Origin of the sequence: Cryobacterium inferilacus (genome assembly GCF_019599185.1) — a bacterium.
Lineage (GTDB): Bacteria > Actinomycetota > Actinomycetes > Actinomycetales > Microbacteriaceae > Cryobacterium > Cryobacterium inferilacus.
This window is the reverse complement of the sequence record NZ_JAIEUL010000018.1, coordinates 1-53,781: the sequence shown is the minus strand read 5'-3', so window position 1 is coordinate 53,781 and position 53,781 is coordinate 1. Positions and strand designations below refer to the sequence as shown.

Below are 53,781 nucleotides of genomic sequence, written 5' to 3'. Positions count from 1 at the left end.
CCGGCGGACATCTGCACGGCGGTGACGGTGGCCATCACCCGGCCGCGCCGGGCGGGCGGGGCACCGGCGACGAGGATCGCGAAGCCGATGGTGATCGCGGCGCCGCCGAGCACGCGGGCGAGCACCCGGGCGGCGATCAGCCACTCCGAGGTGGGCGCGAGCCCGGTGAGCCCGGTGACCACCACGAGCAGCAGGCTCACCGCCCACAGGTACGGCCGCGGCCGCCACCAGCGCAGCAGGATGCCCGCCGGAATATTGGCGAGCACCCGGCCGAAACCGAACGCGGCGATGATCGGTGCGGGCGAAGGCCGGGTAGCTCTCGGCGGTCTCGGCCAGGAACACGGCCACGAGCGGCGGGATCACCGAGACGCTGGTGAAGCTGTTGGCGGTGAAGCCGTAGGCGGCGCCGCTCACGTTCGTGGTGACCAGGGTGACCGAGGTGGCCATGCCGGCCAGGGCCCGGCGCAGTTCGCCGGGGTCGAAGGCATCCGTCGGGACGGGTCGGGGGTCGGTCTGCTGCACGCTGGTCTCCAAGGCACAAGTCAACTATTTGAGTGGAGGAGAGCGAGCGGGTGAAGTGCTGGTGCTGAGGGTGTCAGGTGGCAAATGGCCCGCGGAGGTCCGTTGGCTTTTACGATAAGCGGCGCAGATTTCGTGAAAGTCCGCCCGCTGTTTCGCGCAGGTAAACTCCCGGGCCATCTCGTTGGTCGAGCTTGTCGAGACCCCGTGACGTGTCTGCGGGTCGCGCCCCTCCCGCTCAGCCCGCGGCGTGCTCCGTGAGGAGCCCGGCGAGCACCGCCACCGCCCGGCCGAGCTCGAGGTCGGTCGGGGCGCCGTAGCCGAGTACCAGGCCGTGCTGCCCGCGGTCGATCACGGCGTAGTCGGCCAGCAACGCGACCCGCACGCCGCGGGCGGCGGCCTCGGTGACGAGAGCGGATGCATCCGTGCCGGTGCTGGGCTTGGTACCCGCACCGAGGGGCGGCGAGAGATGCACGACCACGTGCAGCCCGCCGTCGAGGCCGCTCAGGCGCACGCCGGGCAGCGCGCCGAGCGCGTCGATCACCAGGGCGCGGCGGTGCGCGTATTCGCGGCGCACCCGGGTGATGTTGCGGGCCAGGCCGCCGCTGTCGAGGTAGTGCGCGAGCGCCGCCTGTTGCACCCCGGAGACCGACGGGCCGAGGTCGGCGCGCACGGCGGTGAGGGCCGCGCCGAGGTCGCCGGTGGCGACGATGTAGCCGCAACGGATCCACGGGGTGACGGTCTTGGAGAAGCTGCCGACGAGCGCGACCCGGCCGGAGCTGTCGAGGGTGGCCAGGGCGGGCAGGGGCGAGGTGCCGAAGCGGAACTCGCTGTCATAGTCGTCTTCGATGACAACGGCATCCGCGGCGCGTGCCCACTCGAGCAGGTCGAGCCGGCCCTGCACCGAGAGGCTGCTGCCCAGCGGGTACTGGTGGCTCGGCGTGACGAGCACGGCGTGCGGGGGCGGGGTGAGAGCGGCGAGCTCGGTCAGGTTGATGCCCGACTCGTCGGTGTGCACCGGGTCGAGGTGCGCGCCCACCCTGGTGAGCACCCGCCGGGCGGTGGGGTAACCGGGGTCTTCGACGGCGATGCGCGGGGTGGGCCGGGTGCGCGGCTGGTTGGCGTCGCCGGCCAGGGCCGCGAGGGCGAGTCCGATACTCGCCAGGGCGTCGCTGGTGCCGGCCGTGACGATCACGTCCTCCGGGCGGCAGGCGAGCCCGCGCGCACGCCGCACGTGCTCGGCGATGGCGGTGCGCAGCTCGAGGGTGCCGGTCGAAGATGGTGAGTCGCTGCGCCCCGATGCGGCGACGGCGGCGCGCCAGGCCGCGGTCCAGGCCGGGTCGACGAGGCTGCGGGTCGACGGATGCCCGGGGGCCAGGTCGATCAACGGCGGGGGAGTCGGGGCCGAAGAAGCCTCGCCGGTTCGGGCGGCGCCCGCGGCGCCGGTGCCGGTCGCGGAGGGGGTGGCCCGGCCCCTGAGCGGCCGACCGCGTTGGTCTCGGACCGCGTCGGTGAGCGCCTCGTGCCGCTCCACCCGCACCCGGGTGGCCGAGCCCGGCCGTGCCAGCAGGTAGCCCTCGCCGGCGAGCTGGTCGTAGGCGGCCACCACGGTGCCGCGCGACACCCGCACCGAGGCCGCGAGGGCACGGGTCGAGGGCAGGGCCTCGTCGTGGCGCAGGATGCCGTCGAGGATCGCCCGGCGCAGAGCCGTGGCGAGTTGGGCCGCGAGCGGGAGCTCCGACGCGCGGTCGAGCAGGATCGGCAGGTCGTGTGCGGTCATCGTGGCTCCTCTTTCGGTGTGCAGCCGCCCTCGTCTCGTCCGAATGCGGCAACCGGTCCAGTCGAAGTAACCGAAAGTGGCTCTGTTGCCGATCCAGTGTGCGCTCGATCCTAGTAGCATGCCCCACTCGACACCGCCCCACTCGACACCGCCCCGCTCGACACCGCCCCAGCCCGACGCAGCCCAGCCCGCAGCCACCCTGCCCGTCACCGCCCGCACCCGCATCACCCGCGCCCCCGAGCGCCAGCGTACCGACCGCGCCGAGCTGTACCGGATTCTCGACGAGGCCCTCGTCGCCCACGTGGCGATCGTGCGCGACGGCCTGCCGTTGGTGCTGCCGATGGGCTTCGGCCGCGACGGCGACGCCATCTACCTGCACGGCTCCACCGGCAGCGGCATCTTTCGATTGATGGCATCCGGCGCCCCGATCTCGGTCACGGTGACGCACCTCGACGGTCTCGTCTACGCCCGCTCGTTGTTCGACAGCTCGATGAACTACCGAAGTGCCGTCGTTTTCGGCGTGCCCAGGGTGGTCGCGGATGCCGCGGAGAAATGGGAGGCGCTGCGAGTGGTCTGCGAACACCTGATGCCGGGCCGCTTCGCCGAGGTGCGCGACATGACCAAGCGCGAGCTCGCCGCGACGCTCGTGCTGCGGCTTTCGCTGGACGAGGCCAGCGTGAAGGTGCGCGCGCACGGGGCCTCAGAGGAGGCGGACGACGGCGAAGACCGCGCGGTGTGGGCCGGGGTGCTGCCGCTGCGGCTGACCGCGCTGGCGCCGGAGACCTCCGCGCTCACCCCGCCCGGCACGCCGACATCCGCTGCGGCACTGGCGTACGCGGCCCGCACTGCAGCTCGCTGAGCGCTCGCGCCGCGTTTGTTTGCAGACTTCGCGGGCTGCTGAGTTCCGGACTTCGCACAGTGCGGCGGCCTGCTGACTGTGCAAAGTCCGGAAATGAGCACCCGACGGTGTGCCGGACGCGCGGGCTCAGCGGGTGAGGAGCTCCAGCGGCGCATCCGGCCGGAAGATGTAGACATCCACGTGCATATCGGCCGCGGCCGCGCTCGGCCAGGACGCCGGGGTGAAGAAGCGGGCCAGCGGCTCGCTGATGCAGATGACCAGGCGGGGCCGGGTGGGGAGGACGCCGCGCAGCCAGACCAGTTTGAGCATGTCGGCGATGGCGTTGTTGCGGTGCGACGACTTGGGGGTGCCGGTGTTGGCCACCAGCTGCACGAGCACGCTCGCGGCGGGGTCGATGCCCTCGACCTCCACCCGCAGGCCGCCGGGCACGGTGAGGGTGCGCGACTCGAGGTCGACGCCCAGGCGGTCGCCGAGTGCGCGCAGCATGGCGTGCTCGGTCGACTCCGGCTGGATGCGCCCGGTGGCCCCGTTCTGCGTCATGCCGTGTCCCTTCCCGCACCCGATGCGGCTGTTCTCGATGGCTCAGTGTACGGCCCGGGCTCCCGGCTCGCGCTCCGGACCGAGTTGGCAGCTCGCACGGGGAACAGTTGTGGAGCGGGGCGCACGCGGGGGTCGGGGTGGCCGATAGGATCAACCGTTGCCCGCAATGCCGAGAGGAACCCGTGACGGTCAAGAGCGCGACCACGTACGCGGATTTCCGAACGCTTGCCCTCGGGGTCCTCGCCCTTCTCGCCGGCCTGCGGTCGCTGCTGGTCCTCGTCATCCCGCTCGACCCAGCCCCGCTGAACTGGATCATGCTGGTCTCCGCCGCGGCCCTGCTCGCGCTGTTCGCCGTCACCGTGCTGCGCCGGCAGATCTCCGAGCCGGCCGGGCTCGCCGGTCTCTGGCTCGCCCTCGGCGGCGCGGTCGTGGGCGGGGTGGGCTTCGCTCCCGACCAGCTGGGCGACGTGAGTTGCTTCACCATCGTGTCGCTGGTGGTGGTGGCCGTCGCGGTGCTCAAGGTCGCCGCGGCCGTGACCACCACCGTGGTGGGCCTGGTGGCCGGGGCGGCCTGCCTGGGCCTGCGGTCGGAGGCGCCCGTGCAGACCGCGGTGGTGTTCGTGGGCATGGTGATCACCACCAGCGTGGTGGTGGGGATGCTGCGCAGCTTTCTGGCCACCGAGCGGGATCACGCCCTGGGCCTGGCCCTGACGGATGCGCTCACCGGCACCGTCAACCGCCGCGGCATGGTCGACCGGGTGCCCGCCCTCAGCGACCTGGCCGATCGAACCGGCCAGCAGCTCGGCTGCCTGGTGCTCGACATCGACTGCTTCAAGGCGATCAACGACCGGTACGGGCACCCGTACGGCGACCGGGTGCTGGTGGAGGTGGCGACCGCGATCGGCGCGGTCTCCCGGCGCAGCGACGTGTTGGTGCGCCTCGGCGGCGAGGAGTTCGCGCTGTTCGTGGTCGTGCCCGGGGCTGACGAGCTGCGGATGCTGGCCGAACAGGTGCGTGTGGCGGTGGCGCACCAGGTGGCGCCGCCGCATCCGCCGGTGACCGTGAGCGTCGGCGGCAGCCTGGGCTCCGGTGGAACCGATGAGGCGGTGGCCGAACTTGTCGCGGCCGCCGATGCGGCCATGTACCAGGCCAAACAGGCCGGTCGCGATCGGGTCGTCATCCCGGCCTGATTGACGGCGCGTCATCCGCTGGCCATACTGGCTATATCGACATCCGTCGATGTAGTGGAGAGTGACGCGCAGATGCCGGAGACGACCGTGCCCCAGAAGACCGTGGCCGAGAAGACCGTGGCCGAGAAGACCGTGACCGAGAAGGCCACCATCACCGAGCAGGTGCGCGAGCGTTACGCCGCGCAGGCCCTGCAGGTCACCGATGTCAGCAGCGGCTCCTGCTGCGGAACCCCGCTGGAGACCAGCGCCGTGTTCGGCTCGGTGCTGTACACCGGCACCGAGCACACCGAGGTGCCGGACGCGGCCATGCTCGCCAGCATCGGCTGCGGCAACCCCACCGCGGTCGCCGACCTGCTGCCTGGCGAGCGGGTGCTCGACCTCGGCTCAGGCGGCGGCATCGACGTGCTGCTCTCCGCCCGCCGGGTGGGTCCCACCGGGTTCGCCTACGGCCTGGACATGACCGACGAGATGCTCACCCTGGCTCGCGCCAACGCGGCCGAGGCCGGCGCCACCAACGTCGAGTTCCTGAAGGGCTTCATCGAGGAGATCCCGCTGCCGGATGCCGCGGTGAACGTGGTCATCTCCAACTGTGTGATCAACCTCTCGGCCGACAAGAACGCCGTCGTGCACGAGATGTTCCGGGTGCTCACCCTCGGCGGCCGGCTCGGGCTCTCCGACGTCGTCGCCGAGAACCAGCTCAGTGAGAGCGAGCGCATCGAGCGCGGGTCGTACGCCGGCTGCATCGCGGGCGCGCTGAGCGAGGACGAGTACCGGGTGGCCCTGGCCGCGGCCGGGTTCACCGACGTGAGCGTGCAGTTCACCCACGAGGTGGCCCCGCAGATGCACGGCGCCATCATCCAGGCGACCAAGCCGGCCTAGGCTGAGCCGGGCAGCCCCAGGAACTCGATCGCGGCATCCCGGAACGCCCGGGACGTGGGCGCGTTGAAGTGGTTGCGACCGGGGATCTCGAAGAACGACGCGTGCGGGGTGGCCTCGGCCAGCGCGCGAGACGCCTCGAGAATCTTGTCTTCGCTGCCGGTGGCGAACAGCACCCGCTGCTCGGGCGCGTTCGCCGCGTGCGGTTGCGGGCCGTCGCGCATCCCCTCGACGAGCGCGATGAGCGCCTCGAGGTCGTTGTCACGGATGGCGCCGGCCATCTTCAGGTACGCGGCGGTGAGGGCATCCGTCACCGGTGCGCCGCCCTGCACGAACGCGCGCGCCTCGTCGACCCGGAAGCGGGTGAGCGGGTCACCGTCGGGGATGCCGCCGAAGACCGCGCGGTCGATGCGGGTGGGCATGAAGCGGGCGGCGTGCCAGCCGACCCGGGCGCCGAGGGAGTAGCCGACGTAGTCGACCTCGTCGAGCATGAAGGTGTCGAGCACGGTGAGCACGTCGGTGACGAGCAGGTCCATCGAGTAGGCGTCGGCGGAGTGCGGCTTGTCGCTCTGGCCGTGGCCGCGCTGGTCGATCGCGATCACGTGGTAGCCCTCGCGCACCAGGTCGCGGATCCAGCCGGTGGCGTGGAAGTTCGCCAGCGCGCTGGACGCGAAGCCGTGCACCGCCAGCACGGTGGGGGCGTCGGGGTCGCCGAATTCGTAGGTGGCGATCTGCACGTTGTCTGGCGCGATGACGGTGCGGGCGGGCGGGGCTGGGGGAGTATGCATCGCCTCTATTCGACCACACGGGCGGATGCGCCGGCGCCTTGTCCTGCGCCGGCCGGCCAGGGCTAGAGCTCGTCGACGAACATCTGGCTGGCCATCGGCACGTAGGACTCGTTCGTGGTCGGGTCCCAGCCGACGAGCGCGACGACGTTGCCGCCGACGCGGGCGGTCATGCCGACGAGGGTGAACGGGGTGCCGCCCACATCGCCGGTGACCCGGAACGCGACGGTCTGGTCGGCGCCGGTCAGCTCGGCGTCGAAGGTCTCGACCTCGGTCTGCACGGGCTGGCTCTGCATCACGAACAGGTCGGTGCCGGTCTCGCAGCGCACGAGCGCATCCGCCGAGTCGCCCACGAGGATCGAGGCGTCATCGGCGTCGCCGACGCTGGCGACGACGGCCGTCATCGACCGGTCGTTGCTGGTGCCGAATTCCACGCCGGTGCTGTCCAGGTCCAGTTCCCAGCCCACTCCGAACGGGGTGAGGCAGGTGACGTCGGAGGTGGTCAGGCCCGGGTAGATCGAGTCGATCATGCCGCCGGTGTTGTCGAACTCGTCCGGCACGAACTGCAGCTCGGTGAAGATGCCCGCAAGGTCGGCGTCGGTGAGCACGGGGGAGGATTCCGCTGCGGCGTCCGGTGTGGCCGTCGGCGTCGGCGTCGCCGCGGCGCTGACCGGTGCGCTCGCCGTCGGGGACGCCGTTGGCGTCGCATCCGTCGTGTCGCCGCCCGCACAACCGGTCAGCGCCAGCAGCAGCACTCCCGCGAACCCGAACCCCATAGTCTTCACCGACATGTCACGTCCCCCGTGTCTGCCCGCGACCTGGTGCAGCGGGCGAATCGAGAGGTTACCAGACGTCCGCCGCGGCTCAGCCGATCCGGGTGTCCGCGTCGCTCGTGATGCGCAACCAGCGATGTCCATACGGCTCGAGGAGCAGCTCGACCGTGCCCCGGTTGATCGGCAGGATCTTGGGCTGCAGCAGATCGAAGAGGTGCGACTTGGGTTCCAGGTCGGGCAGGCTGAGCGTGAGTTCCACGGGCTCGTCCGCGAGGTTGTGCACCGCCAGCATCGCGCCCACGCTGGCCCGCACGATGTGGGCGAGCACCCGGTGGTCCCCGTGCTCAAGGATCGTGAGCCTGCCCCAGCCGATCTCTGGAGAGTTGCGGTAGGCCTGGATCAGGTCGCGTATGAAGTGCGTCAGCGAGTCCCGGTCGCGGCGCTGGGATGTCGCGTTCACGTGCTTCGGCGAGAACTCCCCGTCGGTCAGCGGCACCACCAGGTCGGACGCGCGCGCCTTCGAGAACCCGCCGTTCTTGCCGTCGGACCACTGCATGGGGGTGCGCACCGCATAGCGGCCCTCCACCGCCAGGTTCTCGCCCATGCCGATCTCCTCGCCGTAGAACAGCACGGGTGTGCCCGGCAACGAGAACATCAGGCTGTACGCCAGGCGGATGCGCCTCTCGTCGCCGCCGAACATCGGCGGCAGCCGGCGACGGATGCCCCGGCCGTACAGCCGCATGTCGGGGTCGGGGGCGAAGGCCTCGAAGACCTCGTCGCGCTCGGGGTCGCTGAGCTGGTCGAGGGTGAGCTCGTCGTGGTTGCGCACAAAGGTGCCCCACTGGCACCCGTCCGGCAGGTCGGGCCGGCCGGCCAGCGATGCGGTGAGCGGCCGGGCATCGTTGCGAGCGAAGGAGAGGTAGAGCTGCTGCATGCCGTGGAAGTCAAACTGCATCTGCAGCTCAGGCCTATCGCCGGCGCCGAAGAAGGCGAGCTGCTCCTGGTGCGGCAGGTTCACCTCACCGAGCAGCATGGCTTCGCTTGAACGCCGGGCGAGGAACGCGGAGATGTCGCCGAGGTACTCGTGCGGGTCGGGCAGCTGGTCGTGCCCCTCGGCGCCCTCCTCCTCCGACTTCGGTTCGATGAGAAAGGGCACGGCGTCCACCCTGAACCCGGAGATGCCCAGCTGCGTCCAAAAGCCCACAATTCGCGCAATCTCGTCGCGTACCGGTGGGTGGGCGATGTTGAGGTCTGGCTGGTGCCGGTAGAAGTTGTGCAGGTAGTACTGCTCGGTGGTGTCGTCGTATTCCCAGATGCTGTCGGAGTCGCCGGGGAACGCGGACGGCTGGTTCTTGGTGGGCGGGTTGTCACGCCAGACGTAGTAGTCGCGTTTGGGAGACTCGCGGCTGGACCTGGATTCGATGAACCAGGGGTGTTGATCCGAGGTGTGGTTGACGACAAGGTCCATGATCACCCGGATGCCCCGGTCCCTGGCGGTGCGCACGAGCTCGACGAACTCTCCGAAACTGCCCAGGCGTGGGTCGATGGCGTAGAAGTCGGTGATGTCGTAGCCGTCGTCGTGGCCGGGGCTGGGGTAGAGCGGCATCAGCCAGAGGCAGGTGACGCCGAGTTCGGCCAGGTAGTCGATGCGGCGGGTCAACCCGGGCAGGTCGCCGACGCCGTCGTCGTTGCTGTCGAGGTAGACCTCCACGTCGAGGCAGTAGATGACCGCGTTCTTCCACCACCGGTCGCTGGTGTCTGAGATCCTCATGAGCTCACTCCGGTTGTGCGCAGCTGGGGGAGCACGCTGTCACCGAAGGCATCCAGGAAGCCCTGCTGCTGCCGGCCCACGTGGTGCAGGTAGATGTCGTCGAAGCCGAGCTCGGCGAACTCGGCGAGCCTGGCGGCGTGCCAGCCGAGGTCGCTGGAGATGAGCACCGACTCGCGCAGATCATCCGGGGTGATGTGTTTGGAGACCTCGTCGAAGGTCTCCGGGGTGTCCAGGTCCCACGGCACGGGTGGTGCGAAGGCGTTGGTGCGCCACTGATCGTGAGCGATCGCGCCGGCCTCCTCGTCGGTACCCGCCCAGCTGAGGTGCACCTGCAGGGCGCGGCGTCCCGTGCCACCGGCGCTGTCGTAGGCGCCGAGCACCTCCCTGAGAACGTCGACGGGTTGGGCCACGGTGACCAGACCGTCGGCCCAGGAGGCGGCCCATCCGGCGGTGGCGGCGGAGTAGGCCGCGACCACGAGCGGCGGCGGGGTGTCGGGGCGGCTCCAGACCTTGGCCCTGTCCACCGTGACCGATCCGTCGCTGCTCACCTCCTCGCCCTGGAGGAGGGCGCGCATCACCCGCACGCTCTCCTCGAGCCTCTCGTTGCGTAGCTCTTTTCGGGGCCACGGTTCGCCGGTGATGTGTTCATTCAGAAATTCACCGGAGCCGAGCGCTGCCCAAAATCTGTCGGGGTACATCTGCCCCAGAGTGCCGATCGCCTGCGCGATGATGGCCGGGTGGTAGCGCTGACCGGGCGCGGTGACCACGCCGAACGGGAGATTCGTGGCCTCCAGGGCCGCGCCCAGCCACGACCAGGCGAAGCCGGATTGCCCCTGCCGCACGCTCCACGGCGCAATGTGGTCGGAGCACATCGCGGCGGTGAAGCCCACGGTCTCAGCGTGCGTGACCGCGGCGAGAAGTGCCCGGGGATCGATTTGTTCGTGCGATGCGTGGAATCCGATCACGGGGAGCCTTTCGGTCGAACGTGCGGGCGCGGGGCTGGGTATCCATGCAACAGGGTTTATCTGAAGACCTCAAGTGGGGGTTCGCACGGGCGCTCCGAGCTGGCGCCAGGGGTGGCGAAACACACTTGTAATGACCGGGACACGTGCGGGCAACCGGGCGCGCGCACACTGTAAGAGCGACGTAAGCCGTTGCTCTCCATCTGAGACACCAATCCTCAGTGGCTCACTCATCGAGTCGATGACGAAGCTATGCCCGATTGGTGGCCCGGCATCGATCTCGTGACCTGATCCAGTGGTTCGACGGAGGAACACGATGCTGAAAATTACAATTCTGGTGGGCAACCCCAAGCCCCAGAGCCGCACCCTCAAGCTTGCGGAAACGCTGGTCGACGAGCTGCTCGTCGCCGGCACCTACGACCTTCGGGTCATCGACTTGGCCGAGTATTCGAGTCACATCTTCGAGTGGCCCTCGCCGGTGATGTCCGAGCTCAACCAGGCCGTGGCCGACAGCGACCTGCTCGTTGTCGCCAGCCCCACCTACAAGGCCACCTACACCGGCCTGCTCAAGGGCTTTCTCGACCGGTACGCCGCCAACGGCCTGCGCGGGGTCACCGCGATCGGCGTGATGACCGGTGCCGACCTCAGCCACTCGATGGGTGTCGACGTCAACCTGCGTCCGCTGCTCGTCGAGCTGGGCGCGAGCGTGCCCACCAAGGGCCTCTACTTCGTCACCGGCCAGATGGAGAAGATGGAGGAGATCGTGGCCGCTTGGGCCGCCGAGAACCTCGCCGTGCTGCGCCTGCTGCAACCCCTGACGATGGGCATGTTGGGCAAGAACCCCGAGACGGATGTGCAGACCGCGTCGGATGCATCCGCCACCGTCTCGAACGGAGCACGCGCATGAGCCCCCGCGACCTCGACATCGTGACCGCGCTCGAACCCACGGACACGCACGGCCTCGAGGCCATCAGCAGCGACCCGAGCGACATTCGCGGGGCGTTCGGCAAGTTCCCGTCGGGTGTGGCGGCGTTGTGCGCCGAGATCGACGGCCAGCCCACCGGCCTGGTGGCATCGTCGTTCTCGGTGGGCGTCTCGTACGAGCCGCCGCTGGTGCTGTTCTCGGTGCAGAACAGCTCCACCACCTGGCCGGTGCTGCGGCAGGGCGGGCGCATCGGCGTGTCGATCCTGGGCAGCGACCACGCCCGCGAGTGCTACCAGTTGGCCTCCCGCAAGGGCGACCGGTTCGCCGGTCTCGACACCCGCGTCACCGACCTGGGCGCGCTGTTCATCGAGGGTTCGTCGCTCTGGCTGGACTGCGAGATCTACTCGGAGACCCCGGCCGGTGACCACACGATCGTGCTGCTCGAGGTGAAGTCGCTCAAGGTGAGCGACGACCGTGACCCGCTGATCTACCACTCGGCCGCGTTCCGCAGCCTGCTGCCCGCCGAGCCCAAGGCCGCCTGAGGCGCCGGCCCGCCCGCCGGCCCCGCCCCAACTCGTCGATTCGCCCGGCCCTGGTGCATAACTCCTGCAATTTTCCGGATCGGCCCCTGGGAGGGCCGGAAACACGCGGAAGTCTGCGGGGCCGGCCGGATTCCGCAGGAGTTATGCGCCCCACAGGGGGGTGAAGGGGCGGGGGAGCGGGCTAGAGGTGGTCGTGCTCGGCGTGGGCGCGGGGCACGACCGGCACCGCCAGGGCCGGGAAGACCGCCGCGGCCGCGAAGGTGAGCGGGTAGCCGACCAGCCCGATCAGGGCGCCCATCAGCGGTCCGACCATCGACGCGGCGATGAACTGGCCGGTGTTCTGCACCCCCAGGGCCTTGCCAGACCAGCCCGGCCCGGCCATCTCGGCCACCGACGTGAACGCCAGCCCGTTCGGCGCCACGGTGCACGTCGTCGCGAGCACGAACACCACGGCGGCGGCGCCCCAGTGCGCGGCATCCACCGCGGCCAGCAGCACCAGCACGAGCGTCACGCTCACCGCCACCCAGCGCAGCGGGCGCACCCGGCTGCCGACCCGGTCGCTCACCACACCGATCACGATGCGACCGATCGCACCCACGAACTGCGCGGCGCCCACCAGCACGCCGGCGGCCAGCGCATCCCAACCCTGGTCGCTGACCAGCCAGACCAGCCCGAACGTGGAGATGGTGAACTGCGGCACCACCAGCAGAACGGATGCGGCGTGGATGCGCCAGAGGAACCCGCTGGCGCGGTACGGGTTGTGCGGCGGCAGAGCGGCACCGGCGGCACCCGCGCGCGGGGCGACCCTGGGCGGGTTGGCCAGGCCGATCGCACACGCCACGAAAAGCACCGCGGTGAGCGCGAACGGCACGAACAGGGCCGCGCCCACCCCGGCATCCGCGGCGATCACCGGGATGGTGACGGCCGCGACGGTGACACCGAGCGGCTGCGACATCTGCCGGATGCCCATGGCCAGGCCGCGCCTGTGCTTGGGGAACCAGCCCACCACGATGCGTCCGCTGGCGGAGTTGGTGCTCGCCGAGGCCATGCCGCCGAGCAGCAGGAACACGCCGAGCGCGAGGTAGCCCTCGGCGAGGATGGCGCCGCCGGCCGCGAGCGCGGTGAGCAGCAGCCCGCCGGCGATCACCCATTTCTCGCCGATCCGGTCGGCCAGGGCGCCCCAGAGGATGAGGGTGAGCACCATGCCGAAGGTGGGGATCGCGGCGAGCAGCCCGGCCTGGGCGAGCGAGAGGCCGCGTTCGGTGTGCAGCAGGGGGATGAGGAAGGCCGGAGCGCTGACGAAGACCGTGCCGGCGGTCTGCGCGGCCACGCCGAGCGCGAGCACCACCCAGGCGCGGGCGCTGACGGTCGATGGTGCGGCGGTGCTGGTGCTCAACGGTCTCTCCCCGGGTCCCTCAGAGCCTATTGCCACCGGCAGCCACCCAAAGTGGGGGTGCCGCCCGGGGGCTCGCGCTCGCTAACCTCGAATCACCGAACCCGTCGAGGCTCCCCGCCTGCACTGCACTGACGGATGGTCCGACGCCGCTGACGCGGCGCACATCCGAAGGCAATCCCGGCCCGCCCTGCCCCGCCCGCGCGGTCTCCTGGGCGCAGCCGCGTCCGGGCGCGTCCAAAGGAGCCACGTGACCCTGAATCCACCCGCGATGCGCACCCGCATCGCTGCTCAGCTGGTCATCGAACACCTCCTCTCCCGCCAGAATGCCGTGCCGCCGCGCACCCGGGTGGCCCGCCTGTTCGGCCAGTCGCCGCTCTGCCCGGAGAGCGTGAGCTGGTACCTCGGCGCGCAGGGCGAGATCACGGTGGGCAAGCTGCTCGCCACCCTGCCGCCGGACTGGACGGCCTTCCACGCGGTGCCGATCGGCAAGAACGACACCGACATCGACCACATCCTGGTGGGCCCCGGCGGCATCTTCACCATCAACACCCAGCACCACTGCGGCAAGCGCATCTGGGTGGGCAGCCGCACCGTCACGGTCTCCGGGCACAAGAAGGCCTACCTGCCGGCCGCCGAGCACGAGGCAGAGCGGGTGAGCACGGTACTGCGCGAACGGATGCCGCTGGTCGCGCCCGTGCAGCCCGTGGTCGCGCTCGTCGACGCCAAGCAGATCACCTTCCGGCAGAAGCCCGAGCAGGTGAAGGTGCTCGATGCCCGTGGGCTACTCAGCTGGTTGGAGCGGCTGCAGCCGGTGCTCAGCGAGGCGGAGATCGCCGAGGCCGTCGTGATCCTGGACAGCCCGACAACCTGGCGGCAGCATCCGTGCCCGCCGGCGGCCGACGTGATGAGCCGGTTCACCGCACTGGACGGGCAGGTGCGGCGTGCACGCCTGCGCCGCGTGCTCTGGGCGACCGCGGGGGTGCTCAGCGTGGGTGGCGGCGCCGTGGGTGCGGCCGCGCTGATCGAGAAGGCCCTGCTCGGCGCCCTGAACGGCTGAACCGACCCGGCAGCCTCAGTCCAGTCGCCGCCAGCTGGCCACCAGGGTGGCGCCGAGTGCGCCGACCAGGTAGGCCAGCAGGTCCACCGCGGTGAACGTGGTGCCCAGCGCCAGCCGGCTGAGCGGAAAGACCTCGGCCAGGGCCGCGGGAATGCCGGTGAGCTGGAAGAACTCGATCGCCAGGCAGATCAGGAGGGTGATCAGTCCGATGCGCCAACCCGATGCCCGCACGAACACGATCGACAGCAGCACGAACAGCATCACCGCGTACAGAGCGTCGGCAACGAAGTCGCCGGCCGCGCCCATGATCGTGAAGTGCACGACCAGCCCGGTGACCAGAATCAGGCCGGCGACCGCGGCCAGCAGGCGTCGGCGCTGGGTGATCGGGGAGCGCATCGACAATTCGCCGGTGACATCGAGGAGGTCGTGCCGCGCCGGTGCGTCCACCCCGGCGTTGCCGGCACGGTAGCCCGACGGGATCACCCGGATGTTGCGCGTCATACCGAGAACATACCGTGTGCCGGTACCCCCACGCCTCGGTCGATGCGTACGAATACGCTTAAGCGCGCGCCTCGGCCACGATGGCCCTGGTTGCCGGCAACACGGTGTCGCCCAGTCGCTCGATCGTGTGCGGGTCGTCGCCGCTGACGATGAAGGTGCCGATGCCGTGACCCAGCGCCAGGTCGGCCAACTGTTCTGGGGCGGTGTCCGCCGGTCCCACATTCAGCAGCCGACGGATGCTCGACGGCTGCCGCCCGGCCGCGTTGGCGGCGTCGTCGATGCGGGCATTGCCGTCGTCGAGCTGCACCATCGAATCCAGCCTGCTCAGCGTGGGCAGCCAGCCGTCCGCGGCGATGCCGACGAGGGTGAGCATCCGCTCGCTGTACGCGCCCAACCAGATCGGGATCGGATGCGGGTGTCGGTGTCCCAGATCTCCCGGATCACCCCGATCGCCTCGGCGAGCGCTATCGTCGCCTCGCCGGGTACGCGCCGGTCCGCGCCCATGGCGACGAGGGCGTCTCAGAACCCGCCGGTGCCCAGGCCCAGCGCCATCCGCCCGTTTGTCAGCCGGTCCAGCGATGCGGCCGATCTGGCGAGCACGGCCGGCGGCCGCAGCGGGATGTTGTGCACGTTGCCGGCCAGCTGCACCCGTTCGGTGTGCGCCCCCACCCACGACAGCAGGGTCCAGGTATCAGGTCGACCGTGGCCGGGGGATCCGCGGCCAACGGCGTGATGAACGTGCCGCAACTGATCGAGGCACCATAGTCGACCCCGGGCATGCCCACCTCCCCTTCGCACCAGCGGGATAGCCGTTGTCCGAGGCCGCTGCTACCGTGCTGGCATGACCACGAATCCTGACCCGGCCCGCTCCCGCGCCGCCCTGGTCGGCTGCGTGTTCGTCGGCACCAGCCTGGATGGCTTCATCGCCAGGGAGAACGGTGATTTTGAGTGGCTCACCGCCGCCGGCGACGCGTTGGGCGAGACCGGGTACGACGAGTTCTTCGCCAGCGTCGATGCCATGGTGCTCGGCCGCGGCACCTTCGACACCGTGAGCATGTTCCCGGAGTGGCCATACCAGGGCAAACGGGTGTTCGTACTCAGCCGCACCCTGCTGCGCAGCGACGCCGGCGAGAGCCGGCCGGACACCACCATGCACGCCACCCTCGGGGATGTGATCGACGCCCTCATCGCGGAGGGCCGTCGCCGGGTCTACGTCGACGGCGGGCGCACCATCCAGAGCTTTCTGCGGGCCGGGTTGATCCGCGAGATCACCATCACTAGGGCGCCGGTGCTGCTGGGCTCTGGTATTCCCCTGTTCGGCCCGCTCTCCGGCGACGTGCACCTGCGGCACATCGGCACCCGGGAGCTCGGTGCCGGCTTTGTGCAGTCCAGCTACGAGGTGCTGGGTTAACCGGCCCGCTCGGCCAGGTTCAGCCACTCCAGCAGCTGGTCCAGCGGCAGGGCCCGCGAGTACAGGTGTCCCTGTGCAGAGTCGGCGCCGATCTCGGCCATCTGCTCCTGGTGGTCTGGCCGTTCCACCCCCTCCGCGATGGTGGTGATGCCGAGCTTCGCGCTCATCTGCACGATGGCCTCCACCACGCTGCGGTCCACCGCGTTGGCCAGCGCCCCGACCACAAAACTGGAATCGAGCTTGACCACCGTGATCGGCAGCATCCGCAGGGTCGACAGCGAGGCGTAACCGGTGCCGAAGTCGTCGATGGCGATGTGGATGCCGTGGCCGGCGAGGGTCTTCAACCGCCCCACCGCCGCCGCCGATTCGAGCATCACGGTCTCGGTGAGCTCGAGCACCAGCCGGTCGGCCGGCAGGCCGCTGTCGGCCAGGCACCAGAGCACGGAGGCCACGAAGTTGTCGCTGTCCAGCTCTCGGGCGGAGACGTTCACCTGCACCGTCATCGGCACACCGGGGTGCACCTCCGGCCAGGTCATCGCATCCGCGCAGGCCCGGCGCAGCACGAACGCGCCGATGCCCACGATGGCCCCGGACGTCTCGGCCAACGCCACGAATTCCTCCGGCTGCAACAGCCCGCGCTCCGGATGCTGCCAGCGCACGAGAGCCTCCGCGCCGGTGCAGCGCAGGTCGGTCAGCGACACGACCGGCTGGTAGTGCACCACGAGCTCGGCGTTGCCGGCGGCCCTGGCCACCTGTCGTTCGAAGGTGACCAGCGGCGGTTCGCCCTGCAGCAGCCCCACCGTGAACGCCCGCACCCGGCCCTTGCCGTTCGCCTTCGCGGCGTACATCGCCACGTCGGCCTGGTGCACGAGCGCGTCAAGGTCGATGCCGGGGCGGGCCGAGGCCACGCCCACGCTGGCGTTCACCAGCACGGGGCGCCCGTCGAACGTGATCGGGGCGGCCAGCGACCCCACCATCCGTTGCCCGATCGCGAGCGCGTCGTCATCCGTCGTGCCGGTGAGCACGACCGCGAACTCGTCGCCGCCGAGCCGCGCGCAGACGTCCTGCGGGCGGATGCTGTGCTGCAGCCGGGCGGCGACCTCGGTGAGCACGGCGTCGCCGGCGTGGTGGCCGAGCTGGTCGTTGACGTCCTTGAAGTCGTCCAGGTCGAGGAACAGCACGTGCAGGCCGCCCTCTGCGCCCTGTTCGTCGAGCGCGGTGGCGAGCTTGGTGGTGAAGGTGGCTCGGTTGTCGAGGCCAGTGAGCGGGTCGCTCTCGGCCTGCGCCGTGAGCTGGCGGTGTGCGTCACTGTTGCGCAGCGCCAGGTTCACCTGGTTCACGAGGCCGCGCACCGACAGCAGGGTGCCCTCGGGGATGCGCCGGGGGGCACCGATCAGCAGCCAGGCGTCATCCTCTTCTTCGGTGAGGGGAACGCACTCCCACTTGAGGGCGGTGCCGACGGCGTCGTTGAGTGGAGCGTCATCGGCGACCCTGGCGTCGTCCACCGCGCCGGTGCAGTTCACCACGGATCCGGGCACGGTGACGGGCAGGGTCGCGAACTGCCCGGTACTGGCGCCGATTCGCAGCACGTCGCCGTCGCGGGAGGCCTTGAGCACCCGGAGCCCTGGGGTGGTGGAGCCGAGTTCGTTGGCGGTGGTCCAGGCCAGGCCACGGATGCGATCCGGGTCGGTGAGGCCGAGCAGTTTCGCGCCGGTCTTGGTGAGCGCTCGGTCCCGTTCGATGGCCCAGTCGTGGGCCTGCAGCCCGATGCGCAGTTGTGCGGATACCGTGATGGTGAGGGCCATGATCGACACGACACCGATCTGTTGCACCCATGTGGGCGCCGTGGTGTGCTCGGGAACCAGCGGCCAGAGTGCCGCGGCGGTGAGGTACGCGGCGGTGTAGAGCACGCCGCGTGCCGTCGATCGCCAGCGCGAGCCGTACAGGGTGCGCACCCAGGCGCAGGCGAAGAGCAGCGGTGCCACGGCCGAGGGGGTGGCGCAGGCGACCGCGAGCGCGGTGAGCGCGACGGCGTCGAGAATCTCCAGGCCGAACGGCACCCGCTGGCGCAGGTAGCCGTAGATGTGCGAGGCCCACAGTGTGAGCGCGGCAACGGTGCCGAGCAGCAGGACGAACGGGTGCACCTCTGGCACGACGAACACCGCGGGCAGGGTGAACAGCAGAGACAACATCGCCAGCCAGGTGAACAGCCAGCGGGTGCCCTGCAGGATGCCGTCCGGCCGGCGCAGCAGTGTCGGCAGCGCCTGGCGCAGCCCGATACGAGCGGGTGTGACGGGCGTTGACCATTCCCCGACTGTGTTCATCTGACCGAGTTCCCTCACCGTGTGTTCACGGCGGGTGAACCCCTGGGGGTGGTGTAGCCGACACGTAGCTTGAACCTACCAGTGAGTAGTCCTCACTGCTGCGCGCCGTGCCCGTGCCGACGCGCCGGATTACCCTGTCGGCATGAGCCATCCGCAGCGTCTGGCCGCCGTCGACGGCCAGGCGGGTCTGGAGCGGTTCTGCGCAGAGTTGATGGGTGTGCCGGTACCTCGGGATCGCCCGCTGTGGGAGCTGCTGGTGGTGCCGGATGCGCAGGCCCGCTGGGTCGGCTTCGTGCTGCGCATCCACCACGCGGTCGCCGACGGCATGGCGGCCGTGGCCATCGCCCAGCAGCTCTTCGATCCGACCCCGCCGGCAGCAGACTTCCCGCCGACCGCCCCACCGGCCCCACCGCGCCGTCGGCACCTGCTCCGCACCCTCCGCATCGGCCTGCGTCGCACGCGACTCACGCTCACCGGCCGCGGGGTGGCTCCGACCGTGCTGCTCGGCCCGCGCAGTGCGAGCCGGGGCGTGGCCTTCGTCGATGCCGACCTCGCCGCCCTCGAGACGCGTGCGCATGCACGGGGTTCCACCGTGAACGACGCTCTGCTGGCGAGTGTGGCGGCGGGCTACCGTGCCGCCCTGATGGCGGTCGGTGAGCCCCTGCCTGCGCGGCTGCCGGTCTCCGTTCCGGTGGCGCTGCGGCGCCGCGGAACATCGGGCAACCAGGTGGGCGTGATGCTCGTGCGGCTGCCTCTGGATCTGTCCATAGCCGACGACAGGCTGAGCGCGATCGCCGAGCAGACCCGGGCCGAGAAGGTCGAAGCCCGTGAACAGGGCACCCTGGAGCTGATGCGCGGCCCGCTGGGAGCGACGATCATGGATCGGCTCGCCCGACGGCAGCACCTCGTGGCCGGCTTCGTGACCAATGTTCCCGGTCCTGCTCACCGGCTGCACCTCGCCGGAGCGGCGGTGGACGCCATCTGGCCGGTCGGCGTCATCGCCGCCAATGTGCGCCTCGGTGTCGCGGCGGTTTCCCACGCCGGCCGACTCTCGTGCAGCATCCACTTCGATGCGGCGAATGTGCCGGGCATGGTCTTCGCCCGTGCGATGGCCGACGAACTGCGCCGCCTGACCGCCTGACCGCCTGACCGCCTGACCGCCTGGCAACCTGGCAACTTGACCACCGCCCCCCCACGATCACGCCGCCCCATCACACGGCTGCCGTGATCACGCCGCTCGGCTGGCCCGATGCCGCTTGGGCGTGCGCCACTTCTGCTCCGGATCCAGCCAGGGTGGCCCCTTGACCTGAGGCATCCCGTTCAGCATGCGGATCTGCCACCCCGACGTGTCGATGGTGCGGTGGTGGTACCAGCAGAGCAGCACCCCGTTGGTGATCTCGGTCTTGCCGCCGTATTGCCAGGGGATGACATGGTGCACTTCGGTCCACTGCGGTGGGCATTCGCAACCATCGATCACGCAGCCACCGTCTCTGGCAGTGATCGCCTTGCGCTGCACCGGGCTGAACCGGCGACAGGTGCTGCCGAGGCCGAGAACTGCACCGTTGGTGCCGATGTACACCGGCTGCATGCCGCCATTGTCAATCATCTGGGTGATGGTGCGCATCGATATCGGGGCGTCCACCCCGTCGATCCAGCCGACCCCGCTGAGATTGACCCCGTTCTTGGTGAGCAGGTCGCGCGCATTCACGTGCACCATCACCGTGGGCGGCATGCCCGCCATGGTGGGTGTGGTTGGGTCCTGCGCCACCTGGGTGAACACGCCACGGATGATGTCGGCCCGCTTCTGCGCGCCGGACCGCTCGTCGAGGGCGTCGCCGGGCACGAGCTCGCCGGCGTCGATGCGGGCCTGTTCCTCTGCCGAGGGGAAGGAGGGCTGCGAGCGGGCCGAGAGGTAGGTGTTGAAGACCCCGGAGATGATGCCCTTGAGCTCGGGGGTGACCGCTCCGCGCAGCGGGTAGAGGCCGTTGCTGACCCGGCCGAAGGAGAAGGTGGACTTGGCCTCGGAGGTGGCATCGTTGGGAGCGGCCCCGTCCGGGTTCAGGAATGCCCGCCACTCCATGCCCTGGCCCCTGACCAGGTCGGCCGGGAAGGTGAAGCCGTCAGAGTCACCGAGTCGGCAGACGGGTCCCGAGGAAGGATCGGTCTCGGTCTCGGTCTCGGTCTCGGTCTCGGGGTCAGCGGCGGTGTCACCGTCGGTGTCGTGTCCCTTCGACCGCCCGAAGACCGACCCTGTCGCGTTCTGCACCAGGGCGGCCTCCGCCCCGTCGACCGCCACGGGATCGGCGTCGTACCGACCGTGGACCTTGTAGTCCGATAGGGCGCTCACGATGTTTCCCGCCGAGTCCAGGCCCAGCTCTCCGGCGGCAAGGGCCGCCGCGACAATGGGGAACACGGGCTCGAGCCGGCTTGCACCGAGAACCCGGGGTGTGATCTTCTCGCCGAGCTTGACCCGGCGGTTCATCTCCCACGCCGAGGCATTGGTCAGGCGGGTGAGTAGTTCGGAGGGTGTCGCTGCTCCCAGCCGCCAGGCGATGGACGCGTTGCCGAGACCAGGTCTGGCGCGATCGGCAATGACGGCGGCGGCGGCGACCCTGGCCGCATCCACCGGGCGCCCGGCGGCCTCGACGGCCTGCGTGAGGGCGACGATCTCGGGGTCGGTGAGCCCAACGGTGTCGACCGAGCCCAGAGCGGCGATGAAGATGCGGCGTGCCTCGTCGATGGCCCGTAGTTTCTCACCGAGGGCACCGGTGCGCGCGTTCTGCACGGCCGGCAGGTCGGCCGGATCTCTCCACGCTGGGCGTGAACGACGAGGGCTGCTCGCCGCACCTGCGGCGCTGTCGGTGGTCGCTCCTAGGCTGGGGGCATTCAGCCGGGCGGGGGCCGCCAGGCTGGTGTTCCAGTCGGGTGAAATTGGTGGAACGGGAGGCTTGCCCGTCGCACCTGTGGAAGCTGTGGAACTGCCGTTCAGCTCGTCGTCCATACCCCCATTCTGCCACGATTCGAGCAGATATGTGATGATTCCTCAACTTATCCACAGGGCAATTTTGCAAGTTTTTACGAAGTCATGCGGCCACTGCTACCGCGCCGCGAGCGTCGAGAGAAGCGCGGCCGGAAGCTCGGCAGCCGGAACGGTCACGACGAACTCGGTGCCGTTCCGACGCGTGACGGCGATGCCCTGCCCGCCGCTGAGCACAATCGCCGAACGCCCGGGCAGGATCCGATAACCCCAACCGCCCCAATCCATCGGCCGGATGGTCTCGGCTCGTGCCGATGCGATCTGATCGAGCGGGATCTGCTTGAGCGGGAACCGCAGCAGGCTCGAGACCACACGCAACCCGCGGCGGTCTACGCTCACTCGCAGCCGCGCGAAGGTGAGGCTGATGACCGTCACCAGGGCCAGCGTGATGACCGCGGAGGCGCCGGCGCCGCCCTCGACGACGCTGAAGACGCCGAGTGCCACCGCGCCGAGGGCTGCAAGGGTCGCCACCCAGACGAAGACCGGCACCGTCACGGTGGTGAACCAGGCGCCTGTCTCGGTGGCGCCGAGCGGCACCGTTGCGGCGGGGGCGGATGCGTCGATGCGGCTGCTCTGCGCTCGCCGCGGCGACAGCGCGAAGGGAATCAATCCGTAGCCGGAACCCACGACCGCCAGCACCGGCCAGGCCCCTGCTGCCGGCTCGGGCGACCCCGTCACCAGCACCAGGCCGGCGATCACCAGCCAGGTGCTCGCGGCCAGGCCCGCGGCGAAGCCGGCGGCGAGCAGTAACACCCGGCGAATCTCGGCCGCGGCGTCCGAGAGGGCCACGAGTCCCACGATCGCGCCGACGAGAGCGATGCTGCCGGTGACGCCGATCATCACTTCGGTGCCCGCGGTGGAGGTGACCTCGCTACCGTTCCACTGCTTGGGCAGCACGGCCGGCAGGCTGTCGTACCAGAGGGTGGCTGTCACCGAGATGGCCAGAGCAGGCAGCCAGAGCGTGGCGGCGGCGAAGCGCTCCCGCACGGTGCTGCGCGGGGTGAGCGGGATGTCGATCTCGGCTGTAGTCGGGTGCGGCATGGTTCAACCTCTCGTGTGGATCAGGGTGACGACGTCGGGCACGCTGACGCCCAGCTTGCGAGCCTCGGCCAGTAGGGCGTCGGCGAGTTCAATGAGGCGCACGGTGCCGGCGCCGGCATCCGCCCGCACGGATGCGCCGCGGCCCTGGCGCATCTCGAGAAGCCCGTCATCGCGCAGCTGCGCGTAGGCGCGCAGCACGGTGTGCATGTTGATGTCGAGGGCACTGGCCAGCTCGCGTGCCGGCGGCAGTCGAGTGCCGGGCGCGAGTGAGCCATCCGCGACGCCGGCTCGCACCTGAACGGCGAGCTGCTCGGCAATCGACACCGTCGAGGCTGGGTCCACACGAAACAACATGTTTGCAATGTTAGTAGAACAATCGCGCGGTGTCGAGGCGCGGGTCGCGGCTGCCGCGCCGCGAACCGGATGCGGGCGCGCCGAACTGGTGCGCCCCGTTAGTCCAGTACGGGCGGCGCGCTAGTCCAGTGCGGGCGCTGCGTTAGTCCAGCGCGGGCGGCGCGTTGTCGGGCGGCTCGGCCTCGGTGCGGAACCGGACGGCCTTGTGGCTGCCGTCGCAGAACGGCTTGAGGGTCGAGACCCCGCAGCGGCAGAGCGCCACAGTCTTGCGGCCCGGCGGGATGACCGTGCCGTCGGGGGTGAGGATCTCGAACGGACCCCGCACCAACAGTGGGCCGTTCGGGTAGGCGGTGATGCTCACCAGCGCATCCGCCGCACCCGGCGCATGGCCGCGACCCGCGGATGCCGGCGCCGCACGAAGCTCGGCCTCCGCCTCGGCCGCTTGGGCCTCGGCCACGGCCAGGGCCTGCGCCAGGGCGTCCTGATCGCTCACGCGGGCAGGCCCGCGGTCGCCGGGGTGCGCAGCGCTGACACGCCCGCCGTCCAAGCGTCGATCTGCTGGTGGCCGGCCAGGCCGTCGATGAACAGCCCGGCGGCGGCACCGAAGAACACGTCCTCGAGAAGCTCGGGCTCGTCGGTGGCCAGTGAACCGGCCAGGTCGCGGGCCGCGATCTGCTCGTGTACGGCATCCGCTTCAACGTGCTCGTCGAAGTAGTAGGTGACGTTCTTGTCATAGCCGAGCCGCCGGAAGCCGTTGCCGTAGAGCCGGTTGGGCTGCGACGATGTCATCTCGAATGCGGCGAGGTGGCCGGCAATCGCGCCGCGCAGGCGCCGATGGGTGCCGAACATGGTCATCATGTTGCTCGAGGTCAGTGTGATCGCGGGTACCTGGTCGATGTAGTGGCCGTAGCTCGCGTCCAGGCCAACGCCGCGCATCGTGCGGGCGAACAGCTCGGAGTGCATGCGGTCGAACCGGCCGCCGCCGTACTCGTCGGCCTGAATCTCGACGAGCGCGGCCTTGGCACGGCTGCGGATGCGGGGGATCGCCCAGGTGTGCGGGTCGGCTTCCTTGAGCTGGTAGATCGAGCGCAGAATGAGAAACTCCCGGGCCTGCTCGTCGGTGGCTTTCTTGGCCAGGTAGCGCGAGACGCTCGGGCCGCTGTCGGCGCCGGTGAACTCGAACAGCGCGGTGGCCACGTTCTCCACGCCGGGTTCGGGCAGTTCGGGCACGGATGCGCGCTCCCGCAGCGCAATCTCGAAGTCGACTTCCACGTCGGCGCAGAAGGACAGCACATCGGGGTGCCACTCCCAGGCGTCATCGACGCCGTCGAGGCCGCTGTAGCGGAGTTCGTAGGCCATGAACAGCGCGGTCTGCAGATCGTCGTCGAGCAGCAGGTCGTCGGTGGTGGCGAGCGCCACGGCGGTGCGCTCGTGCAGGGCGGCGGCGAGGGCGGCCTCGGTGCTGCTGTCGGAGTCGGAGGAGCGGAGAAGGTCGATCAATGCGGCGCTGACGGGACCTCGGGACTGGGGGATCTGCATGCGCAGTGCCTCTCTGATCAGCGGGTGCGAAGCGCCCTCGTGGCGGCACCGGCAAGTGGAGATCCTAACAGGGCGCGGATGGAGAAAAGCCGGGTCACGAGCGCGCGTCGAAAGCTCCGTCCGGTCAGCTGTGCGCGGCCTTCCAGGCATCGCTGATGAGGCGTTCGAGCAGGGCCAGGTCGATGTCGTCGAGCCGTTTCACGTAGAGACATGAGGCTCCCGTGGTGTGCGGCCCCAGCTCGGCGAGCAGCGGGTTGTCCGGCTCGCCGGCGTTGTGCACGCCGTAGATCGTCATGGCGCCCTTGCGGGGCGAGAACCCCACGTCGAACCAGTTGTTGGTGCCGAGGGTGTTCGTGTGCGGGGTCGAACCGAAACCCACCATCGTCGGACCCCACATCACGGCAGGCTGCTGGGTCACGCGCTCCATGATCTCGCGCAGCCGGTGCCCTTCCTCACGCCGGCGCGGACTCTCCACCGCGTCGAGGAAGGCGGTGACGTCTTGGTCGGTGGGGCGGGTCTTGGGAGCGGCCATGCCCCGATGCTAGCCGCCGCGCGCCGCCCGCGATACATCGGATGCGCCGCCGGTTTGACCTCGCCCCTGGGGCGACGCCCATGATGGTGGGACACCGCTACACCTCGAATACCCCTCGACAGGAGCACGATGACCGACGATCTCACCGCCGGCGATTTCCAGGCGCTCACCGGCCTCACTGCCAAGGCACTCCGCCTGTATGCCGACCGCGGCATCGTGGTGCCGGCCTGGGTCGATCCCGCCTCGGGCTACCGGTATTACTCCAGGGCGCAGCTCCAGCACGGCGCAACGGTCGATCTGCTCCGGCGCGCGCAGGTGCCGCTTTCCGAACTGGGCGCGGCCGCCGATTTCGACTTCGCCCGCTGGCGCGACACCGTGGCGATGCGCCGGCACGTCGAGGACTTCTCCCTGGCCGTCGCCGAAAAAGTCAGTACCTTCGACGCCGCCGACTTCACGGCGCACAGCACCCCGGCCCCCGCCGTCGACTGGGTCGGCGTCATCATCGACCTCGATATCCCCACGGATGCCGAGGACCGTATCGAGGCCTTCACCGGCCTCGCGGCAGACCTGCCCGCCATCGAGCGGGCCATGCACGAGGCGCTGAGCGCCCTCGGGGCCGGCCCGGCGGCCGTCTGCTGGAGCGCGGTGCCCGACACCGGCGTGAGGAACGCCGGCAACCAGATGCTCCTCGCCCGCGCCGGTGCGACCGCCCCCGGGTCGGCTGGCATGCCCGCCCCTGACCGCGCCGGTGCGACCGCCCCCGACGTTGCCGGCGTGCCGCCGCTCGACCGAGCCGCGCTTGCCCGTATCGAGGCGCACGTTCTGGCGAACACCGGCAGCACCGTCACTGCGGTGAGTGGCACTCTGCCGGCGCGCCTCGAGGTCACCTTCACCGCCGCATCCGCCGGCCTGCAGACACCGGTGGACGAGGCGGCCGCCGGCTACCTGCACCTTCTGGCCTTCGAGCAGCACCTGGCCAGGCACGGCCTCGTAGCAATCCGCCCCACCGCGCGCCAGGTCGTGCGCGGCCCGACGCTCTTTCCCGCCGACGTGCCTACCGCCGCTGCCGCGGCGCACGCATCCGCCCCGGTCGGGGTCTTCGACGTGCACGCGGGGTGACCCGCGCGTTCGCCGCACCTCGTGCGGGCGACCGCGCCCGCTATAGAGGGCGCGGTCGCCCAGAGGAGGCGCAGTGACGCGATCGCGGGCGGTTTCGCCCCGCGAGAATCACGGATGCGTATGTCGCGTTGCGCGGGTCAGCCGCCGATTCGCACCCTGCGCGCCACCCGCGAAGCGGCGCGTGACCCGCGCAGCTCGCGTATCGGCCGGTCGGAGTGCACCCGAGCACGGAGCCCGCGGCCGAGCGGCCGCAGAGGGCGGCCCCGACGCGGGCTGACGGCATCCGGCCCGCCCACGCCCGAACGGCCGGTTACTTCGGCGCCGCGCCGATCGACCAGATCCGGGTGGGCGGCGTGCCGTTCACCGCGTAGTCGCCCACGATGCGCGCCTTGAACACCCACGGGTTGTGGCTGGCCGCGGTGCGGGCGTTGCGCCAGTGCCGGTCGAGGTTCTTCGACGTGGACACCCCCGACGCCGCCAGTGCGTCGAAGATGTCGGAGGTGGCCCGGGTAGCCAGCGACACCAGCACCACCTGGGCCTGCGCCGTTGCCAGCTCGGCCAGGTCATTGAGCCGTTCTTCCTCGACCGAATCGCCCAGGAACGCGCCCTCGTATGCCCCTTGCAGGGCCCAGGCCGCCTTCTCCACGATCGCCTCGGCGGCGAAGGCCTGCGCCGATACCTCGCCCACCACCTGCAGAATCTGCGGGTCGGCAGCGAAGGACTGCGCGTTGCCGTGCGAGAAGATACGAGTGCGGGCCTTCACCTCGGCCGCGATCTCCAGTTCGGCGGCGCGCACCGTGCCGGCCAGCACCGCCAGCAGAACCGCCTGATAGAACGCGGTCTGGTATTTGAACCGAGTGTCGAAGTCGATCACGTTCTCCTCGGCCACCACGGCATCCACGAAGGTGCTGGTTCCGCTGCCGGTGGTGCGCTGGCCGAAGCCATCCCAGTCGTCGCTGTGCGTGACGCCGCTCTGGTGCGCGTTCACCACGGCGATCACGTTCTGGCCGGTGTCGCCCACCTGGGCGAAGGTGTCGATCCAATCGGCGAAGATGCTGCCGGTGGAGTAGAACTTGGTGCCGTTCACGACCAGCCCGCCGGTCGGCGACGGCCGCACCCGGGTGATGACGTCGCCCACGGTGACGGTGCCCACCTCGGTCCAGGAATTGCCCACGATCTCGCCGCGCACGAATCGGGCCAGCCAGGCGTCGCGCTGCGCCCCGGATGCCACGAGGCGGTCTTCGACGAAGGCGAAGTGGCCGCGCAACGCCTGAGCGATGTTCGAGTCCGCCGCGGCCAGCTCAGTGAGCAACCGAAACAGCTGCGGCAGGCTGGCGCCCAGGCCGCCGTCGGCCACGGGCACCCGCAGGGCGCCGAATCCGGCGGCCGTGAGCTCCCTGATCTGGTCGTAGGGCAGTTGGTGATCCTGCTCTCGAGCGGATGCGCCGGTGGCGATCCGAGCAAAAATCGGCCGGAAACGCGCGGCCAGGTCGGCATAATCGACGGCGGCAACGGGGGAGGTGGTAAGGGTGCTCATGCACAGGACACTAGGTGAGCGGCGCCCCCGCCCGCACGGAGATGACGGTTCGTTGCGGCCGCGGGCGCGCACGCACGTTGAGGAGGACAACGGTCGCAAAATAGGACTCCGCGCGGATTTTTGTCCTTCTAAACGCACTATCTCCTTGCAAACCGGTGCGTCGACCGGGTGCGTGCCCTACGGCGCCGGGACGGCGGACCGGCGGACTCGCTGGCGGACGGCCACGAGTGCGAGCCCCAGAAGCGCCACGACAACGGTGCCGATGAGCGGGCGCAGGGTGAGGTGGGGAGTGAGCAGCACCTGCCGGAACACCGCCGCTGCGTAGTCGATCATCTCGTCGGGGTTGCGGGCCAGCATCCGGGTTCCCGCGGCCGCAGACACCGCCGTTGCGAAGGCGGGCCCCACCACCACGACCGCAATGGCGGTGATGGCCGCAGCGGCCCGGCCCGCGGTGGCGACCCCGCACCAGGCGATCGCCACACCGCAGAGGATCGCGGGCAGCCACAGCAACAGGCCCAGCCAGACCCAGGGGTTGAGCGGGCGGGGGAGGGCCGCCTCGTCGACGACTTCCTGAGGGTGGTCTGCGCCGGGGATCGTCATGTCCGGAACCCTAGCAGCGGCCCTGCCGAGATCGTTTGTCGCCTCCACCCGGGGCTACGGCGGTGCCGCCGCGGGGGCTACGCCTGGGGTGGCGGCGCCAGCACGGCCGCAACGGCAAGGCGCAACGTCTCCTGCTCGAACGCCGCCCTGGGCCCGTCCGCGGGCAGCGCGCGCTCAATGGACAGGCCGTTGAGGACGGTGCTCAGAAAACGCGCGGGTCCCTCGACGTCCTGCGCGACCAGGGCGCCCTCCTCGCTCAGCGTCCGCAGCCACTGCTCGATGCGATGCCGGCCACCGCGCTCCAGCGCGAGATAGGTGTCGGCGTCACCGGCCGAGGTCCCGGGCTCGAAATAGGCCCGATTGAGTCCACGCCACATTTCTCGTGCCTGCTCGCCGGTGCCGACGTGGCCGAGGATCTGCTGCAGGCAGGCGATCAGGCGCTCGGCTGCAGGCCTCGTCGTGTCGCGGATGGGATCGCCGGTGGCGGCGATCTCGTAGATGCCGGCGACGACGGTGTCGATCAGCGCCTGCTGGGTCGGAAAGAAGTGGCGCAGCGACCCCGTGCTCACGCCGGCCCGGGATGCCACGGCGCGCACACTCAACCTGGCGGTCGGGTTCTCGCCGAGCATGGCCGCCGCCGCAATCAGAATCCTGTCCCGTGTACCCTGCGCGCCGCTGTCGTCCGTTGTCACGTGTGCCTCCGTGGTCAGCCTACTAGCACACTGTGCTAGCGTGGCATTCGTTGCACTAACACAGTGTGCTAATGCCGGATGGTGGAAGGACAGCGGATGACACAGGGATGGCGTCAGCGGCGAGCGGAGCGACGCGCTCGACCCGGAGACGGCCGGCCGTTGCCCCGGTTCCGCTGGTGGCAGCAGCTCAGCCGCTCCGTGTTTCTCCTCGATGCACCGGATGCGCACTATGCCGTCGACGTTCGCCACTGGGGCGATGGTCATGATGGCGAGGTGCGGGCCCGGTTGTACCGTGACGGGCTGCAGCACGCGGTGTCGAAGCTGCCGGCGCGCTTCCCCCTCGACGGGGGAGCGATCGAGGTGGCCGCCGGCGGTTTCGGCATGAAGCGGTGCCACTACGTGGCCCCCGACGGGTCGGAGCGGGTGCTGACCCCGCACCCGGCCTCGGCCGAAGGGCGCCGGGCGCGACTGGAGCGAACGCGGCCCGGCCTCAGCCGGAGCATCGCGGTCGTCGCGACGATCCTGGTGCTCGTCGGCGTCACGCTGGGACTGCTGCAGCTGATCGATCCGATCTCGCAGATCCCGCCCGTTCGGGAGGCCTTCGGTGAGCTCGAGCCACCGCTGCGGCTGCCGCTCTGGGCGAATATCTCGCTTGGCGTCGGCACCGCGCTCGGCAGCATGGAGCGAGCGCTCCGGCTGCGCAGCACCTGGCTGGACAGCCTGGCCAATTGATACCCGTTGCGCCCTGACGCGCCGGTGGGCGCGGCCTCCGTCGCGTCCCTAGCTCGCCTTGCGCCGCCTGCGCAGCGCCGCCGGCGCGGCGGAGGGCAGCAGCTCGGCCAGCAGTGGCATCGACTCGAAGCGGCCCCGCTCCACGTGGGCCGCGGTGAGGAGTTCGGCGACGTCGGCCTGGCCGGCGACGATGGCGTCGACGATCTCACGGTGTTCCACCCACATCGCGGTCGTGTCGCGCTGGGGGGTGAGTCGGAACAGCCACCGCACCCGCCCGCTCATGAGCTTCGTCACCCGGTGCAGCAGGGCGTGATCGGCCAAGTTGATGATCTCCTCGTGCAGGTCGGAGTTGCGGGTCGACGGCGGAGCGACCTCGGCGACGGTGTGCAGCGTCGAGGAGACCGGAGCGATCGCGCCGCGGGCGGTGCGCAGCGCCTCGAGCATCGGCGCGACGTCAGCGCCCGCAGCGGCCCGCCGGGCGGCAAACGCCGACGCCATCGGTTCAAGCTGGCGGCGCAGATCAAACAGCTCGGCGGCATCCGTGAGAGTGAGCGCGTGAACGACCGCCCCGCGCCGCGGCTGCGAGCTGATGAACCCCTCCGATTCGAGAATCGGCAGCGCCTCCCGCACGGGAATGCGGGACACCTGCAGGCGCTCGGCGATCTCACGCTCATTGAGCTTGGACCCCATGCTCAGCTCGCCCGTGATGATCTGTTCGCGCAGCACGTTGGCGATACGCGCTGGGGTCTGTTCGAGGCTCATGGACACCATTCTGACACGTCCACAACCCGCCATTTGGCATACCAGACAGCATCCAGCAAGCAACAAAAGCCGAATAAAGCGCTATTTGGTATGCGAAAGTGACGCTGACGTAAGAAGTATGTGACGAGCGTGTTACACCGGGTCGTTCCGGGCAGACGGTCACCTAGCGTCGATGACGTGCTCACATTCATCGCCCGCCGATTGGCCCTCGCCGTCGCCACAGTGCTCGCCGTGGTGACCATCGCCTTCGTGCTCGGCCGCGCCACCGGCGAACCCGGTGCGCTGCTCCTGCCCGACAATGCGACCCAGGCCGATGTCGAAGCGCTCAATTCCGCGCTCGGCTTCGACCGCCCCCTGCTCGTGCAGTACCTCGACACCCTCGTCGGCCTGGTGACCGGCGACTTCGGCGACTCCTACCGGCTGCGCGAATCCGCGCTCGGCCTGGTTCTCGAGCGGGTGCCCGCCACCATCGAGCTCGCCTTCTGGGCCTTCCTCATCGGCCTCGCCCTCGCTCTCGTCGCGGCGCTGACCATCCAGCTCTCCGGCAGCCGCGTGTTGCGGGCGATCGTCGGTTGGGCCGGCGCCCTGCGCCAGTCGGTGCCCGACTTCTTCTTCGCCCTGCTGCTGGTGCTCGTGTTCTCGGTTCTGCTCGGCGCCCTCCCGTCGCTGGGCCGCACGAGCTACGCCAGCCTGGTGCTGCCGGTGATCACCCTGGCCACCGGCCAGTTCGTCATGTACCTGCGCCTGCTGGATGCCGCGCTCAGCGAGCAGGCCGGGCAGGACTTCGTGCGCACCGCCATCGCCCAGGGCCAACGTCGCTCCACGGTGCTGTTCACCCGGATGCTGCCCAACGCGATCGTGCCGGTGCTCGGCATGGCCGGCCTCAACCTGGGCGGGCTGCTCGGCGGCACCGTCGTCGTCGAGGTGGTGTTCGCCTGGCCCGGCCTCGGCAAGCTACTGACCGACGCGGTCAGCCAGCGTGACTTCCCGATCGTGCAGGCGGGCCTGGTCTTCGTGGCCCTCGCCTTCGTGATCGTCAACACCGCGGTCGACGTACTCGTGCGCCGCATCGACACCCGGACGGCGGCCGCATGACCACCTCACTCACCCTGGCACCGACCCCCGTCGTGCGACGCTGGCGGCCACGCCCCGGCGCCATCGTCGGCGCTGTGATGCTCGGCACGGTGCTGCTGCTCACCGCCATCGTGCCGCTGCTGCCCGGCTACGACCCGATGGGCCAAGACCTGCGCGCGGCCCTGCTGCCGCCTCTCGCCGACCCGGCACATCCGCTCGGCACCGATGCGCTCGGCCGTGACCTGCTCAGCCGCCTCGCGCTCGCCTCGGCCGTGACCCTGGGCATGACCGTGCTGATCGTGATCATGAACGCGGTGCTCGGCAGCATCCTGGGCATTCTCGCCGGGTATTACGGTGGCCGATTCGAGGCGTTCATCACCCTGGTGAGCAACGTGACCCTGGCGATGCCCGTCGTGCTGCTGCTCATCGCCATCTGCGCGGTGCTGCGACCCAGCGCCGGCCTGACCATTCTGGTGCTGGGCTGCACGTGGTGGGTCGGCTACGCCCGGGTCACCCGCAACATCGCCGCGACCCTCCGCCGCCAGGACTTCGTGGTCTCCCCACTCACCCAGGGCGCCGACTCCGTGTGGGTGCTCACCCGGCACATCCTGCCCAATGTGTGGCCGCACACCCTCATCATCGCGGCGACCGACGTCGCCACGATCGTGCTCATCACGTCATCACTTGAGTACCTCGGCCTGGGCGTGCAGCCTCCCGTTCCCAGCTGGGGCTCGATGATCTTCGACGGTCAGCGGCACCTGGCCGGCGACCCGTGGCTGGCGCTGCTGCCCGGCGTGGTGATGCTGCTCGCCGTCGGCGGCGTGCAGTTTCTGAGCCAGCAGTTCACAGCCGAGACCCGCGGCGGCCTGCTGCGAAAGGGAGGAATGCGATGAGCACCGTTCTATCTATCGAGAACCTACGCGTCGAGACCGACGGCGAGAACCCGCGCACCCTCGTCGACGGCGTCTCCCTGCGGGTCGACCGCGGCGAATCCCTCGGCGTGGTGGGGGAGTCGGGCTCGGGCAAGAGCCTCACCGTGCTCGCCGCCCTCGGCCTGCTGCCCGTGGGCACCCGCGTCACCGCCGGCCGCATCGTGCTCGACGACCGCGTGCTCGTCGATGTCGAGGCGGATGTCTGGGCGGGCGAGCGCGAGCTCCGCGCCCTGCGCGGACGCACCGCCGCCATGGTCTTCCAAGACCCGATGTCCTCCCTCGACCCGCTGCGCGCCGTCGGAGCCCAGGTGGCCTCAGCCGTGCGGGTGCACGCCCCACGCCTCGGCCGGCGCGCCGCCCGCGAGCGCGCCATCGAACTGCTCACCTCGGTGGGCGTGCGCGACGCTGCCGAGCGCGCCGCCACCCGCCCGCACCAGTGGTCGGGTGGCATGCGGCAACGCGCCATGATCGCCATGGCCATCGCGCACGACCCGCTGCTGCTGATCGCGGATGAGCCCACCACCGCACTCGACGTGACCGTGCAGGCGCAGGTGATGGACCTGCTCGCCGAGGTGCGCGAGCGCACCGGCTCGGCCCTCGTGCTGATCACCCACGACCTCGGCCTCGTCGCCGAGAACAGCGACCGGCTCGCCGTCATGCACCACGGCCGGGTCGTGGAGACCGGCGACACCCGCGCGGTGCTCGCTGCACCGACCGAGGACTACACCCGGCGGCTCATGGCCGCGATGCCCGCCGAGCAGGAACGAGCCATCCCCGCGGTGCGCACGGGCCAGGCGGATGCGCTGATCGCCGAGAACATCGTCGTCGACTACCGGGTCTCCGGCCGCAAGACGCCGGTGCGAGCCGTGGACGGCGTCTCGGTGCGCATTGCCGCCGGGGAGACCGTGGCGGTGGTCGGCGAGTCCGGCTGCGGAAAGTCGTCGCTGGCCAAGGCCGTGCTCGGCATCCAACCCGCCTCGGCGGGCACCGTCATCGTCGGGGGAGTCCCGGTGCGTTCCGAGCTCGCGGCCCGCACGGCCGCGGAGCGCGAGCTCGCCCAGATCGTCTTCCAGGACCCGTACTCGGCGCTCGACCCGCGCCTGACCGTGCACGAGCTCGTGGCGGAACCGTTGCGCATCCGCCGCGTCTATGACCGCGCCACGGTGGCGACATTGCTGGCCGACGTCGGACTTGACGAGTCCTATGCGAAGCGGTTGCCCGGTCAGCTCTCCGGCGGCCAACGGCAGCGGGTGGGCATCGCCCGCGCCCTGGCCCTGCGGCCCCGGCTGCTGGTGCTCGACGAACCCGTCTCGGCGCTCGACGTGTCGATTCAGGCGCAGGTGCTCACGCTGCTCGACACCCTGCAGCGCGAGCACGGCCTGGGCTACCTCTTTATCTCGCACGACCTCGGCGTGGTGCGCAGCATCGCCGACCGGGTGATCGTGATGCAGCATGGCCGGGTCGTGGAGGAGGCGCCGACGGCGCAGATCTTCAGCGACCCGCAGCATCCGTTCACCCGGCAACTGCTCGCCGCGGTACCGCGCCTCGACGGCCCGCGCCGCACGGCGCGCACGGCCGCCGCCTAACCCCCACAGCCACCCTTCATCCCCTGTGTCACCCACCGAAATGAGGATCCCCATGCCCACATCCCCCTTCCGCCGCCGGATGCTCAGCGTCGGCGCGCTCGCCGCCACCGGAACCCTGCTGCTCTCCGGCTGCGCCGGCGGCTTCGACGAGGGTGGCGACGCCGCCTCTGGCGACACCCCCACCCGCATCGTCGCCGCGATCCCCACCGATCCCACCTCGATGGACCCGATCAAGTCCGGCGCCCTGGTGGTGCTGTCGGTGTTCTTCCACACCTTCGACCAGCTCGTCACCATCACCGCCGACGGCGAGCTCGCCCCCAAGCTCGCGACCGAGTGGACCGCCAACGACGACCTCACCCAGTGGGACTTCACCCTGCAGGAGGGCGTTACCGCCAGCAACGGCGAGGCCATCACCGCGGAGGACGTGGCCTTCTCCTACCAGACCATCCTCGGCGACCCCACCAGCGAGAACTTCGCCTACCTCAGCTCGGTCGCCTCGGTCGAAGCCGTCGACGACCTCACGGTGCGATTCACCCTCGCCGCACCGTTCTCGGCCTTCCCCCGCACCACCTCGCTGATCTCCGTGGTGCCCGCCGACACCTACCAGGAGATGGGCGCCGACGCGTTCGCGCAGGACCCGATCGGCTCCGGCGCCTACGTGTTCGACAACATCCAGACCGGTGTCTCCTACGACCTCGTGCGCAACGAGGACTACCGGGGTGAGGCGCCGGCGATCGAGTCGATCTCGCTGCAGCCGGTCTCCTCCGACGAGTCCCGCGTCAACGGCGTGCTCTCGGGCAGCCTCGATGTGGCCCCGATCGGCCCCACCCAGGTGGAGTCGGTCGACGGGCAGGATGCCGCGCAGGTGTTCTCCGCGCTCTCCAACGGTGTCGTCTTCCTCGGTGTCAACTCCACCAGCGGCGTGCTGACGGATGCGCGCATCCGTGAAGCCATCGGCCTCGCCATCGACAAGGAAGCCATCACCGAGGGTCTGCTCTCCGGGCTCGCCGAACCCGCGGCCACGACCCTCGCCCCGGCCGTGGAGGGCTACAGCGAAGACGTGACCGACCCGGGCTACGACCCCGAGCGTGCCCGCGAGCTGCTCGCCGCAGCCGGCTATGCCGGTGAGCCGATCCCGTTCGACTACGCGACCGACGGGCGCATCCCGCTCTCCGCCGACGTCGCCCAGACCATCCAGGCCTCCCTGCAGGATGTCGGCATCACGGTCGACCTGCGCGGCGCCGACCAGCAGGCGCACACCCTCAAGGTGCGCGGCCGCGAGATGCAGGGCATCTACCTGAACACCTGGGCACCCTCCACCGTGGACGGCGACTTGCCCCTCACCGACCTGTACGAGCCGGCCGGCAACAACAACTACGCGCAGGACCCCCGCACCGCCGAGCTGGCCACTGAGCAGCGCGGCGTGGAGGGCGACAGCCGCCTCGAGGTGTTCGCCGAGCTGCTCAGCTACAGCAACGAGCAGGGCTACTACGTGCCGCTCTACGTGCCGATGAACAACTACGCCGCCGACGCCGCCCTCGACTGGACCCCGCGCGCCGACGGCCTGTTCGACTTCACCCAGACGAGCTTCAAGTGAGTCGCGCCCTGATCACGGATGCCCGCCCCTGGGGCGGCGCCGCGGCCGATGTCCGCCTGGTCGACGGGATCATCGCCGGGATCCTCCCGCCCGGCACGACACCGCAGGCCGGCGAGACGCTGATCGACGGACGGGGCCGCATCCTGCTCCCGTCCTTCGCCGATGTGCACGTGCACCTCGACTCCACCCGCCTCGGGCTGCCGTTCCGGCCGCACACCGGTGCACCGGGGGTGTGGGGCATGATGCTCAACGACCGTTCCAACTGGCGGGGCGCAGAAGTGTCCATGGCCGAGCGCACCACCGAGACCCTGGGTCGCATGGTCGCCCACGGCACCACGAGCGTGCGCAGCTACGCGCAGGTCGATGTGGATGCCGGCCTCGAGCGGTTGCAGGGTGTGCTCGCGGCCAAGGAGGCGCACCGGGATCGCGCCACGGTCGAGGTGATCGCGTTCCCGCAGGCCGGTCTGCTGCGCGAGGAGGGCTCCTTCGAACTGCTCGAAGAGGCCATGCGACAGGGCGCCGACGTCGTCGGCGGCATCGACCCGTGCCTGCTCGACCGTGACCCCGCGAAGCATCTCGACCTGGTCTTCGGGCTGGCCGAACGCTTCGACGCTCCCATCGACATCCACCTGCACGAGCCGGATCAACTGGCGAAGTTCTCGGCCGAACTGATCGTGGAGCGCACCCGCGCACACGGCATGACCGGCCGGGTCACCATCTCGCACGGGTATGGCCTCGGCCAGCTGCCGCACGACCAGCTGGTGGCCCTGCTCGAGCAGTTCGCCGAACTCGACATCGCCTGGGCCACCATCGCCCCGGCGACACCGCTGCCGACGCTGCTGCTCGCCGAACACGGCATCCGCCTGGGCCTCGGCCAGGACGGCCAACGGGACTACTGGTCGCCGTACGGCAACGCCGACATGCTCGACCGCACCTGGCAGATGGCGTTCACGAACAACTTTCGGCGAGACGAAGACATCGAGCACTGCGTCGCGGTGGCCACGGTCGGCGGGCGCTCGGTGCTCGGCACCGCCCCGGCGCTGCGGGGGCAGCTGGATCGGCCCGGAGTCGCGGTCGGCGACCCCGCCGACCTGCAGCTCGTGACCGGTGAGACCGTCACCAGCGCGGTGATGGACCGGCTGCCGGACCGCACCGTCGTGTTCCGGGGCGCGGTCGTGGCCGACCAGCTCGAGCTGACGGCCGCCGCATGATCGTGCTCACCGCGTCCCAGCTCGAGGCGCTGGTCGACCGGCCGGCTACCGAGCGGGCCGTGGCGCAGATCTTCGCCGACATCGCCAGGGGAGCGGCCCACCAGCCGCCGCCCACCTCCATGGCCACCGACGCGAGCACCGGTCGGTACGTGCTCATGGCGGCGCTGTCGGACACCACCGGCACCGCGGCGGTCAAGCTGCTCGCCGATGTGCCGGACAACTCGGATCGTGGCCTGCCGACCCAGCGCTCGATGATCGTGGTTCTCGACCGCGAGGATGGCGCCCCGGTCGCCCTGCTGCACGGCGGGGTGCCCACCCGGGTGCGCACCGCCGCGGCGAGCGCGGTCGCGACCCGCGCCCTGGCCCGTGAGGACAGCCGCGTGCTGGGCCTGGTGGGCGCCGGCGGGCTCGCCCGCGAGCACGTCGAGGCGCTGCGCGGGGTGCGCGACTGGAACCGGCTGGTGATCTGGTCACGCACCCCGGTGCGCGCTCGGGCCCTCGCCGACTCGCTGGACTGGGACGGTGCCATCGAGGTGGTTCAAGACTGCGCGTCGGTCTTCGCCGCAGCGGATGCCATCTGCACGCTCACCCCCTCCGTCACCCCGATCGTGCGCGGCGAGTGGCTGCGCCCCGGCCAGCACCTCAACGTGGTGGGTGCCCGGCCGCGGCCGGACGAACGCGAGGTCGACTCGGTCACGATGTCCCGTTCGTCGGTGTGGGTCGACGACATGGCCACGGCCGAGACGAAGTCGGGGGACCTGATGCTGGCCGTGGCGGAGGGCGCGCTCACCCTGCAGGATGTGGTCGGCACGGTCGGCCAGGTGCTGGCGGGGCTGCGGCCAGGTCGCACGATTGCCGAGCAGATCACCCTCTTTGACTCGGTGGGCATCGGCGCTCAGGACCTCGCGATCGCCGATCTGCTCGTGCGCGAGGCCCGGGCGCGGGGCGTGGGGGTGGAGCTCGACCTCAACGGTTGAGCGGGGTCGCCCCGAGATTGCCCCGAGATTGCCCCGAGGTTGCCCCGAGGTTGACTGAGGTCGCCCGAAGTGCCATGTGCAGGGCCTCGGCACGCTCAGTGCGCCTCGTGCGGCTGGATGCGCCCCCTATCGCGGGCGCATTCGGCCATACGAGGTGCAGCGAACATCTCGCCTCCACGAGTCCGGCCACCTTTCCGAGGTGCAGGCTCCGCACGGAGAACGCTATTCGTGCTCGGCCATGGCCCGGAGGGCGGCGAGGTGTTCGTCGAAGACGCGGCGGCCGAGAGTTGTCAGCTTCACCGACGTCGTGCGGCGGGCATCCGCTCGCTGGGGTGAGGCCTGCTTGCTGGTCGCCAGATAGCCCAGGGCAACGAGGTTCTGCACCGTCTTGGAGAGATTGGCCTCGCTGAGCTCGAGCGTCTCGGCGATCACCCGAAAGTCAGCCCCGTCGAGCGGCCGCAGCATCGCGCACAGCCGCAGCCGGGTGGGGGCGTGGATCGTCTCGTGGAACTGGGGTTTAGCGGGCACGGCGCACCTCGTCGGAGTAGGTGTGGTCGTACGCCCGCACGCCGAGCGCCATGAGCAGTCCGCCGACCACGGCGACGGGCAGAATCCAGGCCGCCATGTCGAACACCCACAGGGCAAAGGAGACCATGCCGAGGCCGCTCAGGAGAACGGTGAGCAATACCAGCAGTGCCATGCCCCGGGGTCCGGCGGGCCGGCTGATCGAGAGCCCGCTGCGCCGGCGAAAGGCCCACTCGATGCCGACGAAGAGCATTATGCCCACCGCTAAGACCACGAACACCCCCGGGATGCCGGCGGCGGGCGCACCGATGAGCACGGCCGCGGCCAGCCCCTGCGCCGGAGCGGCCCAGTGCGTCTCGGCTGTCATCCGGTCGCCCAACCGCTCGCGGTCCGTCTCCACTGCCGAGAGAGAGTCGCGGGCGTCGTAGTTGCTTTCCATGCGGTTGAGTCAATCACATTCCAAGCGGTTGTACAACCCATGCGCGAGCGGTTGAACTTTAATGTCTGCCGGAGGCAGCCCGAGCAGCGTGTTCGAGACAGCCGCACCGTGATCAAGGGCGAGTTACTTGTCCCAGGCGTCGACGGGAGGCAGGCCGCGCGCGGCTCGCTCCTCGTTCAGAAGTTCCTGGATGAGTTGCCGCTTGCCGGCGGTGTAGTCCATGCCGCTCATCCCCGAGGACGCCAGACTCAACTTGAGGTCGCCGTAACGGCGACGAGCGGTCGCATCGTGCTGAAGCTTGTCTCGGAACACTCTCTGATTGCAGGTCGACCAGGCGTCCGCCGTGAACACATGCAGGATGTCCCTGCGCCCGGCGGTATCTCCCCGGGTGTAGACCGCGTGAGTTTTCGGTCCCGATCGATGCTGTGTGTATCCGAGACCTTCAATGAGCGGTTCCATCGAGAATGGGTCGACCCCAAAAGCCGCTCTGGCGGCGAGATCGATGATCGGTTTGGCGGCGAGTCCTGGAATCGCGGTGCTCCCGATGTGCTCAATAGCGGTGATCTGAGCGGACAGGGCTCGTTCCAACAGGTCTGCCTGCGCTCGGAATAGGAGCGGCCACTCGGGGGCGTACGGCTCGATGGTGACCACACCTTCACCCTAACGAAGGGGCTTACGGCGAGCGCGATAAGCGACCGGGTGTGCGCACCGAGGCCTTGCCTGACCCACGCAGCGTCCGCCAGAGTGGAGCCATCCGCACGCGCCAACCGAGGAGCCTCCGCCATGAGCACCACACCGGGACCGATCGACCTCGAGTTCACCGCGCCCATCGGCATCGAGATCAAAGGCGACACCTGGTCGTGCGTGGAGGTGCCCGACTCGGTCGAGTTCTTCGGCACCGGCAAGGCCATCAAGGTGGTCTCCACCGTGGATGCCCACCCGCTCACCGTCGCGCTCATGCCCACCGGATCGGGTGGGCACATGCTCTCGATCAGCGCCAAGCTGCGCAAGAAACTCGGCAAGGAGATCGGCGACGAGGTGACCGTGCGCCTCACCGAGCGCCTCACCTGAGCCCGCCGCGCGACCGTCGACGCCACCCCCAAAGAACAAATTGGTAGTTGAGTGTGTGCCGACTTAGGGTGAGGCATGCCCTCCGCCGAACTGCCCCGAGACCTTGACGGCCTGCGCGTCGTCGCGCATCCGCTGCGGCTGCGCCTGCTGTCGCTGCTCACCGGCGAGGCGTTCAGCGCGGCCGAGGCGGCGCGGGCGCTGGGGGAGAGCCAGGCCAATGTGAGTTACCACCTGCGTCGGCTCGCCCAGGCCGGGCTGGTGACCCTGGTGGAGCAGGCCGCGATCCGCGGCGGCACCGCCAAGCGCTACCGGCACGACCCCGCCAGCGGCGAAACCCTCGGCGCCGGCAGAGCGGATGCGCACCAGGCCCTCACCCGCTCCCTCGCCGGCGAGCTCGTCGCGCGCGGCACCCGCTACCGGGCCGACACCGAGTTCGTGTTCACCGACGCGGAGGTCACCGTGTCTACCGAGGCGTGGGCCCGCATCCGTGCGCTGGCCCGCGAGGTCGGCACGATCATCCACGACGAGGCGGTGTCGGCGACAACGGATGCCGGTGTGCGCGTCGCCGCGACCCTGGCGCTGTTCGAGGTGGCCGGGCCCCCGGCGACCCCGCCGACCGTGCCCCCGGCCCCGCCGACCGGGCCCCCAGCGTGAGTGCCGACGGATTGAGCCCCGGCCAAGCGAGCCGCGGCAGCGACCGCGCCCCCGGCCCCGCCGACACCGTGAGCGCCACCTACCGCGACGTGCTTCGCACCCCGGGCGCGCTGCGGGTCTTCCTGCCCGCGCTCGTCGGGCGGCTGTCGTTCGCGATGGTGACCCTGGTGCTGCTTCTCGCGGTGCAGCAGAGCACCGACTCGTTCGCCGTCGCGGGCGCGGCCACCGGCGCGTTCGGGCTCGCGAACGTACTCGCGTCCCCGTATCGGGCGCGCTTCGTCGACCGCCGCGGGCAGCGGTTCGCCCTCACCCTGCTGGCCACCGGCTTCGCCCTGGGCCTGGCCGGTCTGGCCTGGCTCACGGCCCAGCCCGCACCATCCGCCTGGGCCATCGTGGCGCTCGCTGCCGTCGGGGGCCTGTTCCCGCCTCCGCTCGGGGCGTCGATGCGGGTGCTCTGGGCCGCGCTCACGCCCGCAGGGGCGCTGCGCACCAAGGCCTACAGCGTCGACGCGGTCTGCGAGGAGCTCCTGTTCACGACCGGGCCGCTGCTCGCCGCCGCCGCCGTGAGCCTGGCCTCGCCGGCGGCCGGGCTGCTTGTCACCGCGGCCGTGGCGGTGCTCGGCACCCTCGGCATGACCAGCAGCCCGGCCTCCCGCGTGCACGTCGCCGCACCGGCGGCCGGGCCCGCCCGGCAGCACCGCCCGCTGCGGCAGCCCGGCTTCGTTCCCGTGCTCGTGGCCCTGCTCGGCGTCGGGGTGGTGCTGGGCACTGTCGAGGTGGTGGCCCCGGCCGTGGCCGACGCGCAGGGTTCGGTGGGTCTCGCCGGTGTTCTCCTCGCCGCGTTCGCCGCGGGCAGCGCCGTCGGTGGCCTGCTCTACGGGCACCATAGCTGGCGGATGCGGCTGCAGTCGCGCCTGATCATCGCCGTGTTGGTCATGTCCGTGCTGTGTGCGCTCCTGGCCACCATCGGCGCGGTCGTGCTCCTCGCGGTCGGCCTCGCCGCGGTGGGGTTCTTCCTCGCGCCCTCGCTCGTCACCGGGTACCTGCTGGCCGACGACCTCACCGCGCCCGAGGTGCGCACCGAGGCCTCCAGCTGGATCAACACCGCGGTGAATGCCGGTGCGGCCGCGGCCGCGACCGGGGTGGGGCTCGCCGTCGACGCCGTCGAGCCGCGCTTTGGCTTTCTACTCGGCGCCGCGGTCGCGCTGCTGCTCCTGGCCGTGGCCGCGTCCCGTCTGATGCGAGCACGGCAGCCGCATCCCGCCTGATCGATCCCGGCGGCTGGTACCCAGCCAAGTTGCGCTGAGCGGAGCGCCACTATATAAGGAAATAGTGAGCTTTCTAGGACGGATTCCAGGCAAAACGTCCTGATAATCGACCTATTTCCTGTTGATCGTGCGCTGCGCATCCGTCACCCCCACCGCCTTGCGAGCGCGGGGAGCAGGAATGCTGAGAAAGCCAAAAAATGGTCTTGATTCCGGCGCGCGAGACGAGTTAATATTTTGCCGACCGGAGCTCGAGGGCTCCGGGAGCCACCACAATTCCACACGTCTCACCAGAAAGGGGACTCCTCATCATGGCTATGACTTTTGATCCTTTCTCCGAGTTGGACCGCCTCACCGGCGCACTCCTCGGCACCGCGCAGGGCCCGCGGTTCATGCCCGTCGACCTCTATCGCGACGGTGACCGCTATATTCTCAACGCCGATATGCCTGGCATGGACCCGGACAGCGTCGATATCGACATGGACGGCCAGCTCCTCACCATCCGGGCCCGGCGCACCGCTGCTACCGACGGCGGGATGAACTGGCTCGTGCGGGAACGACCGTCTGGCACCTACCTGCGCCAGTTCAGCATCGGTGAGGGCATCGATGCCGAGGCCATCGCCGCGCACTACGACAACGGGGTGCTGTCGCTTCTGCTGCCGGTGAGCGAACGGGCGAAGCCGCGCAAGATCGAGGTGCAGACCAGCGCCCCGCAGACGCAGCACGTGCTGAACAGCTGACCGCCCCAGCACGCGAATCGGGAGGTGACCATGACCTTCGTAGCAGCAGCCGTGACGGCCACCCAGTTCCGCTCAGATCCGGATGCGCGAGTGCTGGCGGATGCCGAAGACATCCTCGTTCGGGTTCTCTTCGACGACATCGTGCGCACGTTGCTCCGCCCGACGACCGGGCGCATCCCGGCGTCGGCAGTTGTCCCGGTGACGCCGGTCAGCACGGCCGCGCCACCGGTGGCGGGGTCCCGTGACCGCAGACGCCCGGCGTGGGCCCGCTCCCCGCCTGGGGAGGTGAGCGGAAGATCGGGCAGAATGCCAACGTAAGACAGAACAAAGCGGTGCCAGGAGCGTCTGGCACCGCTTCGTTCTGCCCTGCTCGACCGGCACTGCCGGCACCATAGATGGCGGCATGCCGCTGTCCAGAGCCCGCAGGATGCCGGGATCATCCCCTGACCGCTAGCCTGGGCCATCACGGTCGGAACGGATGACCGCAACCGGGGGAGTGCAGGCATGGCGCAGCGCAGGAAGAAACGCAGAGCGGGCACCAGCTGGTACCAGCCCGACAGTGCCGACCAACCGACCGACACACTCGGCAGGCCGACCACCGGGTCGGGCGCCCTCACCCGGCGCATCATCGCCATCGTCGGCAATCTGGTGGGAGCCCTGGCGCTCGTGGTCGCGCTCGGAGCCGTGGTCTGGCTGCTGGCCCTCACCGCCGGCGGCGACTCGATCGGCTCGGTGTTCCCCGACGACGGGGCGGGCACGAGCACCATCGCGTTTCCCACCCTGATGACGTTCCTGTCGATGATCGGCTTCTTCTTCGGTCAGTTCGCCGTGCGCGGCCGGTGGAGCATGGACCACGGCAAATCCGCCGCCGACGGCAACTTCAAGGTCGACCTGCGCCCGATCGGTGTGGGCCTGCACATCGTCTTCCTCCTGCTGGCCGTGCTCGCCTGGGCCCTCGTGATGATCGTGCCGGTCCTCGCCGACTCCCGGGGCCAACTGAACACCGGCGACGGCTCCTCCGCCACCGAGCAGTTCTGGTTCACGGTCACCGTGTACGGCACCATCACCGGCGTGATCACCGCGATGGTGGCGGTGTCGCTGCTCAAGAAGCTCACCTACAACAGGGCGCTGCTGCGGCACCGGTCGTTCATCGACCCCGGCTCGGCGTCGCAGACGTGGTGGCGCACCTTCTCGCACATCTGGCGCGCCGAGCTCGGCATCGCCGGGTTCGCCGGCGCCGCGCTCGGGCTCAGTCCGCTGAGCATCCACCTGCACAGCGCCGTCTACGGGGTGGGCGCGCTGGCCATCGGTCTCGCACTCGCGGCCGTGGCCGTGCTGGTCGCCCTCAACTCGTGGCGCTCCGGCCTCCCCGTGGAACGGGTGGAGTCGTACACCTAGGTCACCGGGCCCCGGGCCGGGCGCCGGGCCGCGCCAACCTCGCGGCCGGGCGCGCGTGTACCGCACTCACGGATGCCGCCGCAATGGCTTGCACCGAGGCATCCGCCTGCGTAGCGTCGTAAGGATGAAAATCGGATACAAGCTGATCGCTGAATCTTTTGGACCGAAGGAACTCGTTCGCCAAGCCGTGCGCGCCGAACAGGCCGGCTTCGATTTTGTGGAGATGAGCGACCACTTTCACCCCTGGGTGGAAGCGCAGGGTCACTCCCCGTTCGTGTGGAACGTGCTGAGTACCATCGCCGCCAAGACCACCACCCTCGAGCTCGCCACCGGCGTCACCTGCCCGAGCGTGCGCTACCACCCGGCCATCATCGCCCAGGCCGCCGCCACCCTGGCGCTGCTCTCCGACAACCGGTTCACCCTCGGTGTCGGCTCGGGTGAGCGCCTCAACGAGCACATCGTGGGTCGGGGCTTCCCCGGCATTCACGAGCGGCACGCCACCTTCAACGAGGCGCTCGACATCATCCGTCTGCTTTGGCAGGGCGGCTATCAGAACTACGACGGCCGCTACCTCAAGCTCGAGGATGCCCGCATCTACGACCTGCCCGATGTGCTGCCCACCATGGCCGTGGCGGTGAGCGGGCCCCAGTCCGTGGCGCTCGCCGCCAAGCACGGCGACGGCCTGTTCTCCACCGAGCCCAAGGCAGACCTGGTCACCGGCTACCGTGATGCCGGCGGCACCGGCCCGCTCTACGCCGAGGCCCCGCTCGCCTGGGCGCCCACCGAAGATGCAGCAGTGAAGGCCGCGCACGCCACCAACTCGTGGGCCCTCGGCGGTTGGAAGGTGATGAGCGAGCTGCCCAACCCGGTGAACTTCGAAGCCGCGGCCGCGACGGTGCGGGAGGACGACATCCGTGAGCAGTTCGCCTGCGGCCCCGACGTGGAACGTCACCTCGAGGTGATCGGTCAGTTCACGGATGCCGGCTTCGACCACATCGCCCTCATGAACGCCGGCCCCGACCAAGACGGCTTCTTCGACTTCTTCGAAAAGGAGTTGCGGCCCCGCCTGCTCGACGGGAGCGCTCGATGAGCGCGCCCAAGGCGGTGCTCTTCGACATCGACGGCACCCTCGTCGACTCCAACTACCTGCACGTCGATGCCTGGCACCAGGCGTTCCAGGCGCTCGGTGTTGACGTGCCGGCCTGGCGCATCCATCGCTCGATCGGGCAGGATGCCGGTGAGCTGTTGACCTCGCTGGTGGGGGAGAGGGATGAGGAGTGGATCGGCCGGGCCAAGGACCTGCACTCCGAGAACTACAAGACTCTGGCCCCGCGCTTGCGGCTGTTGCCAGAGGCCCGGCAGTTACTTGAGCGCCTGGATGCCGGGGGCATCACGGTGGTGCTCGCCACATCCGCGCCGCAGGAGGAGCTGGACATTCTGCTCGAGCTGATCGATTCCGATACGGTCATCCACGCCACGACCAACGCCGACGACGTGGATGTGGCCAAGCCCAGCCCCGACATCGTGCAGGTGGCCCTCGAGCGGGCGGGCGTCGAGCCGCATGAGGCCGTTTTCGTGGGTGACTCGGAGTGGGACATCACGGCGGCGTCGAGCGCGGGCGTGCGCTCGTTCGGGGTGCTGACCGGCGGGATTGCCGGCGACCTGCTCATGCAGGCGGGCGCCGAGCGGGTCTTCGCCGACGCATCCGACTTCGTCGAGCGGTTGGGCGAGCTGGGCTGGACCGCCTAGCTCGGCCCGCGGACGTTTATGAGGAGATGGTGACTTTAGAAGGATGAAATCCGCGTGGAGGGTCCTTTTAAACTCACTATTTCCTTACAAACGTTCGTTTGCCTCAGGGGGTGCCCGCGGTACACGTACCCCTCTGTCCCGCTTACGACTCAGTAGTGGAAGCGAGCCGCGACGATGACAATCTGGTCCTGCTCAACGGCGTAAACGAGGCGGTGCTCGTCGGTGATGCGCCGTGACCAGTAGCCGGCGAGCTGATGCTTGAGTGCTTCGGGTTTGCCGATTCCGGTGAACGGCGTTCGCTGCACCTCGGCGATGAGCTTGTTGGTGCGTTTCACCATGGCCCGGTCGGTGGCGACCCAGAACTGGTAGTCGCTCCAGCCGGCGTCGGTGAAGGCGATGTTCACTCGGCCAGTGGACGAACGCTCGCGGTGCCGGCCCGGTGCTGAGCGATGCTCTCCAGCAGGTGGGTCGCATTGGCCGGGGAGCGGAGCAGATACGCGGTCTCCTCGAGTGCCTGGTAGTCGGCGAGCGACATTAGCACCGCGCTTCCCTTCTTCGACACGATCTCGATCGGCAGGTGGTCTTCGTTGACCTTCTCAATCAACGGGAACAGCTGGGCGCGTGCCTGAGAGGCGGTGATGGCCATGTGTCTACCCTTCGTGCGAAAGTGGTACTAGATATGGTACTCCTTCGACCAGCTTCGCGTCCGTGGCTCAAGTCAGCGGTTGGCGTACGACTCGGCCAGCGCCGCCAGGAACGCGACAATCAGCGTGCCCACCACGCCGAGCAGCACGGTCGTGGTGAGCGTGGACAGCGTCATGTTGAGCAGCCCCACCCACATCGGCCGCAGGCGCTTGGGAATGCGCGGATCCAACGCCATCGAGCGCGCCACCAGGTACACCGGTGCGCCCAAGAACGCCCAGGTCCACGGTGCCACCGACGGATGCCCCAGCGCCCGCAGCCGCGCAGCATCCCCCGCTGCGAAGGCCACGCTCAGCAGATACGGAACGGTCAGCAGCGGCACCCAGAACCACTCCGGCATCGCCAGGGTGATCGACAGTGCGGTGGCGAAGACCAGCACGATGGCCATCACGATGCCGATCGCCACGACCCACGGCATGAACGCCAGGAGCCACACCCAGACGGTGCCCCACGGGCGCGCAGCATCCGTGCTCACATCGGTCGGCCCGGCCAGCGGCGTCGCCGCCACTGTCACATCATCGGTTCGTTGGTCGTCCACGAGATTCCCCTCATCACGTTATCGATCAGCTGCGGATGCCGCCGGCGAACCCGCGACCCCGAAGCCCCAGTGTAGGGGTGGGCCGTGGCTGACCGCCGCTAGTAGAACAGGGCCACCCCGCCACCGATGAACACCAGGGCGAGGGCGATGAGCCCGATCACCTCGCCCGCACCCAGGCGCATCCGCAGTCGTCGACCGCGCGCAGCCACCCGACCGGATCTCGCTGCTGGCTTCAGCCCGACCAGCGCCGCAGCAGCACCCCCATCGGCCTTCGCATCAGCACCCGGGCCGGAACTGACCCGCGGCACCGCCGGCAGCCGGTCGTCTCGCCAGCGCTCCCACCGGCCGATCTTGTCGATCAGGGCGCCTACCGCCTCGTAGAGTCCCTGCCACGATTCCGGGTCGAGGGTGACCACGTCGCGGCTGCTCACGAAAAACAGCCAATCGTCGATGATCTCCACGTCGAACCCGCGCACCCGGTCCATCAGACGCACCATCACATCCGGGGTGAAGAGGTACAGCGCATCCCGCTCGTACTTCTCGGGGCAGTACAGGGTGAAGTAGTCGTCGAAGTCGCCCTCGAGGGAAAGCCGCTGCGCGCTGTCGGGCAGTGCCACCATCGTGAACTGGTTCACCGGGCCGCTCTGGGCCCGCAAATAGATGTGCGGCAGGCGCCTGCTCAGGCGCACGGCGCAGAAGCCACCGAACTGGGTATTGCCGCTGCCGGCGGCGTAGGCCCGCAGCTCGTAGTTGGCGAATTCGATCGAGCGCTGTGATGCGGGCCGCATCACCCGGGTGAGCGTGAGATCGCCGCGCGACGCCCAGGGCTTCACGTGCTTGCCCGAGACCGGCCCGGGCTCGTAACTCAGGCCATTGGCGGTGGCGAACCGGGCCAACCGGTAGTGCCGCTTCGGGGTGCCGCGGCGCGTGGACATGCGCACGAAGAACCACGCCATCAAGATGCCCGCGCCGAGCAGCACCGCGGCGATGGCCGCCATCGCGATCAGCTCTTCGGTGTCCTCCGGCCCGCCATTGTCGACATCTTGCGCCATGCCGAAGGCCATGGTGAGAGCCCCGATGGCTCCGCACGCAGCACCGATGAACATGGCCGCCCGCCGCATCGGGGTGGACAGGTTGCGCACCGACGGATACCGCGCGGCCAAGGGTCGGTAGAACTTGCGCACATCCCGGCGTTTCACCCGCTCGGTGAGCGCCGCCGTGCGCAGGCTCGTCGGGCTGTATTCCGTTGTGTGCATGCGTCCACCCCACGTGTGCTCTGGTCGCCAACATTCGGCTCTCCGAGAGTACCGGTCACCTTCGAACGATTCGGCGCGCCACGCATCTGCGCCAGATCCCCGAGGGATATCCAATCTCGAAGGGGCGGCCTAGCGTGGCAATCGTGGATGTCAGACCGCTGTCGTCCCCTGAGGAGGAGAACTACAAGGAGGAGCAATGAACGCGAATCCAGCCGGTGCGACGGGCATCCGTGTGAAGACGGCCCGCGACATCGAGGCGACCGGAGACGCAAGCGCTCTGGACCGATACCTGATTGACGGTGCTGACTCGGATGGCGCGATCGCGGTCGTGGAACATCTGCTGGCTCCCCGCGTGCTGGCGGCGCCGATCCACCGGCACAGTCGCGAAGATGAGTTCAGCCTGGTGCTGGCCGGGCGGCTTGGAGTGTTTGAAGACGGCGACGAGGTTGTCGTGGGGCCTGGCGACCTGGTGTTCAAGCCGCGGGGGCGGTGGCATACCTTCTGGAACGCCGGTGAAGAGCCGCTGCGGGTCGTCGAGCTCATCGTGCCTGGCGGAATTGAGCAACTCTTCCGTCGATTGGCCGAGCCGGGTGGGGAGTATGACCCCGAGACGCTTCCGCCGCTGGCGGCCGAGTACGGCTGTGAGGTGGACTTTGCGGCCACGATGCCACTTGTGCAGCGGCACAACCTCGCGTTTTAGGGCCCGCCCCATCGGCGGTCCCCGCAACAAGAATGGTGTGAACGAGCCTTCTCGTCCACACCATTCATGTGCTCTCCCGCAGCCCGACGGGCCACGGGTATCTCGGCTTAGACCGAGATGGACTTGGCCTCATCCGACTGTGGCGCCGACGTGACCTGGATCTTGCGCGGCTTGGCCTTCTCGCTCACCGGGATGTGCACGGAGAGCACGCCGTTGTCGTAGCTGGCCGAGATGCGGCTGGAGTCCACCCCGTCGCCGAGGCTGAACTGGCGCAGGTAGGTGCCGTGCGGGCGCTCCTGCGTGAGCCACTTGGCGTTCTCGTGCGCGGCCGCGGTGCGGTTGGCCCGCACGGTGAGCAGCTGGCCGTCCACATCCACATCGACCGAGCCCGGGTCAACACCCGGCAGGTCGGCGGTGAGGATGTACTGATCCTGGTCGCGGTACAGATCCACCGGCATGAACCGGGGCCCGGGCCTGAACTGCAGCAGGTCGCCGGTGAGGCGGTCCAGCTCGCTGAAAGGATCAAAAGACATTGCCATAATGAGGATTCCCCTTCCGTGAAGTTGAGTCACTGTGACTCAATGTGGAAAAAATGTTAGCACTCGAAGGGGGAGAGTGCCAAGTGGATGGCTGTATGCCCGAGCGGAACAGCGAGACCACGCCGGCGACCATCAGCAGTGCACCCCACGAGTGTTTCACTCGGCCGCAATCGGCCTACCCGAGACTGGCGCTCGGGCAACGGATGCGGCTCCGGGCGAAGCGCCGCGCCGTCGACGCTACCGAGCACTCCACCGCCAGGCGGATGCGGCGTCGGTCCCTACTGTCTAGCCTCGGAGGCATGGATATAGCCTCGATGATCATGGGCGCGTCAATCGCTTCAATCGCCTGGGTGGGCTTCTACCCGTGGGAGAAGCTGAAGAGGCTGCGCGCGCTGGAAGCTGAGGCTGCGGCGGCCGAGACTTCGGGGGAGTCCCACTAGGGTTTGCGACGGCCGAGCCTCTCTGATCACGACACCGTCCGACCAACAGGAGGACAAGTGCGAAAACGTCGGATAGCGCTCATCGGAGCCTTGGTCTTGGGTATGGCCACGCTTTCCTCGTGCGCCTACTTCGATCCTCGAGGCATGCGAGAAGGCCGCCGACTCGGCACAGGTGCGCATCATCCGTTTCGGGTCAGCTGAGAGCGCGAGCGCTTTCGCCGAGACTCTCGGGGACGACGCACACCAATCCGACCGATTTGTCGTCGAGTATCTCAATGCGTCCATCACCGCGGAGGACCGGCAGATGATCGCAATCACGGTAGACAACACGGCATCCGACTCGCCGGATTAGCCACTGCACCCTTTGACGTGGGTCAAGAACTTCCGTTCCCCGTCCTCCGGTAACGGCTGTCCGTCATCAGCATGACCGTCACCCACACCAGGATCGGAAAGGCTGAGGCGGGACCGGCCCACGAGGGACTGCCGGAGTTGCCAATGTAGATCACGTTCAGCACGATGAGCCACACCACAGACCCCAGGAAGAGTGCGAGACGGATCGGCGAGAACAGAACGGACAGTCGTCGTTTCACAGAGTGCCGGTATTCGGTGTCGGTCATCTGCGTGTACCTTCCGATATTCAGTTCAGGGCTAATTGATCGAGTTGAGGATCGCGGAGTTGGCGTCCTGCATCTTCTTCATGACGCTGCTCATGGTTTCGAAGTCCTCGTTGCGCTTGCTCGTGAGGTTCTGCAACCGGAGCATGTCCATCTGCTGAGTGTTCGACTCGGAGTCGATGAGTGATTTGATGTCCTCTGCTGCGACTTTGTACCCTGCGAGCGTCGCCTCAGCGGGAAGCGCGACTCCGACGGAAGCAGCAGCCGCCTTGTATCGGGCGTCAACGTCATCGTCAACGCGGGCACCGGGGTCCAACCCGGAGCCGAAGCTGTCGATGACTTCATTGAGCGTCTTCGACAAGTTGTTGAATTCACCAATGCGGTTGTTTCTCGCCGAGATGGCGGAGATCTGGGCACTCAACTGGTCATCAAGGGTTTTAGTGCGCGCTGTTTGTACGGCCAACAACGCCGTTTCGAGGTCAAAGGCCGCGTCTGCAACATCCGCTGTTGCGGCGTCGACGGTGGCGATCTCGCCGACAGTGACGCTGGGGCCCTCGGAGTCGATGAACAACGACACCGGCCCGGTGCGCGCAGGCAGCGCTGCTTCGGGGGCGTCGACGGGATGGTCGGCGCCGTCGAGGGAGTCCGGAGTGAATTCGATGAGCTCTGCTGCGAACACAATGCGGGATGCCTCCTCGTCGTACCGCGGACGGCTCACTTCGACGACGACCTGTACGGGTGCCGCGCCCTCCTCTGCCTGATAGGAGACGACCGCGTTCGGCGGCACTTCAGCAAACCGTCCGTCCCAGCGGCCGAGGAAATCACGGATGTCGACCTCCGACGCTTCACGGTCCGGCCGGTCGCTGAACCTGGTGATCACATCTTCGACCCCCGATAGTTCGAGATACGAGTCCTCCCCGGACGTGACGAAGGATGCGTTGGTGGCGCCGACAGCCCACAGGTAGGAGACGTGCTTCGCCTCTGCCGTGTCCTGTGCGCCCGGCGTGGATGCGGCGGTGCAGCTGGAGAGTGCAAGCACGGCCACTGTCCCGATTGCGATGATGGCAGGGAGGTGTGCGGTGCTGGGCATGGGACTCCGATCACAGTGACTGTCAGTTTCGCAGATTCTGCAACGGGCGCTGGCCCCCAGTATGGGCGCCTAGCCGAGCCGGTTGAGGAAGGCGCTGATGATGCGCTCGGGCCGGTGCGAGCTCACGTGTGATGCCGCACGGCACCGGCGGCGACGCCGGCGGCGAATGTAGGGTCGTGGGATGACACGACTTCGGTGGGGCGCCTGGCTCTGGATCGCTGGCCTCGTTACGGTTCCCGCGCAGGTGATCGCAGCGGCGCAGTGGCCACAGCGGTACTCGTGGGCGTCGAACCTGATCAGCGATCTCGGCGTCACCAGCTGTGATACCTTCGACGTCGGCACCCGCGTGGAGCGCTACATCTGCTCGCCGGCGCATCTGCTGGTGAACGGATCCTTCGTCGTCGTGGGAGTGACACTCCTGATCGGCTCACTGCTGCTCTGGTCCGCCTGGCCACGGCTGCGCACGGGTCGAGTGGCCATGGCGTTTCTCGCGGTGGGCGGTGTGTTCGTGATCCTGGTGGGTGTGTTCCCCTGGGACACGCATCCCGAAGCGCATGATGTGGTGGCCCTCGCCCAAGCCGTCACTCAATGGGTCGGCATGATCCTGCTCGCTGTCGCCTCCCGGGGCAGCACCGCAGCGCGCTGGATCTCCGCCCTGACGATCGTGAGCCTCATCGTGTCCGTTCTGGGGTTCCTGCTCTTCGTCGACGCCATCGGTGGCGGGCCGACCCAGGCGTTGGGCCGGGGGCTCGTCGAACGTGTCGCCTTCGATACCCTCACGCTCTGGAGCGCGGCCGTGGGGCTGATTCTGCTGATGACGCCGGCCAGAAACCTCGCCCGTGCGTACAGTTCAGTCGGTACGAGACGCCTCTGACTCAATGATCTGGGCGAGGTCGCCCGGTCGGCTCCACATCGGCCAGTGCCCCGTGGGCAGGTCGATGACGTCGAGCTGCTCGAGGTTCGCGACCTCCGCGAACATCGGATGGCCCGCGCGGGCCAGCTCCAGCATCTGCGCGCTCGGGAGCGAGCAGCACACCAGGGTGGTCGGCACCGTGCGGCGGGCGTCGTTCGTGAGCTCGACGGGCTGACGAATCACCGGGCCGGGCTCTGGCACCGCCCGGGCCCGAAACCGCTCGAGCACCTGTGCGGTCAGCCCCTCGAGGCTCGCCTGCGGGGGGAAAGCGTCGAAGGGCGGCAGCGGCAGCTCCGTCACCCCTTCCGGGAGGTCGGGGGCGAAGACGCTGCCCGGCACCACCGGGCCGGAGTCCACCCAGACCACCCGGTGCACAAGCTCAGGGTGTCGGTCGAGCACGAGGCTGACGGGAAAGTTCGCCCCGCTGTGAGCGACGATGATCGCGGGGTGATCCTCGGAGACGCCGAGCTCGGCGAAGAGGTCGAGAACCGCTGCGGCTTGATCGTCGAGGGTCTTCGTCGCCCGTCGGGGTCGTCCCCGTCGAGACCGGGCAGAGTCAGCGCGATCGCCCGAGACCGGTCGCGGGTCAGGTGGTCAAGAACTTCATCCCACGCCCACGCGCCCAGCCAGTGGCCGGCGATGAGAATGATGGTCGGACTGCTCGTCGTTGTTGTCATGTCACTACCTTCGTATGCGCCATGGGCAGGTGTGTGTCACTATTTGTGTCATGAATTTGCTGCGGGCTAAACGGTGAAGCGAACGGAACGACTCCACGCCGTGTCGGAGATGCTACGCCGCAACGGAACCAGGGGGTGCTCCGCCGAGCGGCTGGCCAGAGAGTTCGACGTCTCCGTGCGCACGGTCAAGAGAGACCTCGCGGCGCTGGAGAGCAGCGGGGCGCCGCTCTGGTCGCGCCCCGGTCCGGGCGGGGGCTACGGACTGGCGATCGGCGCGTCCCTGCCGCCGGTCAGCCTGTCCCCAGCGCAGGCGGTGGCGCTGATGGCAGCCGTGTCTGCTGCGACGGATGCCCCCTTCTCCGATCTGGCCACAGCCGGGGTGCAGAAGATCCTGGACGTGCTCGATCCCCGAACTCGCGCACGCGCCGACGCGCTGGCTGGCCGGGTTTGGGTCAACAAGCCGCCCGCGTCGTCCCGCGCCACCCGGTCGGCGCTGGAGGAGGCGATGGCCGAGCAGCGCGTGCTCCGTCTTCGCTACACAGCGGGGGACGGGACCACGACTATGCGAGACGTCGAACCCGTGCTCTTCGCCTCCACCAACGGCCAGTGGTACCTCGTGGGGTGGTGCCGACTGCGCGACGCCATGCGATGGTTCACCGTGTCGCGCATCGAGCGGGCCAGCGTCACCGCGACGCCCTGCAGCGGCCACACCGTCGCCGAGGTCGGAGAGCCGCCGGCGAACGCCAGGCCGGTGCACGGTCGGGGTTGAGCGAGCGGGAGCTGGGCCTATTCAGTGCGCCCCGTATGGCCGGATGCGCCCACTATAGAGCCTGTTGTCCTTTGGGGTTTTGGATTTGTGGCGCACTGGGATGCTGGTCGGGCGAAAGTGGTCTGCGGGGCCCGACCTGCGGCGGCCGGACGAGGTTTCGTGTGATTCG

The 53,781-nt window shown here is 69.4% G+C and carries 60 protein-coding genes and 2 pseudogenes (1 of these 62 only partly in view); 28 read left to right on the top strand and 34 right to left on the bottom strand.

All coding sequences use genetic code 11. The features are described from left to right. From K2F54_RS15015 to pdxR, 3 genes and pseudogenes are all read right to left on the bottom strand, one after another. On the bottom strand, nt 1-290 hold the beginning of the coding sequence (locus K2F54_RS15015; protein ID WP_308287689.1) for an MFS transporter. The gene continues 406 nt to the left of window position 1, outside the view; the window shows 290 of its 696 coding nt (coding positions 1-290); the start codon lies at nt 288-290; the stop codon falls past the left edge of the window. 10 nt (nt 291-300) lie between these two features. Beyond that, a pseudogene (locus K2F54_RS15010) lies at nt 301-447 on the bottom strand (flavin reductase); the annotation flags it as partial. A gap of 310 nt (nt 448-757) precedes the next feature. Then, entirely contained in the window at nt 758-2,299 is a 1,542-nt protein-coding gene (gene pdxR / locus K2F54_RS15005; protein WP_220606660.1) for a MocR-like pyridoxine biosynthesis transcription factor PdxR, read from the bottom strand. A 118-nt stretch (nt 2,300-2,417) separates the two neighbouring features. Here pdxR and K2F54_RS15000 point away from each other — a divergent pair, with 118 nt between their 5' ends. Next, nucleotides 2,418-3,158 (top strand): pyridoxamine 5'-phosphate oxidase family protein, encoded by a 741-nt coding sequence (locus tag K2F54_RS15000; protein ID WP_220606659.1) that lies wholly within the window; start codon nt 2,418-2,420, stop codon nt 3,156-3,158. Nucleotides 3,159-3,284: 126 nt separating this feature from the next. Here K2F54_RS15000 and K2F54_RS14995 read toward each other — a convergent pair whose 3' ends face one another. Beyond that, nucleotides 3,285-3,698: a hypothetical protein gene (locus K2F54_RS14995; protein WP_220606658.1), complete on the bottom strand. Its 414-nt coding sequence runs from the start codon at nt 3,696-3,698 to the stop codon at nt 3,285-3,287. A 182-nt stretch (nt 3,699-3,880) separates the two neighbouring features. Between K2F54_RS14995 and K2F54_RS19625 the strand changes: the two genes are divergently transcribed. Together K2F54_RS19625 and arsM are read left to right on the top strand one after the other, a co-directional pair. Beyond that, the gene (locus tag K2F54_RS19625) at nt 3,881-4,888 is read left to right on the top strand and encodes a GGDEF domain-containing protein (RefSeq protein ID WP_220606657.1); all 1,008 of its coding nucleotides are present in this window, start codon (nt 3,881-3,883) and stop codon (nt 4,886-4,888) included. Between the two features lie 72 nt (nt 4,889-4,960). Then, entirely contained in the window at nt 4,961-5,767 is an 807-nt protein-coding gene (arsM, locus tag K2F54_RS14985) for an arsenite methyltransferase (protein WP_220606656.1), read from the top strand. Here the strand turns inward: arsM and K2F54_RS14980 are convergent. The 4 genes from K2F54_RS14980 to K2F54_RS14965 all read right to left on the bottom strand — a co-directional run bounded on the left by K2F54_RS14980 (nt 5,764) and on the right by K2F54_RS14965 (nt 10,058). Then, on the bottom strand, nt 5,764-6,552 hold the full coding sequence (locus K2F54_RS14980) for an alpha/beta fold hydrolase (RefSeq protein ID WP_220606655.1): 789 nt from the start codon (nt 6,550-6,552) through the stop codon (nt 5,764-5,766). The genes arsM and K2F54_RS14980 overlap by 4 nt on opposite strands. Nucleotides 6,553-6,614: 62 nt before the next feature. Beyond that, nucleotides 6,615-7,340, bottom strand: a complete 726-nt coding sequence (locus K2F54_RS14975) for a hypothetical protein (RefSeq protein ID WP_220606654.1) — start codon at nt 7,338-7,340, stop codon at nt 6,615-6,617. Nucleotides 7,341-7,413: 73 nt separating this feature from the next. After that, nucleotides 7,414-9,093, bottom strand: a complete 1,680-nt coding sequence (locus tag K2F54_RS14970) for an alpha-amylase family protein (protein WP_220606653.1) — start codon at nt 9,091-9,093, stop codon at nt 7,414-7,416. Continuing rightward, the gene (locus tag K2F54_RS14965) at nt 9,090-10,058 is read right to left on the bottom strand and encodes a TIGR03885 family FMN-dependent LLM class oxidoreductase (protein ID WP_308287686.1); all 969 of its coding nucleotides are present in this window, start codon (nt 10,056-10,058) and stop codon (nt 9,090-9,092) included. Before K2F54_RS14965 ends, K2F54_RS14970 begins: the two co-directional genes overlap by 4 nt. Nucleotides 10,059-10,371: 313 nt before the next feature. On the opposite strand from K2F54_RS14965, the gene K2F54_RS14960 reads away from it, so the two are divergent. Together K2F54_RS14960 and K2F54_RS14955 are read left to right on the top strand one after the other, a co-directional pair. Beyond that, nucleotides 10,372-10,962 carry an NADPH-dependent FMN reductase gene (locus tag K2F54_RS14960; protein WP_220606652.1) on the top strand — a complete coding sequence of 197 codons (591 nt, stop codon included), beginning with the start codon at nt 10,372-10,374 and terminating at the stop codon, nt 10,960-10,962. Further along, nucleotides 10,959-11,522: a flavin reductase family protein gene (locus tag K2F54_RS14955; protein ID WP_220606651.1), complete on the top strand. Its 564-nt coding sequence runs from the start codon at nt 10,959-10,961 to the stop codon at nt 11,520-11,522. Before K2F54_RS14960 ends, K2F54_RS14955 begins: the two co-directional genes overlap by 4 nt. A gap of 181 nt (nt 11,523-11,703) precedes the next feature. Here K2F54_RS14955 and K2F54_RS14950 read toward each other — a convergent pair whose 3' ends face one another. Next, nucleotides 11,704-12,918, bottom strand: a complete 1,215-nt coding sequence (locus K2F54_RS14950; RefSeq protein WP_220606650.1) for an MFS transporter — start codon at nt 12,916-12,918, stop codon at nt 11,704-11,706. Between the two features lie 247 nt (nt 12,919-13,165). Between K2F54_RS14950 and K2F54_RS14945 the strand changes: the two genes are divergently transcribed. Further along, entirely contained in the window at nt 13,166-13,975 is an 810-nt protein-coding gene (locus K2F54_RS14945) for a nuclease-related domain-containing protein (RefSeq protein WP_220606649.1), read from the top strand. A 15-nt stretch (nt 13,976-13,990) separates the two neighbouring features. On the opposite strand, the gene K2F54_RS14940 is transcribed toward K2F54_RS14945, so the two are convergent. From K2F54_RS14940 to K2F54_RS19330, 3 genes are all read right to left on the bottom strand, one after another. Next, complete coding sequence (locus K2F54_RS14940) at nt 13,991-14,476, bottom strand: ribosomal maturation YjgA family protein (protein WP_220606648.1); 486 nt, start codon at nt 14,474-14,476, stop codon at nt 13,991-13,993. A gap of 58 nt (nt 14,477-14,534) precedes the next feature. Further along, nucleotides 14,535-14,849, bottom strand: a complete 315-nt coding sequence (locus tag K2F54_RS19335) for a hypothetical protein (protein ID WP_255577151.1) — start codon at nt 14,847-14,849, stop codon at nt 14,535-14,537. A 146-nt stretch (nt 14,850-14,995) separates the two neighbouring features. Beyond that, complete coding sequence (locus tag K2F54_RS19330; protein WP_255577150.1) at nt 14,996-15,223, bottom strand: LLM class flavin-dependent oxidoreductase; 228 nt, start codon at nt 15,221-15,223, stop codon at nt 14,996-14,998. A gap of 94 nt (nt 15,224-15,317) precedes the next feature. Between K2F54_RS19330 and K2F54_RS14930 the strand changes: the two genes are divergently transcribed. Next, nucleotides 15,318-15,887 (top strand): dihydrofolate reductase family protein, encoded by a 570-nt coding sequence (locus tag K2F54_RS14930; protein ID WP_220606647.1) that lies wholly within the window; start codon nt 15,318-15,320, stop codon nt 15,885-15,887. On the opposite strand, the gene K2F54_RS14925 is transcribed toward K2F54_RS14930, so the two are convergent. Further along, nucleotides 15,884-18,211, bottom strand: a complete 2,328-nt coding sequence (locus K2F54_RS14925; protein WP_220606646.1) for a putative bifunctional diguanylate cyclase/phosphodiesterase — start codon at nt 18,209-18,211, stop codon at nt 15,884-15,886. The genes K2F54_RS14930 and K2F54_RS14925 overlap by 4 nt on opposite strands. A gap of 142 nt (nt 18,212-18,353) precedes the next feature. Here K2F54_RS14925 and K2F54_RS14920 point away from each other — a divergent pair, with 142 nt between their 5' ends. After that, nucleotides 18,354-19,352 (top strand): wax ester/triacylglycerol synthase domain-containing protein, encoded by a 999-nt coding sequence (locus K2F54_RS14920; RefSeq protein ID WP_220606645.1) that lies wholly within the window; start codon nt 18,354-18,356, stop codon nt 19,350-19,352. 87 nt (nt 19,353-19,439) lie between these two features. Here K2F54_RS14920 and K2F54_RS14915 read toward each other — a convergent pair whose 3' ends face one another. The 6 genes from K2F54_RS14915 to K2F54_RS14890 all read right to left on the bottom strand — a co-directional run bounded on the left by K2F54_RS14915 (nt 19,440) and on the right by K2F54_RS14890 (nt 24,714). Further along, nucleotides 19,440-21,212 carry an HNH endonuclease signature motif containing protein gene (locus K2F54_RS14915; RefSeq protein WP_220606644.1) on the bottom strand — a complete coding sequence of 591 codons (1,773 nt, stop codon included), beginning with the start codon at nt 21,210-21,212 and terminating at the stop codon, nt 19,440-19,442. A 96-nt stretch (nt 21,213-21,308) separates the two neighbouring features. Next, entirely contained in the window at nt 21,309-22,289 is a 981-nt protein-coding gene (locus K2F54_RS14910; RefSeq protein ID WP_220606643.1) for a hypothetical protein, read from the bottom strand. A gap of 3 nt (nt 22,290-22,292) precedes the next feature. Next, entirely contained in the window at nt 22,293-22,643 is a 351-nt protein-coding gene (locus tag K2F54_RS14905) for a GntR family transcriptional regulator (RefSeq protein WP_220606642.1), read from the bottom strand. Nucleotides 22,644-22,785: 142 nt separating this feature from the next. Then, the gene (locus K2F54_RS14900) at nt 22,786-23,136 is read right to left on the bottom strand and encodes a CDGSH iron-sulfur domain-containing protein (RefSeq protein WP_308287685.1); all 351 of its coding nucleotides are present in this window, start codon (nt 23,134-23,136) and stop codon (nt 22,786-22,788) included. Further along, entirely contained in the window at nt 23,133-24,182 is a 1,050-nt protein-coding gene (locus K2F54_RS14895; RefSeq protein ID WP_220606641.1) for an iron-containing redox enzyme family protein, read from the bottom strand. Before K2F54_RS14895 ends, K2F54_RS14900 begins: the two co-directional genes overlap by 4 nt. Before the next feature lie 124 nt (nt 24,183-24,306). Further along, nucleotides 24,307-24,714 carry a DUF1801 domain-containing protein gene (locus K2F54_RS14890; RefSeq protein ID WP_220606640.1) on the bottom strand — a complete coding sequence of 136 codons (408 nt, stop codon included), beginning with the start codon at nt 24,712-24,714 and terminating at the stop codon, nt 24,307-24,309. Nucleotides 24,715-24,843: 129 nt separating this feature from the next. Between K2F54_RS14890 and K2F54_RS14885 the strand changes: the two genes are divergently transcribed. Then, entirely contained in the window at nt 24,844-25,833 is a 990-nt protein-coding gene (locus tag K2F54_RS14885) for a MerR family transcriptional regulator (protein ID WP_220606639.1), read from the top strand. 310 nt (nt 25,834-26,143) lie between these two features. Here the strand turns inward: K2F54_RS14885 and K2F54_RS14880 are convergent, their stop codons facing one another. The 3 genes from K2F54_RS14880 to K2F54_RS14870 all read right to left on the bottom strand — a co-directional run bounded on the left by K2F54_RS14880 (nt 26,144) and on the right by K2F54_RS14870 (nt 28,662). Then, nucleotides 26,144-27,370: an acyl-CoA dehydrogenase family protein gene (locus K2F54_RS14880; protein ID WP_220606638.1), complete on the bottom strand. Its 1,227-nt coding sequence runs from the start codon at nt 27,368-27,370 to the stop codon at nt 26,144-26,146. Nucleotides 27,371-27,547: 177 nt separating this feature from the next. Beyond that, complete coding sequence (locus K2F54_RS14875) at nt 27,548-27,970, bottom strand: hypothetical protein (protein ID WP_220606637.1); 423 nt, start codon at nt 27,968-27,970, stop codon at nt 27,548-27,550. A gap of 77 nt (nt 27,971-28,047) precedes the next feature. Continuing rightward, nucleotides 28,048-28,662, bottom strand: coding sequence for a TetR/AcrR family transcriptional regulator (locus tag K2F54_RS14870; RefSeq protein WP_308287684.1), 615 nt, complete (start codon nt 28,660-28,662; stop codon nt 28,048-28,050). A gap of 96 nt (nt 28,663-28,758) precedes the next feature. Here K2F54_RS14870 and K2F54_RS14865 point away from each other — a divergent pair, with 96 nt between their 5' ends. Next, the gene (locus tag K2F54_RS14865) at nt 28,759-29,394 is read left to right on the top strand and encodes a hypothetical protein (protein WP_220606636.1); all 636 of its coding nucleotides are present in this window, start codon (nt 28,759-28,761) and stop codon (nt 29,392-29,394) included. A 48-nt stretch (nt 29,395-29,442) separates the two neighbouring features. Here K2F54_RS14865 and K2F54_RS14860 read toward each other — a convergent pair whose 3' ends face one another. Then, complete coding sequence (locus K2F54_RS14860) at nt 29,443-30,156, bottom strand: GntR family transcriptional regulator (RefSeq protein ID WP_220606635.1); 714 nt, start codon at nt 30,154-30,156, stop codon at nt 29,443-29,445. Nucleotides 30,157-30,333: 177 nt separating this feature from the next. Here K2F54_RS14860 and K2F54_RS14855 point away from each other — a divergent pair, with 177 nt between their 5' ends. From K2F54_RS14855 to K2F54_RS14830, 6 genes are read left to right on the top strand one after another with little or no spacing between them, the layout of a single operon-like run. Next, nucleotides 30,334-31,251 (top strand): ABC transporter permease, encoded by a 918-nt coding sequence (locus K2F54_RS14855; RefSeq protein WP_220606634.1) that lies wholly within the window; start codon nt 30,334-30,336, stop codon nt 31,249-31,251. Beyond that, nucleotides 31,248-32,123 carry an ABC transporter permease gene (locus K2F54_RS14850; protein ID WP_220606633.1) on the top strand — a complete coding sequence of 292 codons (876 nt, stop codon included), beginning with the start codon at nt 31,248-31,250 and terminating at the stop codon, nt 32,121-32,123. The genes K2F54_RS14855 and K2F54_RS14850 overlap by 4 nt, the downstream gene beginning before the upstream one ends. Beyond that, nucleotides 32,120-33,748, top strand: coding sequence for a dipeptide ABC transporter ATP-binding protein (locus K2F54_RS14845; RefSeq protein ID WP_220606632.1), 1,629 nt, complete (start codon nt 32,120-32,122; stop codon nt 33,746-33,748). The genes K2F54_RS14850 and K2F54_RS14845 overlap by 4 nt, the downstream gene beginning before the upstream one ends. 52 nt (nt 33,749-33,800) lie before the next feature. After that, nucleotides 33,801-35,345 (top strand): ABC transporter substrate-binding protein, encoded by a 1,545-nt coding sequence (locus K2F54_RS14840; RefSeq protein ID WP_220606631.1) that lies wholly within the window; start codon nt 33,801-33,803, stop codon nt 35,343-35,345. Then, nucleotides 35,342-36,556, top strand: a complete 1,215-nt coding sequence (locus K2F54_RS14835) for an amidohydrolase family protein (protein ID WP_308287683.1) — start codon at nt 35,342-35,344, stop codon at nt 36,554-36,556. Before K2F54_RS14840 ends, K2F54_RS14835 begins: the two co-directional genes overlap by 4 nt. After that, nucleotides 36,553-37,533: an ornithine cyclodeaminase family protein gene (locus K2F54_RS14830; RefSeq protein WP_220606630.1), complete on the top strand. Its 981-nt coding sequence runs from the start codon at nt 36,553-36,555 to the stop codon at nt 37,531-37,533. The genes K2F54_RS14835 and K2F54_RS14830 overlap by 4 nt, the downstream gene beginning before the upstream one ends. A gap of 222 nt (nt 37,534-37,755) precedes the next feature. Here the strand turns inward: K2F54_RS14830 and K2F54_RS14825 are convergent, their stop codons facing one another. From K2F54_RS14825 to K2F54_RS14815, 3 genes are all read right to left on the bottom strand, one after another. Further along, on the bottom strand, nt 37,756-38,061 hold the full coding sequence (locus K2F54_RS14825; protein ID WP_220606629.1) for a transcriptional regulator: 306 nt from the start codon (nt 38,059-38,061) through the stop codon (nt 37,756-37,758). Beyond that, nucleotides 38,051-38,497: a hypothetical protein gene (locus tag K2F54_RS14820; RefSeq protein ID WP_220606628.1), complete on the bottom strand. Its 447-nt coding sequence runs from the start codon at nt 38,495-38,497 to the stop codon at nt 38,051-38,053. The genes K2F54_RS14825 and K2F54_RS14820 overlap by 11 nt, the downstream gene beginning before the upstream one ends. Nucleotides 38,498-38,620: 123 nt before the next feature. After that, nucleotides 38,621-39,148, bottom strand: coding sequence for a GrpB family protein (locus tag K2F54_RS14815; RefSeq protein ID WP_220606627.1), 528 nt, complete (start codon nt 39,146-39,148; stop codon nt 38,621-38,623). 132 nt (nt 39,149-39,280) lie between these two features. Between K2F54_RS14815 and K2F54_RS14810 the strand changes: the two genes are divergently transcribed. The 8 genes from K2F54_RS14810 (at nt 39,281) to K2F54_RS14775 (ending at nt 45,374) form a co-directional block, all read left to right on the top strand. Beyond that, complete coding sequence (locus K2F54_RS14810) at nt 39,281-39,568, top strand: DUF1905 domain-containing protein (protein WP_220606626.1); 288 nt, start codon at nt 39,281-39,283, stop codon at nt 39,566-39,568. A gap of 75 nt (nt 39,569-39,643) precedes the next feature. After that, complete coding sequence (locus K2F54_RS14805; protein ID WP_220606625.1) at nt 39,644-40,222, top strand: helix-turn-helix domain-containing protein; 579 nt, start codon at nt 39,644-39,646, stop codon at nt 40,220-40,222. Continuing rightward, entirely contained in the window at nt 40,219-41,490 is a 1,272-nt protein-coding gene (locus tag K2F54_RS19620; protein WP_220606624.1) for an MFS transporter, read from the top strand. The genes K2F54_RS14805 and K2F54_RS19620 overlap by 4 nt, the downstream gene beginning before the upstream one ends. A gap of 308 nt (nt 41,491-41,798) precedes the next feature. After that, complete coding sequence (locus K2F54_RS14795; protein WP_220606623.1) at nt 41,799-42,227, top strand: Hsp20/alpha crystallin family protein; 429 nt, start codon at nt 41,799-41,801, stop codon at nt 42,225-42,227. Nucleotides 42,228-42,257: 30 nt separating this feature from the next. Then, nucleotides 42,258-42,545, top strand: coding sequence for a hypothetical protein (locus tag K2F54_RS14790; protein WP_220606622.1), 288 nt, complete (start codon nt 42,258-42,260; stop codon nt 42,543-42,545). A gap of 186 nt (nt 42,546-42,731) precedes the next feature. After that, nucleotides 42,732-43,625: a hypothetical protein gene (locus K2F54_RS14785; RefSeq protein WP_220606621.1), complete on the top strand. Its 894-nt coding sequence runs from the start codon at nt 42,732-42,734 to the stop codon at nt 43,623-43,625. 124 nt (nt 43,626-43,749) lie between these two features. After that, nucleotides 43,750-44,715, top strand: a complete 966-nt coding sequence (locus K2F54_RS14780) for a TIGR03557 family F420-dependent LLM class oxidoreductase (protein ID WP_220606620.1) — start codon at nt 43,750-43,752, stop codon at nt 44,713-44,715. Continuing rightward, complete coding sequence (locus K2F54_RS14775) at nt 44,712-45,374, top strand: HAD family hydrolase (protein WP_220606619.1); 663 nt, start codon at nt 44,712-44,714, stop codon at nt 45,372-45,374. Before K2F54_RS14780 ends, K2F54_RS14775 begins: the two co-directional genes overlap by 4 nt. A 149-nt stretch (nt 45,375-45,523) precedes the next feature. Here the strand turns inward: K2F54_RS14775 and K2F54_RS14770 are convergent, their stop codons facing one another. The 4 genes from K2F54_RS14770 to K2F54_RS14755 all read right to left on the bottom strand — a co-directional run bounded on the left by K2F54_RS14770 (nt 45,524) and on the right by K2F54_RS14755 (nt 47,870). Further along, nucleotides 45,524-45,778, bottom strand: a complete 255-nt coding sequence (locus K2F54_RS14770; RefSeq protein WP_220606618.1) for a Txe/YoeB family addiction module toxin — start codon at nt 45,776-45,778, stop codon at nt 45,524-45,526. Then, a complete protein-coding gene (locus tag K2F54_RS14765; protein WP_220606617.1) occupies nt 45,775-46,020 on the bottom strand; it encodes a type II toxin-antitoxin system Phd/YefM family antitoxin in 246 nt (81 codons plus the stop codon). The genes K2F54_RS14770 and K2F54_RS14765 overlap by 4 nt, the downstream gene beginning before the upstream one ends. 72 nt (nt 46,021-46,092) lie before the next feature. Further along, entirely contained in the window at nt 46,093-46,614 is a 522-nt protein-coding gene (locus K2F54_RS14760) for a hypothetical protein (protein ID WP_220606616.1), read from the bottom strand. A 98-nt stretch (nt 46,615-46,712) separates the two neighbouring features. After that, complete coding sequence (locus K2F54_RS14755) at nt 46,713-47,870, bottom strand: hypothetical protein (protein WP_220606615.1); 1,158 nt, start codon at nt 47,868-47,870, stop codon at nt 46,713-46,715. A gap of 196 nt (nt 47,871-48,066) precedes the next feature. Between K2F54_RS14755 and K2F54_RS14750 the strand changes: the two genes are divergently transcribed. Next, a complete protein-coding gene (locus K2F54_RS14750) occupies nt 48,067-48,570 on the top strand; it encodes a cupin domain-containing protein (protein ID WP_220606614.1) in 504 nt (167 codons plus the stop codon). Nucleotides 48,571-48,677: 107 nt separating this feature from the next. On the opposite strand, the gene K2F54_RS14745 is transcribed toward K2F54_RS14750, so the two are convergent. Further along, nucleotides 48,678-49,109, bottom strand: coding sequence for an Hsp20/alpha crystallin family protein (locus K2F54_RS14745; protein WP_220606613.1), 432 nt, complete (start codon nt 49,107-49,109; stop codon nt 48,678-48,680). Between the two features lie 299 nt (nt 49,110-49,408). On the opposite strand from K2F54_RS14745, the gene K2F54_RS14740 reads away from it, so the two are divergent. Then, on the top strand, nt 49,409-49,549 hold the full coding sequence (locus tag K2F54_RS14740) for a hypothetical protein (RefSeq protein WP_220606612.1): 141 nt from the start codon (nt 49,409-49,411) through the stop codon (nt 49,547-49,549). A 374-nt stretch (nt 49,550-49,923) separates the two neighbouring features. On the opposite strand, the gene K2F54_RS14735 is transcribed toward K2F54_RS14740, so the two are convergent. Further along, nucleotides 49,924-50,166, bottom strand: a complete 243-nt coding sequence (locus K2F54_RS14735) for a hypothetical protein (RefSeq protein ID WP_220606611.1) — start codon at nt 50,164-50,166, stop codon at nt 49,924-49,926. A 31-nt stretch (nt 50,167-50,197) separates the two neighbouring features. Then, nucleotides 50,198-51,253: a hypothetical protein gene (locus K2F54_RS14730; RefSeq protein WP_220606610.1), complete on the bottom strand. Its 1,056-nt coding sequence runs from the start codon at nt 51,251-51,253 to the stop codon at nt 50,198-50,200. Between the two features lie 181 nt (nt 51,254-51,434). Here K2F54_RS14730 and K2F54_RS14725 point away from each other — a divergent pair, with 181 nt between their 5' ends. Further along, nucleotides 51,435-52,127 carry a DUF998 domain-containing protein gene (locus K2F54_RS14725; RefSeq protein ID WP_220606609.1) on the top strand — a complete coding sequence of 231 codons (693 nt, stop codon included), beginning with the start codon at nt 51,435-51,437 and terminating at the stop codon, nt 52,125-52,127. Here the strand turns inward: K2F54_RS14725 and K2F54_RS14720 are convergent. After that, nucleotides 52,104-52,843, bottom strand: a pseudogene (locus K2F54_RS14720) (alpha/beta fold hydrolase). The gene K2F54_RS14725 and the pseudogene K2F54_RS14720 overlap by 24 nt on opposite strands. A 73-nt stretch (nt 52,844-52,916) precedes the next feature. Here K2F54_RS14720 and K2F54_RS14715 point away from each other — a divergent pair. After that, nucleotides 52,917-53,612, top strand: coding sequence for a helix-turn-helix transcriptional regulator (locus tag K2F54_RS14715; RefSeq protein WP_220606608.1), 696 nt, complete (start codon nt 52,917-52,919; stop codon nt 53,610-53,612). Nucleotides 53,613-53,781 lie beyond the last annotated feature (169 nt).

What these genes read in the sequence shown, in the direction of transcription:
- pdxR (WP_220606660.1), bottom strand. Translation starts at nt 2,299, where the DNA reads ATGACCGCACACGACCTGCCGATCCTGCTCGACCGCGCGTCGGAGCTC.
- K2F54_RS15000 (WP_220606659.1), top strand. Translation starts at nt 2,418, where the DNA reads ATGCCCCACTCGACACCGCCCCACTCGACACCGCCCCGCTCGACACCG.
- K2F54_RS14995 (WP_220606658.1), bottom strand. Translation starts at nt 3,698, where the DNA reads ATGACGCAGAACGGGGCCACCGGGCGCATCCAGCCGGAGTCGACCGAG.
- arsM (WP_220606656.1), top strand. Translation starts at nt 4,961, where the DNA reads ATGCCGGAGACGACCGTGCCCCAGAAGACCGTGGCCGAGAAGACCGTG.
- K2F54_RS14980 (WP_220606655.1), bottom strand. Translation starts at nt 6,552, where the DNA reads ATGCATACTCCCCCAGCCCCGCCCGCCCGCACCGTCATCGCGCCAGAC.
- K2F54_RS14975 (WP_220606654.1), bottom strand. Translation starts at nt 7,340, where the DNA reads ATGTCGGTGAAGACTATGGGGTTCGGGTTCGCGGGAGTGCTGCTGCTG.
- K2F54_RS14970 (WP_220606653.1), bottom strand. Translation starts at nt 9,093, where the DNA reads ATGAGGATCTCAGACACCAGCGACCGGTGGTGGAAGAACGCGGTCATC.
- K2F54_RS14960 (WP_220606652.1), top strand. Translation starts at nt 10,372, where the DNA reads ATGCTGAAAATTACAATTCTGGTGGGCAACCCCAAGCCCCAGAGCCGC.
- K2F54_RS14955 (WP_220606651.1), top strand. Translation starts at nt 10,959, where the DNA reads ATGAGCCCCCGCGACCTCGACATCGTGACCGCGCTCGAACCCACGGAC.
- K2F54_RS14940 (WP_220606648.1), bottom strand. Translation starts at nt 14,476, where the DNA reads ATGACGCGCAACATCCGGGTGATCCCGTCGGGCTACCGTGCCGGCAAC.
- K2F54_RS19335 (WP_255577151.1), bottom strand. Translation starts at nt 14,849, where the DNA reads ATGCTCACCCTCGTCGGCATCGCCGCGGACGGCTGGCTGCCCACGCTG.
- K2F54_RS14930 (WP_220606647.1), top strand. Translation starts at nt 15,318, where the DNA reads ATGACCACGAATCCTGACCCGGCCCGCTCCCGCGCCGCCCTGGTCGGC.
- K2F54_RS14925 (WP_220606646.1), bottom strand. Translation starts at nt 18,211, where the DNA reads ATGAACACAGTCGGGGAATGGTCAACGCCCGTCACACCCGCTCGTATC.
- K2F54_RS14920 (WP_220606645.1), top strand. Translation starts at nt 18,354, where the DNA reads ATGAGCCATCCGCAGCGTCTGGCCGCCGTCGACGGCCAGGCGGGTCTG.
- K2F54_RS14915 (WP_220606644.1), bottom strand. Translation starts at nt 21,212, where the DNA reads ATGGACGACGAGCTGAACGGCAGTTCCACAGCTTCCACAGGTGCGACG.
- K2F54_RS14910 (WP_220606643.1), bottom strand. Translation starts at nt 22,289, where the DNA reads ATGCCGCACCCGACTACAGCCGAGATCGACATCCCGCTCACCCCGCGC.
- K2F54_RS14905 (WP_220606642.1), bottom strand. Translation starts at nt 22,643, where the DNA reads ATGTTGTTTCGTGTGGACCCAGCCTCGACGGTGTCGATTGCCGAGCAG.
- K2F54_RS14895 (WP_220606641.1), bottom strand. Translation starts at nt 24,182, where the DNA reads ATGCAGATCCCCCAGTCCCGAGGTCCCGTCAGCGCCGCATTGATCGAC.
- K2F54_RS14890 (WP_220606640.1), bottom strand. Translation starts at nt 24,714, where the DNA reads ATGGCCGCTCCCAAGACCCGCCCCACCGACCAAGACGTCACCGCCTTC.
- K2F54_RS14885 (WP_220606639.1), top strand. Translation starts at nt 24,844, where the DNA reads ATGACCGACGATCTCACCGCCGGCGATTTCCAGGCGCTCACCGGCCTC.
- K2F54_RS14880 (WP_220606638.1), bottom strand. Translation starts at nt 27,370, where the DNA reads ATGAGCACCCTTACCACCTCCCCCGTTGCCGCCGTCGATTATGCCGAC.
- K2F54_RS14875 (WP_220606637.1), bottom strand. Translation starts at nt 27,970, where the DNA reads ATGACGATCCCCGGCGCAGACCACCCTCAGGAAGTCGTCGACGAGGCG.
- K2F54_RS14865 (WP_220606636.1), top strand. Translation starts at nt 28,759, where the DNA reads ATGACACAGGGATGGCGTCAGCGGCGAGCGGAGCGACGCGCTCGACCC.
- K2F54_RS14860 (WP_220606635.1), bottom strand. Translation starts at nt 30,156, where the DNA reads ATGAGCCTCGAACAGACCCCAGCGCGTATCGCCAACGTGCTGCGCGAA.
- K2F54_RS14850 (WP_220606633.1), top strand. Translation starts at nt 31,248, where the DNA reads ATGACCACCTCACTCACCCTGGCACCGACCCCCGTCGTGCGACGCTGG.
- K2F54_RS14845 (WP_220606632.1), top strand. Translation starts at nt 32,120, where the DNA reads ATGAGCACCGTTCTATCTATCGAGAACCTACGCGTCGAGACCGACGGC.
- K2F54_RS14840 (WP_220606631.1), top strand. Translation starts at nt 33,801, where the DNA reads ATGCCCACATCCCCCTTCCGCCGCCGGATGCTCAGCGTCGGCGCGCTC.
- K2F54_RS14830 (WP_220606630.1), top strand. Translation starts at nt 36,553, where the DNA reads ATGATCGTGCTCACCGCGTCCCAGCTCGAGGCGCTGGTCGACCGGCCG.
- K2F54_RS14820 (WP_220606628.1), bottom strand. Translation starts at nt 38,497, where the DNA reads ATGGAAAGCAACTACGACGCCCGCGACTCTCTCTCGGCAGTGGAGACG.
- K2F54_RS14810 (WP_220606626.1), top strand. Translation starts at nt 39,281, where the DNA reads ATGAGCACCACACCGGGACCGATCGACCTCGAGTTCACCGCGCCCATC.
- K2F54_RS14805 (WP_220606625.1), top strand. Translation starts at nt 39,644, where the DNA reads ATGCCCTCCGCCGAACTGCCCCGAGACCTTGACGGCCTGCGCGTCGTC.
- K2F54_RS14795 (WP_220606623.1), top strand. Translation starts at nt 41,799, where the DNA reads ATGGCTATGACTTTTGATCCTTTCTCCGAGTTGGACCGCCTCACCGGC.
- K2F54_RS14790 (WP_220606622.1), top strand. Translation starts at nt 42,258, where the DNA reads ATGACCTTCGTAGCAGCAGCCGTGACGGCCACCCAGTTCCGCTCAGAT.
- K2F54_RS14785 (WP_220606621.1), top strand. Translation starts at nt 42,732, where the DNA reads ATGGCGCAGCGCAGGAAGAAACGCAGAGCGGGCACCAGCTGGTACCAG.
- K2F54_RS14780 (WP_220606620.1), top strand. Translation starts at nt 43,750, where the DNA reads ATGAAAATCGGATACAAGCTGATCGCTGAATCTTTTGGACCGAAGGAA.
- K2F54_RS14775 (WP_220606619.1), top strand. Translation starts at nt 44,712, where the DNA reads ATGAGCGCGCCCAAGGCGGTGCTCTTCGACATCGACGGCACCCTCGTC.
- K2F54_RS14765 (WP_220606617.1), bottom strand. Translation starts at nt 46,020, where the DNA reads ATGGCCATCACCGCCTCTCAGGCACGCGCCCAGCTGTTCCCGTTGATT.
- K2F54_RS14755 (WP_220606615.1), bottom strand. Translation starts at nt 47,870, where the DNA reads ATGCACACAACGGAATACAGCCCGACGAGCCTGCGCACGGCGGCGCTC.
- K2F54_RS14750 (WP_220606614.1), top strand. Translation starts at nt 48,067, where the DNA reads ATGAACGCGAATCCAGCCGGTGCGACGGGCATCCGTGTGAAGACGGCC.
- K2F54_RS14745 (WP_220606613.1), bottom strand. Translation starts at nt 49,109, where the DNA reads ATGGCAATGTCTTTTGATCCTTTCAGCGAGCTGGACCGCCTCACCGGC.
- K2F54_RS14740 (WP_220606612.1), top strand. Translation starts at nt 49,409, where the DNA reads ATGGATATAGCCTCGATGATCATGGGCGCGTCAATCGCTTCAATCGCC.
- K2F54_RS14735 (WP_220606611.1), bottom strand. Translation starts at nt 50,166, where the DNA reads ATGACCGACACCGAATACCGGCACTCTGTGAAACGACGACTGTCCGTT.
- K2F54_RS14730 (WP_220606610.1), bottom strand. Translation starts at nt 51,253, where the DNA reads ATGCCCAGCACCGCACACCTCCCTGCCATCATCGCAATCGGGACAGTG.
- K2F54_RS14725 (WP_220606609.1), top strand. Translation starts at nt 51,435, where the DNA reads ATGACACGACTTCGGTGGGGCGCCTGGCTCTGGATCGCTGGCCTCGTT.